Below are 56239 nucleotides of genomic sequence, written 5' to 3'. Positions count from 1 at the left end.
GAGGCGCGCGAGCAGTTCCGCATCCTGTTTCTGGACAAGAAGAACGCGCTGATATCAGACGAGGTGCAGCAGACAGGCACGGTCGACCACACGCCCGTCTATCCCCGAGAAGTGGTCAAGCGCGCGCTCGAACTGTCGGCCACCGCGATCATCCTGGTCCACAACCACCCCTCCGGCGACCCGACGCCATCGCGCGCCGATATCGAGATGACGAAAGAGATCATCGAAGCAGCCAAGCGGCTGGGTATTTCCGTCCACGACCACATCATCATCGGGCGAAAGGGCTATTCCAGCATGAAGGGGTTGTTGCTGATCTAGGCCGTGGTAACGATTTAGCTATTTGAGCCAGATAGCGATAGCGGCGAGTTTGACGAAGCCCATGAAGTTGGCGAGCAGTTTGTCGATGGTGAGCACCTCCGGTAACAATTAACGGGCTCTTCCCATTCAACGGGACATGCTTTTGATCATGCTCCGTTGATCAGCGTTTTGAAAACTCCGTCACGATATCCAGAAATAGCTGGTCACTGGCAGGCAATGCGGGTCCGCGCCAGGCCGCAGCCAATGGCAAGGAGGGTGGATCCGGGACAACCGGGCGGAACGTCACGCCGGGCCGCGCCACCTTCGCGATGCCCGCGGTCACGAAACCAAGACCCGCACCGGCGACCACCAGCCCTGTCAGCGTCGTCATGGGTGTCACCTCCTGGACGATTCTCGGACTGATGCCCTCGGCTTGGAACAGGGCAATGACGCGGTCGTAGATGCTGGGGCCGATGCTGCGCGGCGCTAGCAGGAATGGCTCCCCCTCCAGATCGGCGATCCTGATCGCCGGTTGGTCGGCAAGCCGGTGTGTCGCCGGCAGCGCCAGGAAAAGGGCTTCGTCGGGCAAATCGAGAACGACGAGGTCCGGCGCGGAAAGCGGCGGATGGAGGACGCCCAGATCGATCTCGCCGGCCGACAAGGCGGCTTCCAGCGATGGTGAATTCATTTCGATGAGGTCCACCTCGACATCCGGATAGCGCCGGTCTTGCGGTTTTTCGCGTCATCAAGGGCGACCGGCCGGCACTAAAGCAAATCGGGCGCATCCCTTTGCCCCACGGCGTCCACCATGTCGATCTGGCACGGTAGGGGCAAGCGCGAAGGAATTTTTCGGATCAATCTTCCGGTGGCGACAGCCCAAAAGGCTGCCCCTTTTCGCAATCACGGCGGATCGGTCTTGCAACTGCCTGCAATCTGGCTGACCGCCTCACCGAAGCCGGCCAGGTCGAAATCGGCCTGACCGCGCCCGGACAGCAGTCCGAAGCGCCACGATAGAAGCAGGCGGTTTGCCGGAACCAGGCGCTTGATGCCATCGGCGCCGTCGCGCATCAATAGCCTGCCGCGTGTACCGACGGACCAGCTCTCTTCGAATTTGCTGTCCCTGTCGATCGTGACCGACATGGTGATTCTTCGGCTGGCGGAGACCGCGTCGTTCAATTGCAGCCATTCGGTCCAGGCCGGCTCGCCGTCCGCGCGGCAGGCAATGGTCAGCACCGGGCTGTAGCTCAGCGCGCCGCCCCCGGTGATCAGCTTGTTGGTGGCATAGACCGACGCGGTGACGAGGCCGTCATTGCCGGTGGCGAAACGCCAATTGTCCGTGCCGGCCCCGGCAGCGCCGAAGGCCAAGGCAAGGAAAAGCACCGTGGCGGCGGCGCGCCTCATTTCCACGAACACCCGCAACGACATCACCAATTACCTCTGGTCTTCCAACCAACCAGATAATGATCAAGGCTTCGTACCGCCACCGGTGCCCATCAAGAACGAATCCGATGTTGCAGTTTCGCAACGAAAAAGGCCGCCCGGAGGCGGCCTTTCGAAATCCGTTGGAACGTCCGGTCTATTCGGCGTCCTTGGCCGCCTTTTTCTTCGGTGCGGCCTTCTTCTTCGGCTCTTCCGCGTCGTCGGCTTTCTTGTCGTCAGCCTTCTTCGCGGTGGCCTTCTTGGCCGGCTTCGCCTTGGTCGCGGTTTCGGCCTCCTCGTCGTCGGCCATCAGCTCTTCCTTGCTGACCTTGACGTCGGTGACCGAGATCTGCTCGAGCAGGTGGTCGACGACCTTCTCCTCGAACATCGGCGCCCTGAGCGCGTTGAGCGCCTCGGGGTTGCTGCGGTAGAACTCGAAGGCTTCCTGCTGCTGGTTGGCCGGGAAGCGGCGAACCTGCTCGAACAGGCCGCGCTGCAGTTCCTCGTCCGACACGGTGACGCCGGCCTTCTCGCCGATCTCGGCCAGCACGAGGCCAAGGCGCACGCGGCGCTCGGCAAGGCGCATATATTCGGCGCGCGCCTCTTCCTCGGTCGTTTCTTCGTCGGCAAAGGTGCGGCCGGCGGCTTCCAGGTCACGGTTGACCTGTGCCCAGATGTTGTTGAATTCCGCCTCGACGAGCTTCGACGGCGCTTCGAACGAATAGGCAGCATCGAGCTGGTCGAGCAACTGGCGCTTCACCTTCTGGCGCGTCATCGAGCCGAACTGGTTCTCGATCTGGCCGCGCACGATGTCACGCAGGCGCTCGAGCGATTCCAGGCCAAGGTTCTTGGCGGTCTCGTCGTTGATTTCCAGTTCGCCGGGCTTCGACACTTCCTTGACGGTGACGTCGAAGGTCGCTTCCTTGCCGGCCAGATGCGCCGCCTGGTAGTTTTCCGGGAACGTTACGGTGACCTGCTTCTCGTCGCCGGCCTTGGTGCCGATCAGCTGTTCCTCGAAGCCCGGAATGAATTCCTTGGAGCCCAGCACCAGCGGCTGGTCGTTGCCGGCGCCGCCAGCGAAAGCCTCGCCGGCGATCTTGCCGACATAGTCGATCGAGACGCGGTCGCCCTCTGCGGCCTTGCCGGTCTTCGGCTCGTAGCTGCGTGCCGATTCGGCGACGCGCTTGACCTGGTCGTCGATTTCCGAATCCGGAACGTCGAACACCTGGCGTGTCACCTTGATGTCGGAGAAATCCTTGATTTCGATCGCCGGAATGACCTCGTAGTTGAGGCGGAACTCGAAGTCGGCGCCGCCGGCCAGGATCTTCTCGGCTTCCTTCTCGTCCTCGGTCATGATGACCTCGGGCTGCATGGCGGCCTTTTCGCCGCGCCCGGTGATGATCGAACGGGTCGAGTCGTTGAGGATCTCGTTGACCACTTCGGCCATGAACGACTTGCCATAGACCTTGCGCAGGTGCTGCACCGGCACCTTGCCCGGACGGAAGCCGTTGATGCGAACCTTGTTGCGGGCGTCCGACAGCCGCGCCATCAGCTTGGCCTCCATGTCACCGGCCGGCACGGTGATCTTGATCTCGCGCTTGAGACCGGAATTGAGTGTTTCGGTGACCTGCATCGTAAAACCTTTGTTTTCACCAATGAGGCTGCCAAACGGCTCCCTGCCGTTTACAGCCTGCCGGTAATTCTTGCCGGGAATGGCTTTTGGTACGGAACCTGGCGATTTGACCGGAAATGCGGCTCAAACTCTCCCAAACTGCGTTCCAAAATGTGAATAAGTTCTTGTTTTTCCTACTTCTTATCACATCTTGTAGAAGCGGATCGTCGCGTCCCGTCACATTTGACACGCCTTTTGTCACAGGCGAGCCCAATTTTCAACAGTCTTCGCGTTTAGGCGAATAACCACATTTCGGCCCTGACCCGACATGTTGTCTCCGACATTGACAGAATGATGGCTACATGGGATTGCCGGGTCACGCGGGTATGGCGGAACTGGTAGACGCACCAGATTTAGGTTCTGGCGAGAGATCGTGGGGGTTCGAGTCCCTCTACCCGCACCACTGCCGGTGTGAAACGATGAAGCAGACCTGCCCCATACATCTTGGTGGCGCGCTCCTGGTCCTTCTCCCGCTTGGGATTGACCCGGGGCGAAATCTACCGGTAACTGTCCGGGTCCTTGGCCTTATCGGTCTGGCAATTGACCTTACGCTGAACGGCCTTGCGATAAGCGTCTTCAAACACGCGGATTGCCCTCTCGAACTTGGCCTGATTGGGCGCCAAGTGTCTATCTAGCCCGTGATACAAAAGGATGGAGACAGCCATCATGGCTTTTCCACTTTCGCTTGGCCTCAGCGCCGGGCACCTTTTCAATACACCATAGATGTTTCCTGAAATTGCCGCGGCCCGATGCAATTTTCCATCTGACATACGAGCCAAGTAACTGATGTTTTGCTCCTCCTGCCCGGCTGAAGCAGTCGAAGATGTGAAGCAGATTCCTGCGATGAGTATTATCAAAATCCGGTTCAAGCGTTTCCCCCTCTATTGCAGCCAAACCGCCCCTGGCAATCAACAGCTATCATAAGCTACCCCCAGCCTCCAAAGCCTGCCAGCGGCGAACATTCTCGCTATTCCGGCGGCTCACCTGTATATTTCCGACACTGATGGCGGCATGTGTACGGGTGGCAAAATCAAGAGCGCGGTTTTCGAGTGTCACGACAGCTTCGATTGTTAGCGGTCAACCGACTTTGGCAGGTTGCTGCTGCTTCTAGAAAAGCGGCTCCTCGAACAGCGTCTTGTCGCCATCCACCAGCGCCTTGATCTGCGCCGTGCCATCGGCGGCGAGCGCCAGCTTGATGCCGAACGGCCGCGCCCGCATGTCGTTCTGGATCGCCAGCCCCTCGCCTTCCGGCAGATAGAAGCGTTCGATGCCGTAATCCGGCGCGATCGTCATGCCTTCGCCGCGAAGGTCCCAACCGGCGGCGACATGGCCCGAAATGTCGGCCTCCTCTGCACCGGCCGGCGCCGGCGCCTTGCCGAACCAGGCTGTGGTCGGGGTCCAGTACCCATCGGCGCCCTTCTTCAGCCGGACCACGATCGGCGTGTCGTCGCTCGAGAATTTGCCCTCGGGAATGTTAGCGATCATCTTCACCGGCATGCGCGAGATGTCATAGCCGAGGATGATATAGTCGCCGCGCAAGAGATCATGAGGGTCGACCGGTTCGATCTTCAACAGCACTTCCTTGCCGTTGCGCAGGATCGCCGCCCGTCCGGCGATGATCCAGCTCAGGAATCCGATCTGGACGAGCGCCAGCACGAGTGCCGCGATGACAAGCCTCTTTCCAGTCATCATGCCGTGGCTCCCGCGGTGACTGGACCCTTCATGCGTTTTTCGACGCGGATGATGACGATCGCAAGCGCGCCGAGGAGCACCGCGGCGGCCAGGAAGAAGCCGGCCGTATCGAGCATCGACTGCAAGGTCACGACATAGATGACGGCGAGTTCGAAGGCGAAGCCGAGATAGGCGAGCCAGCGCAGCCCCCGGCTCTCACGCCCTGCGAACACGATAGCCGCGACGATGCCGGCGAGAGCTACGACCGAGGCAATGGCGAAGCCGCTGTTGTAGGTGCTTTCGTCAGCCAGTTCGAACTGGATGATGGCCAGGCCGGTGAGGAAGCCCAGCAATGCGTGCAACGGCAAGTGGCCGCCGAGTTGCACGATCCTGTCGACAGGTTCCGTTGCAAAGACGGTGGCAGCGAAAAGCACGACAGAGACAATGACCAGCGGGATCGCTACCGGCAGCGTCTCGTGGTCCATCGCCAGCAATACGAGATAGAAGAGCAGCGACAGGATGATCAGGTGCCGCGCTGGCTGGCTGCGGGTCCAGAACGAGACGGCAAACAGCACGACCGCCATGACGACGAAGGCATGCGGAAATTCGCTACGGCTGTAATAGTCGAACCCTTTCAGGAACAGCCAGGCGTCGGCGATACCGACCGCTGCCACGGTCAGCGGGTTGGAGCGCAGCGCTACCGCCGCCAGCGCCGTACCGCCGCCCCAGGTGACCAGCGCGGAAGCCTCGTCGCCGGACAAATGGTACATCTGGCCGATCAGCGCGATCGAGCCGCCGAACGCGGCCGCGGCAATGATCCACAGCGCTTCGCCGATTGCCGCGTGGTCGCGCGTCTTCAGCACCGCGCCGCCGACATAGCCGCCGAGAATGACGGCAAAGAGTGCTGTCACCCGCGCCAGGCGCGGGATCGCATCCCAGTTGGCAGCGACGAAGATCAGGACGGCCGCTCCAAAGAGAAGGGCCGCCAGCATTGCGAGGATCGAGCCGAAGCTGAGCGACTGGCGTGCGTTGACCTCGACGTCGCGCCTCAGCACATCAGCCGTCGAGGCGTCGATCAGTCCGGCCTGCCGCCATCGCTCGATGTCGGCACTGATCCGTGTCGAATACCCCGCCATGTCCTCTCTCCCCCACCCGGTCGCCATTTTAGCCGACGCAGCCAAACCGTTGACGTCACGGCACTTTCTGATTCTGGCTTCTTTGTGTCAGGTCCGTGAAGCCGCGTTAATGTTGCATTGCACAATTTGCATTGCTGCCATGCAGCCATAGCGCTTTTAAATCGATATGGGTCCCCCTATTTATGGTTCGTACACAAACGGAATGATCCGCAAGAAAGACGAAACGAGAACTACCATGAACTTGATCCGCAACTACCGCAACTGGCGCCGCTACCGGGACACCGTTTCCGAGCTGAGCCGCCTGAGCAACCGTGAACTGACCGACCTCGGCATCAGCCGCAGCGACATTCCTTACGTCGCTCGCAAGGCGGTCTAATTCTTCGGACCGCGAATGGTCCGAATCAGTTTTGAGAAGAGCATGACAATGAACCTGATCCGCAACTATCGTAACTGGCGCGTTTATCGCGAGACGGTTACCGAGCTGGGTCGCCTTTCGAACCGCCAGCTGCATGATCTCGGTATCGTCCGCGACGAAATCAAGATCGTCGCCCGCAAGGCGATCTAAACGACGGAATTTCGTCCGGGTCGACCTCCTCCCCGACCTCGACGAATACGGTTAGCCCTTACCTCCTCCCAAGGGTTGACCACCAAAACGGCGCCCGCCGCACCTCCTCCCGCGGCGGGCGTTGTTCCCCAAAAAGGGTTTTGCCCCTTTTGAAAGATAGCAAAAGAGATTTCGTCAAAGCCGACCTCCTCCCCGGCAATGACGAATAGGTCCAACCTTCACCTCCTCCCGAGGGTTGGCCACCCAAACGGCGCCCGCCGCACCTCCTCCCGCGGCGGGCGTTGTTTCCCCAGGGCAAAACGAATTTTGCCCCAGAGGCTTCGCCCTCTTTAAAGATGCGAAAAGAATTTCGTCTGAGCCGACCTCCTCCCCGGCGATGACGAATATGGTCGGCCTTCACCTCCTCCCGAGGGTCGACCCCCAAAACGACACCCGCCGGACCTCCTCCCCCGGCGGGTGTTGTTGTTTTCAGGGGCGGGCTTTCCCGACCAGGCGTTTCGCGCGCGCGACAATTGCAATCGCCGCGGCAAGCGATTATTCCGGCGCCATGAGCAAAAATCCCATCCATATCATCGGCGGCGGGCTCGCCGGTTCCGAAGCGGCATGGCAGGCCGCCGAGGCCGGCGTGCCCGTCATCCTGCATGAAATGCGCCCGGTTCGCGGCACCGACGCCCACAAGACCGATGGCCTGGCCGAACTCGTCTGTTCCAATTCCTTCCGCTCCGACGACGCCGAAAACAACGCCGTCGGCCTGCTGCATGCCGAAATGCGGCTGGCCGGCTCGCTGATCATGAGCGCCGGCGACGCCAACCAGGTGCCGGCCGGCGGCGCGCTGGCCGTCGACCGCGACGGTTTTTCCGATGCGGTGACGAAAAAGCTTGAAGCACATCCGCTGATCACCATCGAGCGCGAGGAAGTTCCCGGCCTGCCACCGGCGGAGTGGGATCAGGCGATCATCGCCACCGGGCCATTGACCGCGCCCTCCCTTGCCCAATCGATCGCCGAGGCGACCGGCGCCGACGCGCTGGCCTTCTTCGATGCCATTGCGCCGATCATCCATTTCGACACGATCGACATGGACACCTGCTGGTTCCAGTCGCGCTACGACAAGGTCGGGCCTGGCGGCACCGGCAAGGACTACATCAACTGTCCGATGGACAAGGAGCAATATTTCGCCTTCGTGCAGGCCCTGGTCGACGGCCAGAAGACGGAGTTCAAGCAGTGGGAAGGCACGCCCTATTTCGACGGTTGCCTGCCGATCGAGATCATGGCCGAACGCGGCGTCGAGACGCTGCGCTACGGACCGATGAAGCCGATGGGCCTGACCAATGCGCACAACCCGACGGTGAAGGCCTATGCCGTCGTCCAGCTGCGCCAGGACAACGCGCTGGGCACGCTCTACAACATGGTCGGCTTCCAGACCAAATTGAAGCATGCCGAGCAGGTGCGCATCTTCCGCACCATTCCGGGCCTCGAAAACGCTGACTTCGCCCGTCTCGGCGGCCTGCACCGCAACACCTACATCAACTCGCCGACCTTGCTCGACGGCTCGCTGCAGCTGAAGTCGCGGCCGGGCCTGCGCTTTGCCGGCCAGATCACCGGTTGCGAGGGCTATGTCGAGAGCGCCGCGATCGGCCTGCTCGCCGGACGCTTCGCGGCCGCCGAGCGGCTTGGCCACGCACCGTCGCTGCCGCCGCTCACCACGGCGTTCGGCGCCCTGCTCAACCACATCACCGGCGGCCACATCGTCTCCGACGATGAGCCCGGCAAGCGTTCCTTCCAGCCGATGAATGTCAATTTCGGCCTGTTCCCACCGGCCGAAGCGCAGAAAGTCGAAGGCCGGCGCCTGCGCGGCAAGGACAAGACCATAGCCAAAAGGCATGCCATCACGTCGCGCGCGCGGGCCGATTGCCGGCAATGGCTGGGTTTGCCGGCGCCAACGGCTGAGGCGGCGGAATAACGGATTGCCGCATCTGTTGGATCAGAGTGATAAGTAGTATAGTATCCTACTTATCCTAGGAGCCGCACAATGGAATCCGCCGAGAAACTATCCGTCACCGTCACGCCCGCCATGGCACGTATGATCCGAGAAAAAGTCGAGGATGGCTCTTTCGGCTCAGCGAGCGAGGTCATCCGGGCTGCCCTTCGCGCTTTCCAGCGCGAAGAAGAGGAACATGCCGAGCGTATGGCCTCGATCCGGGCGCGCGTGAAGGCATCGATCGAAGACACAAGACCAGGCGTCCCGCTGGATGAAGCGATCGAGCGAGTAAAGAAGCGAATCTCGGAGCTGGCGAGAGAGAGCGATGATCCAGCGTCTCGCCGTCATTCTTAGCCAAGAGGCACTCGCCGATCTGGATTCGATTGCCAGCTATATTCTCGACCAGAGCGGAAGCGAGCGCGTAGCCATTCAATTCGTCGACCGGATCAAGCTTCGCTGCCAGAGCATCGGCAATGCGCCTCGCGGCGGGCGGTCCCGCGACGACATCGTGCCGGGCTTGCGGACCGTTCCATTCGAACACTCGGCCGTCATCGCCTATGTGATCGACAACGACCTCGTGCACATCGTCAAAATATTCTACGGCGGCCGCGACTATGAAACGCTGATGCGTGATGGCGGGTCGAGCGGGCCATCGTAGCAGAACTATTCCGCTGGCTCGACGCTTGCCGACGGCAATCCCGGCTTGCCCGCCTCGCCCGGATTTCTCCGAACATATGCCGCCTTCAGCGTTTCCGAGGTTTCGCGCGAGCCGTCATGGCTCCAGCCTGGCGGCTTGATCAGGTAGTTCAGACGCTCGCGCAGCGTCAGATCGGGTGCGAAGGCATCTCTGAACATGCCGATCCATTCGTGGAATGCCACCTTCAGCGGGTTGAAGGTGCCCAGATTCCTGACGATGCCGTAGCGCGGCCGGTCCTCTTCCAATTCCTCGACGAAGGTGCCGAACATGCGGTCCCAGATGATCAGCGTGCCGGCGTAGTTGGCGTCGAGATAGCGCGGGTTGGTGGCGTGGTGGACGCGGTGATGTGACGGCGTGTTGAAGATAAACTCGAACCAGCCCCACATCTTGCGGATCGTCTCGGTGTGGATCCAGAACTGCCAGACCAGGTTGAAGCCGAAGGTGAAGGCAATCACCGCCGGATGGAAGCCGAGCAGCACCAGCGGCGCTTGCAGCACGAACATGAAGGTGAACAGCCCGGTCCAGCTCTGCCTGAGCGCCGTCGAGAGGTTGTAGTGCTGGCTGGAATGGTGGTTGACGTGCTCGGCCCAGACCCAGCGCACCCGATGCGCGATGCGATGGTAGACATAATAGCGCAGATCATCGAGCAGGAAGGCGGCCAAGAACACCCAGACCGACAGGCCGAGATTGAAGACACGGAACTGCCAGAGCCACAGCAGCGCCCAGTAGGAGACGACGCCGAGCAGCAGCCCGGCAACGACATTGCCGGTGCCCATCATCAGGCTGGTCAAGGTGTCGCGCGTCTCGAACGAGCCCTTGGCGCGACCTGTGCGCACCAGCCATAATTCGATCAGGATCGCGGCGACGAAAAACGGAATGGCCAGTTGGGTGACCTGCGGAAAATCGTAGCTGTCCATCACGCGGCCTCCCTCGCGGAACTCGTGTCTCGCGGCCCAAGAGCGTTCAGCAAGGCCCGTGCGTCGACGTCACTGGCAAAGCGGAAGCGGCCGCCCTTCCAGGTGAAGTCCGTCAGCCGCACCTGGATCGTGTTCGTATCGTCAGCATTGGACACAATGACGTCCCCAGGCGTCACGACGCGGGTCAGAAAGCAGCCGCCGATACTGTGGACGATGCCCGTGCGGCCATGGCCAAGATCGAGAAAAGCGGACCGGCTGTCCGCCGTTAGTCGAACCGCGATCGCAATCTCGTCGGGAAAGTCCTCTGCGAATCGGCCTATCGCTTGAGCAGCGCCGGTCAGCGTGGCCATCTTGCTACCGCCGGTGAAATGCACGGCGGCGACCGACAGCGCAACGCCTAGCACGACGATCGCGACCAGCACGGGCAGGCTCATGGATTTCCTCCGGGCCAGCCCGTCGTCTTCTGCGACAGTTCTCGGCAGGCGGACTCCTTAACACAATTGACGTTTACGTCAAAGTGCCGGCCAGCCCTTGCCTGCGCGACGCAGCAGCAACCAATGCCGGCGCAACGCCGACAGCCGCGCCACGCCGCCGAGCGGTGAGTGGCGCCAGCCTTCCATCTTGTCGAGGTAGGCGCGTGACAGCGCCAGCGGCAGGAATGCCGGACGCAACGACCCCGGCAGCGCGGCGGCACCCCGCTCGAAGGCGGAAAGATGTTCGCGCGCCAGCGCGATCATCGCGGCCACGGCGCGCTGAGCGCCAGGCCCGCCATCGCCAGCAACAAATGCGTCCGGCGACGAGCCCGCTGCCGCCAGAATATCGGCCGGCACGAAGCATTGCCCGCGCTTGCGGTGCAGCGGCAACAGAAGCAAAAGGCCCGTCATCGCCTGGGCGCAGCCCGCCCTGCCCGCCAGTTCGGCAAACCCCGGCGCCTCGACAGGATCGAGCACCATTGCCGCGAGCTGGATGAGCGCGGCTGCAGTCTCGCCGCAATAGCCCTCCAGATCGGTGCGCGATGGCATCGGGTCGTCGTAGAGATCGAAGATACGTGCTTCGAGCATGTTCTCGAAGGCGAGTTTCGGCAGCTTGAATGTCGCAATGGTGGCGTTCAAGGCTTCGGCAACGGGATGGCCCGCGCCCGCCTCGCCGCCGGCGGCAATGACATCGCGCCACCATTGCAGCCGCACCTCACCGGGCAACGGCTCATGGATGCGGTCACGGATGCCCGCGATCTCGGCATTGAAAGCGTAGAGCGAAAACAGCGCGTCGCGCTTATCGGCAGCTGCATAGAGCGCGGTGAGATAGCGATCATGATCGGCGGCGCGCACCCCGTCCATGACGATTTTGGCATTCTGCGACATATCAGTCGACGGCGATGAGCGCGGCAGCCACGGCGCGGTTTTCCGCCAGAAGGACGTTGTAGGTCCGCACTGCTGCACCGGTCGACATCGGGTCGGAGGCTATGCCTGCATCCTTCAATGCCCCCCGCAGCGCCGCCGGCAACGGCCGCAGATCCCTGCCCATGCCCACCAACAGGATCTCGACCCTGTCGGCCTCGGCCAGAAGCCGGTCGAAATCCGCCGTCGTCAGCGCCAGGGGATTTGCCGGCTCCCAGCCATGGATGCCGGACGGCAGACACAGGAGCGAGCCGCGATGCGACATGTCGGCAAAGCGGAAGCCGCCATTGCCATAAGCCTCGATCGGCGCGCGGCCGGGGAAATGCGCCTCGCGGATGACGATGCCTTTGCCGGTCACCACTCTGTCACCTTCGGGGCCGCGCGTCAGGTCGCGACCGCCTTGCCACCGTTGACCGGCTTCTCCTCATCGGCCGAAGCTTGCGGCCGCAGCTTGAACAGGATCAGCAACGGCGCCGCGATGAAGATCGAAGAATACGTGCCGAACACGACGCCGAACAGCATCGCCAAGGTGAAGGAGCGGATCACTTCGCCGCCGAACAGCACCAGCGCCAGCAGCGCCAAGCTGGTCGTCACGGACGTCAGCGTCGTTCGCGACAACGTCTCATTGATGGCGTTGTTCAACAGTTGCGGCAACGGCATTCGCTTGTATTTTCGCAGATCCTCGCGGACGCGGTCATAGACCACGATCGTGTCGTTCAGCGAATAACCGATGATGGTCAGGATCGCCGCCAGCGACGACTGGTTGAATTCCAGCCCGCTTATGACGAAGAAACCGAGCGTCATGACCACATCGTGCACCGTCGCGACGATAGCGCCGACCGCGAACTGCCATTCGAAACGGAACCAGACATAGACAAGGATGCCGACCAGCGCGACGATCATGGCTATCGTGCCTTGCTTGGCCAATTCGCCGGAAACCGTCGGGCCCACCACTTCGACGCGGCGGAAATTATACTGGTCCTGCAACTCGCCGCGCACCTTGTCGATCACGGTCTGCTCGGCATTTTCACCCGCGTCCTGTGTGCCGACGCGGATCAACACGTCGTTGGGCGCACCGAACTGCTGCACCTGCACTTCGCCGATGTTCAGTTCCGTCAGTCGGCTGCGGATATCGCCGAGATTGGCATCGCCGCTCTTGGATTGGACCTCGATCAGCGAGCCGCCCTTGAAATCGATGCCGTAATTGATGCCGACGCTCATGAACAGCACGACGGACAGTATCGACAATGTGCTCGACAGCGCGAACGTCCACCGGCGGATACCCATGAACGGAATTTTCGTGCCCGGTGGAACGAAGGTCACCGGTGCTTTCGGCAATTCCTTCGGACGGGCACGCCGGAGCCAGATCGAGACCAGCAGACGGGTGAAGGTGAAAGCGGTGAAGACCGTGGTCAGGATGCCGATGGCATAGGTGATGGCAAAGCCCTTCACCGGTCCGGTTCCGAGATAGAACAGCACCACGGTGGCAATCAGCGACGTGACGTTGGAATCGACGATGGTCGCCAGCGCCTTCGAGAAACCGGTGTCGATCGCCTGGATCACCGAGCGGCCGGCGCGTCGCTCCTCGCGGATACGCTCGTAGATCAGCACGTTGGAATCGACCGCCATGCCGATGGTCAGCACGATACCGGCAATACCCGGCAAGGTCAGCGTCGCCCCGAGCAGCGACAGCAGCCCGACGATCATCGCCACGTGCACCGCCAGCGCGATGTTGGCGAGGAAGCCAAGGAAACCGTAGGACACGAACATGAACGCCACGACGAGGATCGAACCGATGATGCCGGCGACCTTGCCCGCATGGATCGAATCCTGGCCTAGGCCCGGCCCCACGGTGCGTTCCTCAATGACGGTCAGCGTCGCGGGCAACGCACCGGCGCGCAGCAGCACGGCGAGATCATTGGCGCTCTGGGCTGTGAAATTGCCGGAGATCTGGCCCGTGCCGCCGAGGATCGGCTCGCGGATCTGCGGCGCCGAGATGACCTGGTTGTCGAGGATGATGGCAAACAGCTTGCCGACATTCTGCGCGGTGGCCTGGCCGAAGCGGGCAGCGCCCTTCGAATCGAAGCGGAACGAAACCACCGGCTCGTTGTTCTGCGAATTGTATGTCGCCTGTGCGTCGACGAGGTTTTCACCCGATACGATGACGCGGTTTTCGATCAGGTAGGGAACGGGCGGATCGTCCTGCGAATAGAGCACCGAATCGCCTGCCGGCGGGCGTCCCTTGAGGGCGTCCTGCACCGGCATCGACTGGTCGACCATCTGGAAGGTCAGCTTCGCGGTCTGGCCGAGGATTTCCTTCAGCCGCTGCGGGTCCTGCAGGCCAGGCACCTGGACGAGGATGCGGTCGTCACCTTGCCGCTGCACGATAGGCTCGGTCGTGCCGAGTTCGTTGACGCGGCGCTGGACCACTTCGATCGACTGTTCCAGTGCGGTCGATGTGCGGTATTTGATGCCGGCGTCGGTAACGGTGAACTTGAGCAGGCCGGGCTCCGAATCGTCCAGTGACATTTCCTGGATGGAGCCGCCTGTGAACAGGCCGGCGGCAACGGGATCCGTCAAGCTCTTCAACGCCTTCTTGGCGGCATCGAGTTGGGCCGGATCGGTGATGCGGACCTGCAGGGTCCGGCCCGTGCCGGCTAGGCCGGTATAACCGATCTTGGCATCGCGCAGCAGTGTGCGGATTTCATCGCGCGCCGTCTCCAGCCGATCCTTGATTAGGTCGTTCTGATTCATCTCCAGCAGGATGTGCGAACCGCCCTGCAGGTCGAGGCCGAGCGTCATCTGCCGCTTCGGCACCCAACTGGGGAGCTGGGCCAGCGTGCTGGCGGGGAACAGATTGGGCGCGGCGAGGATCACTGTGGCGGCCACGGCCAGCCAGATCAGGATCATCTTGAAGCGCGAGAAATAAAGCATATGGCGTCGTCCGTCAGAGCGTGTCCGCGGATCGCTCCGCCTTGAATCTGGTTATTTCTTGGCGTTCTGGTTGGCGACCGGTTCGCCCTTGACGCGCACGTCGGCGATCGTCGAGCGCAGCGCCGTCACCTTGGTGCCGCCGCCAAGATCGATCTCCAGCTCGTTGTCGTCGATCACCTTCGTCACCTTGCCGACGAAACCGCCGCCGGTGACGACAGTGTCGCCGCGACGAACCGCCGCCAGCATCTCGCCGCGCTTCTTCAGCTGTGTGCGCTGCGGGCGGATGATGAGAAAATACATGATCACGAAAATCAGGACAAACGGCAAAATGCTGATGAACATATCGGGAGAGGCGCCGCCGATGCCTTGGGCGTATGCCGGTGTCACGAACATCGAGGTACTCCTGAATTTTGAAAACAGCCGCCAAACCGTCTTGTGGAATTTGGCGGCCCCTAGAAATTTGGCCGGAATATAGTCGGTAAAGTTGTCAATGCAACTGCGCGGCCGGGCAAATCCGCTGCTTTTCCGGCCTGTTTAGCCGTGTTAGAGCAGGATCACGAAAAGCGCGAGCCAGTTTTCGGAAAAGATCACGTTCGAACAAATGGTTGCAACCGGTTTCGAAACCGCCGGAATCGAACCGGGGCCGCCTACCACGGCAAAAACCAAAGCAAAAGACCTGATATGACCGATACCAGCATTGACGCCCTGAACCAGAAACTCAACCGCCTGATCGAAGCGGTCAGCCGGCTCGCGCCGCCGCCGGTGCCTGAAACCGACCTCAACGTGGCCGATTGCTTCGTCTGGCAGGCCGAACCCGGCTATCTGGAGCCGGTGCGCAAGGTCAACCGCGTCGACATCGGCCTGATCCGCGGCGTCGACCGCGTCCGCGACATCCTCGTCGACAACACCGAGCGCTTCGCCGCCGGCTTCGCCGCCAACAACGTCCTGTTGTGGGGCGCGCGCGGTATGGGCAAATCGTCGCTGGTCAAGGCCGTGCATGCACAAATCAATGCCAAGGCCAAATCCGGCCTGCCGCTGAAGCTGATCGAAATCCACCGCGAGGACATCGACACGCTGCCGAAGCTGATGGGCTTGCTGAAGGCGGCCCCTTTCCGCGTCATCCTGTTTTGCGACGACCTTTCCTTCGATCATGACGACACGTCCTACAAGTCGCTGAAGGCGGCGCTTGAAGGCGGCGTCGAGGGCCGCCCGGCCAACGTCATCTTCTATGCCACCTCGAACCGCCGCCACCTGTTGCCGCGCGACATGATCGACAATGAGCGCTCGACCGCCATCAACCCGTCCGAGGCGGTCGAGGAAAAGGTCTCGTTGTCCGACCGTTTCGGCCTGTGGCTCGGCTTCCACAAATGCTCGCAGGACGAATATCTCGACATGGTCAACGGCTATGCCAGCCATCATGGTCTCGACATCGACCCCGAGCAGCTGCGGGCAGAGGCGCTGGAATGGGCGACGACGCGCGGCAGCCGCTCGGGCCGGGTCGCCTGGCAGTTTACCCAGGATCTGGCTGGTAGGCTCGGCAAGCCGCTACAGGATTGATGCGGTCATTTGGGTGGCGGCGGCCGTCGCAGGTCGCGCGGCGTTTGGCCGATCTCTCGGCGCATCCAATGCGCCAAGTGTGACTGGTGCGCAAAGCCCGTCATTTCAGCGACTTCGCTTGTGCTGAGATCGCCTCGCTGCAGCAGAACGCGTGCGCGTTCGACGCGACGTCGCAACACATAGCGGTGCAAGGTGACGCCCGTCGCCGCCTTGAACCATGTCCGCAAATGCGAGCTGCTCGCGCCGGCAACTCGGCTTAGTCGATGGATCGAAAGCGGCTCGTGGAGAGCCGCCTCGACGTACTCCAGCACGCGTGTCAGCTGGGTATCCGACAAACGGTTCGTTCGACCGATATCAGGTTCACCGAGGCCAAGCAGCCTCACCGCCAGTGCGGCGCCAATGCTGTCGGCAAACAAAGGGTCACTCGGCGAGTTTGCATTCAGTTCGCTCTCGAGCGCTCGAGCGAGATGTTCGATGCGCTGGTCACGAAGCAGGTGCCGCGTGTCGAGCCGCAATGCTTGCGCCTTGCCGCCAAGCTCCTCCGCCACCCTTTCCATCAAGGCTGGCTGCAACGCGATCTCCAGCGTGTCGAACGAGGTTTCGGCCTCGAAGCCGCCCTCCTGGCCGGCCGGCACCAGGTCGATATCGCCGGCGCGCCTGACGAAATATCGTCCGACCTGATTGCAGTAGGAGCGCGTCGCCGCACTGGCATGCACCATGATGCGATGGTGTGACGCCGGGGGCAGGCGGTGGACGCCGGCTTCGATATGCCGGGAGGCCATGGTTACGTCGGACGCGGCTTGGGCCGGAGCGTATTGCGAACGCATGCTCTCTCGATTCGTGGCAAAACCTGTTCGAGATTTGGCAATTCCCGCGCGATTTTCAATGCCGTGGACCTGTACTCACGCCTCTCCATCAAACTTGGACGAGAGGTTATGCCATGAGTTTCTATGTTGTTGTCGGAGCGGGGCCGGTCGGTCGCGAAACCGCTCGCCTTCTTGGCGAGGAAGGACATGATGTCATTCTCATCAGCCGGAGCGTCGGTTCGAACGCGTTGCGGAACGTGCGGGCCGTACAGGCCGACGCCACCGATGCCTCGGAACTCGCGCGTGTCTGCCAAGGCGCCGACGCCATTTTCATGTGCGCCATGGCCACCTATCACAGGTGGCCAACCGATTTTTTCCCCATCATCGACGGCACCGTGCGCGCGGCGGAGGCGGTCGGCGCTAAGCTCATCGTCCTTGGAAACCTGTATGGCTATGGGGAAAATGCCGACAGCCCGCTTCGCTCCGACCTTTCCCTGGACCCGACTTCGAAGAAAGGAACCGCCAGGACGATCATGTGGCAGCGGGCGGTCCGTGCCGACGTGCCGGCACTCGAAGTGCGATCCAGCGACTATCTCGGACATGGCGCCATCAGCTACTTCTCGCTGGTCGCGCTGCCCTCCATCATCGAGGGGAAGCCCACAGCTTTCATTGGAAATCTCGATGCCACGCACGCCTGGGCCTTCACCAAGGACGTCGCCAGGACGCTTGTCGCGGCCTCCCGTTACACGGGCGAGTGGGGGCGCGCGTTTCACGTTCCCTCGCAATACGCCTCACCCCGCCAACTCATCCAGAAAACCGCCGCGATGCTTCGGCAAGAGGCCTTGGAAATCCGTTCCTATTCCACTGCCGAGATGGAAGCATTGGGCATGCATGAGCTCATCGAGATGAGCTATCTTTTCGAGACCCCCTTGCTGGTGGATTCCTCCGACGCCGAGATGCTTCTCGGTATCAAGGCCAGCAGCCTCGAGGTGATGATCGCCGACACGCTGCGCGATCATCTTTGAGCCTTGAGAAACAGCCATCCGACAAAACTGAAAAAGCCCGCTCCTTGCGGGGCGGGCCTGAGCCGGCGGGCCGGACTGGAGGTCAGGCGGCCCGCGAATCGCTTTTTTTATTCTATTCGAGATAACCTGACGGATCGACCGGAGCCGAGTTCTTGCGCACTTCGAAGTGCAGCTTCGGCGAGTCCGTCGTGCCGCTCATGCCCGAGAGTGCGATTTCCTGGCCGCGCTTGACCTTCTGGCCGCGCTGCACCTCGATCGAGCTGGCATGACCATAGACGGTGACCAGACCGTTCTCGTGACGCACCAGCACCGTGTTGCCGAATTCCTTCAACCCGTCGCCGGCATAGATGACGACGCCGTTCTCGGCCGCCTTGACCGGCGTGCCAGTTGGCACGGCGATGTCGACGCCGTCCTTGCCGGATCCGAAACTGGAAATCACCCGGCCGCGAACCGGCCAGCGCATCTTGCCGATCCCAGTGGCACCCGGCGCCACCGCGTCGTCGTCCTCGGCCTGCTGGATGACCTTGGCGTCCTTCTTCGGCGGCGTGTAGGATGCCAGCGTTTCCGACGGCGTGGTCTTTGCCGGAGCTTGCGTGGTTGCGGTGGTCACCGGATCGACTTTGGCCGGCTTGGCACTGGCGACTGTCGCTGTTCCGCCGGCCGGCACCTTCAGCGTCTGGCCGATCTTGAGCAAGCCATCCTTCATGGCATTGGCCTGCTTCAGCGCCACGACGCCGACGCCGGTCTTCCTGGCAATCGAGGACATCGTGTCTCCCGACTGGACCGTATAAGTGCCCGCAGCGCCGGTTGCCTTGGCCACCTGCGCCGGCTTTGGCTCCTTGGGCTGGCTCGCGGCGGCCGACGCGTCGACCTGGGCCGCGGACTTGCCCTCCTTGAGCTTCGGCTGCTGCGGCAGCACGGCGACCTTGTCCGGCGCGGTGGCCGGCAGATCGTGCTTGCCGTCCTTCGCCGGCTTCGCGTCGGCAACCTTCGGCTCGCCCTTGCTTGAATAGGCATAGGCCGGGATGACGATCTTCTGACCGGTCCTCAGCCCCTTGGTCGGGCTCAGGCCGTTCACCTTCATGATGACATCGGCCGGCACCTTGTAATGTGCCGCAAGGCCGGAAAGGGTCTCGCCGTCCCTGACGACGATTTCTGTCGCGTGCGGCGTGCCGGCCTGGGCCATCTTCGGCTCGTCCGGCTGGGCATTCTTGAAAGGCTTCGCGGCCGGCGCAACAGTGCCGGTCGTCGCCCTGTCGAGATGCGGCGCCGGGCGAACCAGGGCCGGCGCCGATGCGACTCGCACCGGATTGGTGGCGGGCGCGAGCGCTGGAGCCGGCTGCGCCTGCGCGGAAGCCGGTGGCGGCAATGGCCGACTGGAAACCGGTTCGAGACTGGAGCGGCTCACCGACTGCGTGTGGCTGCCGTCGAGCGGAGCGGCCGAGACATCGCCCGGATAGGGCTGAACCGCATCCTGCTTGTTGATGATAGCGCGCTGATTGTTTGTCGAGGAAGTGAAGACGTCGTCGACACTGTTGAACCGCGAAGCCTGGGAACTGCACCCTGCCGCCGCGCCCGCAATCATCAGAACAGCGCAGCCCCGCGCCAGATTGCGACTATTTGCCTTCAAAACACTGAGTTGCATCGCACTAACCCGCACAAACGCTGCACCAACTGGACAGGATTAAAGCGCGTTAATGTTACTGGGCGGTTAACCCATTAGAATCCGACGAAAATTTTCTTAAAACATTTGAGGATGGTCGGCGATACCGATAGCTGGGTCCGAAAGAGATCCGGCAGCCGGCCTGAAACTAGATAACCGCTGCCAAGCTGCGCAGGATCGGTTGCAGCCGCACCATGCCGATATCCTCGCGTTCGAAACGGCTGCCGACCTTGGTGAGCTTGGCCAGCACCTGCTCGCCCTCCTCCGGGCCGATCGGTGCGATGACGATGCCGCCGCTCGACAATTGGTCGAGCAGGAAGCGCGGCAGGCTGTCGAATGCCGCCCAGGCCACGATGCGGTCGAACGGCCCTTCATTGGGCAATCCGTTGGAACCATCGGCCTGGCGCACGATGGCATTGCCCATGCCGAGCGCCTCGAAACGCTGCCGGGCTTGCTCGACCAGCGTCTTGTAGCGATCGACGGTCACGACGCGCGCCGCCAGCCGCGACATCACAGCCGCCGTGTAACCTGAGCCGGTGCCGATTTCGAGCACGCGGTTTCCCGTTTCGATGGCGAGTGCGGCGATCACCGCCGCCTGCATGTCAGCCCCTTCGATCGCCTCACCGCATTCGATCGGCAGCATGCGATCCGACCAGGCGATCGGGTGGAACTGCGCCGCCAGGAAGCCGCGTCGCGGCGTTGCTTCGAAAGCCGCGATCAGCGCCTTCGGGACCATTCCCCTGCCGCGCAGGCGCAGCAGGAAAGCTGCAAATCCTTCGCGATCATCGATTGGAAAGCCTTGATTCATGCAAGCGCCTTGCTCAATTGGTCACGGATCTCATGCGCGGTGAGGTCGAGCTGCAACGGCGTCACCGACACCAGCCGGTTGCGCAGGGCAAAGAGATCGGTTCCCTGCTTGCCTTCGACCGGCTCGCGGCCGAAGCGCAGCCAGTAATAAGGCAGGCCGCGCCCGTCGCGGCGCTCGTCGACCCACAGGCTGTGCACCAGCTTGCCCTGCGTGGTGACCACCGTGCCGGCCACTTCCTCGGGAAGGCAGTTCGGAAAATTGACGTTGAGCAGCACGCCGTCCGGCAGCGGCGCCGCGACGAGCTTCTTCAGCAGCGCCGGCGCCAAAGCCTCGGTGGTCTCATAGGGGACGACACGGTCTTCGCCGACATAGCTGTAACCCTGGCTGAGCGCGATCGAGCGGATGCCGAGCAGTGCGCCTTCCATGGCGCCGGCGACGGTGCCCGAATAGGTCACGTCGTCGGCGATGTTGGCGCCCGAGTTGATGCCGGACAGGATCAGGTCGGGTGCGCCGGGCAGTATCTTCCTGACGCCCATGATGACGCAGTCGGTCGGCGTGCCGCGCACGGCAAAATGCTTCTCGCCAATTTTTCGCAACCGCAGCGGCTCCGAGATCGACAGCGAATGCGCATAGCCCGACTGGTCCTGCTCCGGCGCCACCACCCAGACATCGTCGGACAGTGTGCGGGCGACGCGCTCGAGTGACGCCAGGCCCTCGGCATGAATGCCGTCGTCATTGGTCAGAAGAATGCGCATTATTTCGATTCGATCTTTTCCAGACCGCCCATGTAAGGCCGCAGCACTTCAGGAATGGTTACGCTGCCATCCTCATTCTGGTAGTTTTCGATGACAGCAATAAGCGCGCGGCCGACAGCGGTGCCCGAACCGTTGAGCGTATGGACGAAACGGTTGCCCTTGCCGTCCTTGTCCTTGTAGCGGGCGTCCATGCGGCGCGCCTGGAAATCGCCGCAGACAGAGCAGGACGAGATTTCGCGATAGGCGTTCTGGCCAGGCAGCCAGACTTCGATGTCGTAGGTCTTGCGCGCGCCAAAGCCCATATCGCCGGTGCACAGCACCATGGTGCGGAACGGCAGGCCGAGCCGCTTCAGCACTTGCTCGGCGCACTCAGTCATCCGCTCATGCTCGGCGAGCGAGGATTCCTGGTCGGTGATCGACACCAGTTCGACCTTGTAGAACTGATGCTGGCGCAGCATGCCGCGCGTGTCACGTCCCGCCGAGCCTGCCTCGGAACGGAAGCAGGGCGTCAGCGCGGTGTAGCGCAGCGGCAGCTTTTCATGCGCGGTGATCTCCTCGCGCACGAGATTCGTGAGCGGCACTTCGGCAGTAGGGATCAGGCCAAGCCTGCCCTCCCCGTGCGGCGTGAAGAACAGATCCTCCTCGAACTTCGGCAACTGGTTGGTGCCGAACAGAACGTCGTCCTTCACCATCAGAGGCGGGATGACCTCCTCATAGCCGTGCTCGGTCGTGTGCAGGTCGAGCATGAACTGGCCGATCGCGCGTTCCATCCGCGCCAGGCCGCTCTTGAGCACGGTGAAGCGCGAACCGGACAGCTTTGCCGCGCGCTCGAAATCCATCATGCCGAGCGCTTCGCCGATCTCGAAATGCTCCTTCACCCAGTTGGGCCGCGTCGGCGCCTTGCCGACGATATGCCTGACGACATTGTCGTGCTCGTCCTTGCCGACCGGCACGTCGTCGAACGGAACATTGGGCAGCACCGCCAGCGCGTCGTTCAGGGCCTTGTCGAGCTCGCGTTCGCGCGCCTCGCCGTTCTGGATGAAAGTCTTGATCTCGCCGACTTCGGCTTTCAGCTTTTCGGCAAGGGCGGCATCGCCCGAACGCATGGCGTTGCCGATCTCCTTCGAGGCGGCGTTGCGGCGCTCCTGCTTGGTCTGCAATTCGGTGACATGCTCGCGCCGCACCTCATCCCGGGTGATCAGATCATCGACTGTGGACTGCGCCTCCTCGGACGACCACGAGCGCTTGACCAGCGCCTCGACAAGGGCCTTCGGGTTGTCGCGAATCCATTTGATGTCAAGCATGGTCTATCCGTCCTCAAGCTAGGCTTGAGGGGCGTAAACCGCATCCTTGATCGATGCAAGATGAGGCGGGGCGGCGGTTGTCGTTTTCCGCCGCCGCTGATGCCTTACGAGGCAGCAGGCGCGGGAGGCTCGTCCGGCGCCTTATCCGCCACGGTCTCGCCCGCTTCCTGCTTCTCGCGTGCAAGCCGCTGTTTTTCCTGATCCCGCTCGATCCACCGCGCGGCCCAGATGGAGACCTCGTAGAGAAGGATGGTCGGAAGGGCCAGGCCGATCTGGCTCATCGGATCCGGAGGTGTCAGCACCGCTGCAACGATGAAGGCGATGACGATCGCCCATTTGCGTTTCTCGGCCAGCGCCTTGGACGACAGCATGCCGACGCGCGTCATCAGGCTGGTCACCACCGGCAGCTGGAACACCAGGCCGAAGGAGAAGATCAGCGTCATGATCAGGCTGAGATATTCCGACACTTTCGGCAGCAGCGAAATCTGTACCTGGTCGTCCGTGCCGGTCTGCTGCATGGCGAGGAAGAACCACATCACCATCGGCGTGAAGAAGAAATAGACCAGCGAAGCGCCCATCAGGAACAGGACGGGCGACGCGATCAGGAACGGCAGGAAGGCATTGCGCTCGTTCTTGTATAGGCCAGGCGCGATGAATTTGTAGATCTGCGTGGCGATCAGCGGAAAGGCGATGACCATGCCGCCGAACATGGCGAGCTTGACCTGCGTGAAGAAGAACTCTTGCGGCGCGGTGTAGATCAGCTCGACCTTGTGCGGGTCGAGCCCCGCCCACTTCGTCGCCCATTTGAACGGGACGACCAAAAGGTTGAACAGCCTTTTGGCGAAGAAGAAGCAGACCAGGAAGGCTACGAAGAAGCCACCGAGCGACCAGATCAGTCGCCTGCGCAGCTCGATCAGGTGCTCCATCAGCGGCGCCGACGATTTTTCGATCTCGTCCTTTTCCTTGTCCGAAACGCTCACTTGGCGGCTCCAGCCGTCTTCTTGGCTGCCGGCTTCTTCGCCGGAGCAGGCTTCGGTTCGGCTTTCATCCCAGCCTTGGCGGCAGTCGACTTGACGGCAGCCGGCTTCGTCGCAGCCGCGGTGGCAGACGCTGCCGCTGTCGTGGCCTTTGTCGATGCCTTGGGGGCGGCTTTTGCCGCCAGCGCGGGTGCGGCCTTTGCCGTCACCGCCTTTGTGGACGCCGAGGCCTTGGACGGCGCTTTTGCAGCCGGTGCCGTCCTGGAGGTTTTCTTAGCTGCCTTCGGCGCAACTGCGGATTCCGTGGATGCCGTCACCACCGATTCATCGGTCATCGCCGGGAAAATCGGGGCTGGTGTCGTGGCTTCAGGGCCGTTGACGCCAGGCATGGTCGTTGCACCGTTCTTCAACGGCTCGGCCACCTGTGGCGTCGAATTGACGGGCGCCGACGGATCGGCGGCTGGTTTCGGCTTCATCGCGGCGTCGACGCCGGCGCGTACATCGGCCGCGGCCTGCTCGAACGGATTGAGCTGCTTCTTGATCTCGGCGACCGGGCTCAGGCCCCTGAGCTCGTCGACTGACTTTTTGACGTCGTCGAGTTCGGCTTCCTTCAATGCCTCGTTGAACTGCTTCTGGAAATCGCCCGCCATGGCGCGCAGCTTCGCCGTCGTGCGGCCGAAGGTGCGCAGCATGTTGGGCAAATCCTTTGGCCCGACGACCACGATCATGACGATCGCGATCACCAGCATTTCGGTCCAGCCGACTTCAAACATGGCAATCTGTTCCGACTAGAACTCTTTGGCTCAGCTCTTGCTGGCCTTTTCCTTCGCGGCCGAAACGGTCTCATCGGCACGGTGTTCGACGGTGCGCTTGTCGTCGGCGACGTCGTCGTCGGCCATGCCCTTCTTAAAGCTCTTGATGCCCTTGGCCATGTCGCCCATCAGCTCCGGGATCTTGCCGCGGCCGAACACCAGAAGCACGATGACCAGTACGATCATCCAGTGCCAAATCGAAAATGAACCCATAGCAAATCTCTCTCGAATGGTTTCCCTGGCGATGATCTATGCGTTTTCGCGTTGGGATTCAAACACAACCGCGACAGAGTTTATGAAAGGGTGTCGGATGTCACGCATTTTCGGCGATGCCGCCCGCTACCAAACGGCGCATGTAAAGCCGCAAGACGGCTTTTGATAGGCGCTTGTGGTCAATCTTCCGTGACGCGCGGCGTCAGCAGACCGAGCTCCTCGAGATCGATGTCGGTCAACGGATCCTCGTCCTCGGTCAGCACGTCGGGATCGGCCGGCGGCTGCGGGATGGAGAAGTTCGACGGCATGCGGCCTGAAAGCAGACCGGCGCCCTTCAGTTCCTCCATACCCGGAAGATCGCGGATCTCCTCGAGCGCGAAATGATCGAGGAAGGTTTCGGTGGTGCCATAGGTGACGGGACGGCCGGGCGTTTTGCGGCGGCCACGCATGCGCACCCATTCCGTCTCGAGCAGCGTATCCAGCGTCCCCTTCGAAGTCTCGACGCCTCTGATGTCCTCGATCTCGGCGCGAGTCACCGGCTGGTGATAGGCAATGATCGCCAGCACCTCGAGCGCCGCCCGCGACAGCTTGCGCTGCTGCACCGTATCGCGGCTCATCAGGAAGGCCAGGTCGCCGGCGGTACGGAACGCCCAAGCGTCGCCCACTCGCACCAGATTGACACCGCGCCGGGCGTAGATCTGCCGCAGCTCTGTCATGGCGAGGGCAACGTTGATGCCATCGGGAAGCCGTGCGGCGAGCTGCTTTTCGCTGACGGGCTCGGCGCTGGCGAACACGATCGCCTCGGCCATGCGCACGGCTTCCGCCATATGCAGCCGCTCGGCAGGATTCTGTACCGAAATCTGGTCGATCTCACCCTCTTCCGGCTCATCGTCCATCTTGAAAGGAATAACCGAAGCGTTGGCGCGTTCGCTCATGATGCCACCTCGACTGCCTTGATCGTCTGAGCGCGGTGGTCGCGCAGATAGATCGGCGCGAACACCTCGTCCTGCCGCATATCCACCCTGCGCTCGCGCACCAGTTCCAGTGTGGCCGCGAACGAACTGGCGATCGCGGTGCGCCGCTCTTGCGGGCTGGTCAGATATTGAATGAGAAAGCTGTCGAGCGTCGTCCAGTCGCGCAGCGAGCCGATCAGCCGGGTCAGGATGTCGCGAGCGTCCTTGAGTGACCAGACGCCGCGCCGGGCAATCGTCACATTTGTGATCGCCTGCTTCTGCCGCTGCTGGGCATAGGCGGTCAAGAGATCGTAAAGCGAAGCCGAATAGGTGTTGCGCTTCTCGATGATGACCATTTCCGGCATGCCGCGTGCTAACACGTCGCGGCCGAGCCGGTTGCGGTTGACAAGGCGCGCCGACGCATCGCGCATGGCTTCGAGCCGCTTCAGCCGGAATTGCAGCACCGCCGCCAGTTCCTCGCCGCTTTCGCCCTCTTCGCCCGGCTGCTTGGGGATCAGGAGCTTCGATTTGAGGAAGGCCAGCCACGCCGCCATCACCAGATAGTCGGCGGCAAGTTCGAGCCGCAGCGCCCGCGCCGTCTCGACAAAGGTCAAATATTGCTCGACCAGCGCCAGGATGGAAATGCGCGCCAGATCGACCTTCTGGGTGCGGGCAAGATGCAAGAGAAGATCGAGCGGGCCTTCGAAGCCGGCCACATCGACGACCAGCGACGGGTCGCCCGTCAGCCGTGACTCATCGTTCTCGGCCCACAGACGGTCCATCGGTGCAGCCTTCGCGGCCTTGCTTTCCAATGCTTCCGCCACTGCCTGTCACTTCCTCTTGCTAGGCCACCGCATCGAAATAGGTGGCGAATTCGGCACGGATTTCGGTTTCTTCGGCCGCGTCGCGTTTGCTTATATAGGTCATCGCCCGCTTGGCGCGCTCCAGCGACTTGCCCTCAAGCCCCGTGGTGCGCGATGCGATGCCCGCCATCTCCTCGAAAACACCATTGCAGTGAAGGACCAGATCGCAGCCCGCCGCAAGGATCGAGGCCGCCTTTGTCGGGAAATCCCCAGAAAGTGCCTTCATCGAGGTGTCGTCGCTCATCAGCAGTCCATCGAAGCCGATCTCGCGGCGGATGATCTCGTCGATGACCTTGCCGGAAGTCGTCGCCGGGTTCTTGGGATCGATCGCGCTGTAGACGACATGCGCGGTCATTGCCATCGGCAGATGGTTGAGCTCACGGAACGGAGCAAAGTCGTGCCGCTGCAGATCGCCGAACGAGGCGTCGACGACGGGCAGTTCGAAATGCGTGTCGGCAAAGGCGCGGCCATGCCCCGGAATATGCTTCATCACGGGCAGCACGCCACCCGACATCAGGCCCTCGGCGGCGGCGCGGCCGAGTTCGATGACCGGACGCGGATCCTTGCCATAGGCGCGCGCGCCGATGACATCGCTGGCCCCTTCGATCGGCACGTCGAGCACCGGCAGGCAATCCGCCGACATGCCATAGCGCAGCAGATCGAAGGCATGCAGCCGCGCCATCAGCCAGGCGGCGCGGACACCGGCGTCGTGGTCATCGCGCCACAGCGCCCCAAGCGCGCCGCCGGCCGGATAGTTCGGCGCCAGCGGCGGCCGAAGGCGCTGTACCCTGCCGCCCTCCTGGTCGACGAACACCAGCGCGTCCGGGCGCCCGATACAATCGCGCATCTCGGCGACCAGATCGCGGATCTGCTCGGCCTCGCCGATATTGCGGGCAAACAGGATGAAGGCCCACGGGCATTCGTTGCGATAGAAATTGACTTCTTCGCGGGTGAGCGATTTCCCGGCACAGCCGAGGATCATGGCTTTTGATTCGGTCATTTCAGGAGTCTAGGGCTTCGCGCGATCAAAGGGAATCGTCCCTGACCGCATGCGGCGGGCTACAAGACACGCTTCCACATGAAAAAGTCAGACATATGAATATCGCCACATGAAAAAGCCGGCGCGGCCTTGGGCCGCGCCGGCTTTGAAGGATTGGATCGAGGTCTAACGCGATACGAAGCAGTTGCCGCCCGCAGCCTTGTAGCTGGTGCACAAATTGATGGCATCGTTGCGCGACTGGGCCGGAACGCGGACGCGGTAGAACGTGCCCTTGCCGGCAATCTCGGCCTTGACGATGTTGGCCGTACGGCCGGAAAGCACGCTGCCATAGCGGCGCTGCAGATCCTGGTAGGTCGACTGGGCGCTGTCCACCGTCGGCTGCGAAGCGATCTGTATCGACCACGAACCGCTGCCGGTCGCGGTCGCGGCCGGATCGATGGAAGCAACCTGATCGGGCTTGACCTCGCCGACCACATCGACGGGCTGGTCGGACGGGCGCTGCGGCGCGATCGCAACCTTGGCTGGCGTGTTGGCCGACTGCGCCTTGGCTTCAGCCTTGGCAGGTTTGGCGGCGGGCTTCAGAGCCGGCTCATCGTCGGCCTGCGCGGCGGCGGACGCCACGGTGCCAGTCTGGTCGGTGCCAGTCTGGTTGGCGCCAGCCTGGTTGGCGTCAGCCTGGTTGGCGTCAGCCTGGCCGGCAGGCGCCACATGCTGTGGCGCCGGATCGGTCGGCTCCGCCGCGGCCACTTGCGGTGCCGCCGGTGCCGGGTCCTCGCGCGCCACCAGTGAGCCGTCGGACTTGACCACCATGGTCCTGACCTTGCGCGGCGCAACGGCAACGACATCGTTGTTGGTGCCCTTGTCGGCCTCCTGCAGGACCTGCGCGATGCGATCCTCCGACTTCGGCGCGGGCGCCGCATTGTCGGCCGGGGCCGCGCCAGCGGTCGAAACCTCGCCACCGCCATCCATGCCGGCTGCAGCGTTCTGATCGGGAGAAAGATCGACGGCGCGGGCCGGGTCCTTCGCCTGCACGTCCACCGGTTCCTCGACGTTGGTGACAAGCTTCTGCTGGACCGGCTCGGCGGGCTTCGCGCCCTTGACCACCGCGTCATAGACCTTGTTGTCCTGGTTCGGCACCACGGTGCCGCCCGGATTTTCCGGTTTGACCTTGATCGGCGAATTGTCGGCCTTGACGATCACCGGAGCTTCGCTGCCGCCCTTGCCGCCCAAAGACAGCGCGAAGGCGCCAAGACCGCCAGCGACCGCCACGGCGCCGACAATCGCGGCAATGAACAGGCCGCGCCGGCCCGACGGCCGTGCGGCTTCCCGCTCGCCGAAGCCCGGAACCGACATCGCTTCGTCCAGTTCGGGATCGTAGTCGAGTTCATCGACGGTAAAATCGTCCGCCTGCGAGACCGGCTGGCTACCAGGCAGTTTGTCGAGGTCGAAGCCTTCGGCAGCATCGGCATAGGCCGAAGCCGAAGCCCGAGCAGGCATTTCCGCCGGCCGTGCCGCATAAGTCCGCGCTTCCGGTTGATAGGCCTGCCTGGGCTCTTCATTGGCCCCGCCATATCCCGGATTGATCCTATCATATCCCGGATTGGCAGCGTCATATCCTGGATTGGCGGCGCCATATCCCTGGTTGAACCCGGCATTGTAGGATTCGTCGGCATAAGCGGCAGCGCTGGCGGCAGCAGGCGCGACCTCCACGGAATTCATTTCAGTCAGAAGGCTGGCGAATTCGGCGTCGAGATCGTCATAACCGGATGCTGCCGGCTCATCTTCCTCGAAATGCAACTCTGGAATGTCGAGATCGTCGGCCAGCGCCACGACGCGCTCCGGCACATCGACCGTCTCGACATCGGGCATCTCTTCATAAGGCGAGGACTGCGGTGCCGAGACCGGAGCCAAATAGGGAGCAGCTGCAACCGGCACTGTGGGCACTGTGGCCACTTCGGGTGCTGCCGTCCTGCCCCCCATAGAGGCGGCAGGCTGCGCGGCAAATGCCGGCTGTTGGGGAACCGGTGTCACGCGGCTCCAAGAACGGGCCGGCTCCGACTGTGCGGAGCGATCCGCCAGCCAATCGAGTGAATCGGCCTGATCCCGCCGGGACACTGTTTCGTCACGCGGATCGATGCTTTTGGCCAGGGCGGCGTCGAGGGCATCGTTGTCGATATCGACATCGCCCTGTTCATCCGAGCCGAAATCCTGATCCTGAAGTTCATCGAGCAGTTGGTCGTCGAGGTTGGCGTCGGCGGCCTGGGCAGAGCCGGAGTGATGCACATCCTGGGATCCTGGTTCATCGAGGTCCCAGTCGAGGTCACCAACAAGATCGGCGGGTTCCTCCGCGGCCTTCGCGGTCGCGGCTAGAGGCGGCTGAACGGGCGTCGCGGTTCGCTGAGTGACGACTGGCTGAGCCATGGCCAACTCCTTGGCCGGCGGCACCGCGCGCGCGGTCATGGCGCCAAGAAGCGCGTTCAACTCATCTTCGAGGCTTCGTTCGTCCTCGATGGGTGCTTGCACCGGCGGCGCAATGGTTGCCACGGGCGCTGCCGGCTGCGCCGGAGCCGTGGCGATTTCAGCGACGGGCTCTTCGGCAGGCTGGGCAAACGCCTCCTCCAAATTCAGGTCGGAAGCGTCATCCGAAACGGCGTCTGGATTCTGGTCCTTCGTGTCGACGGCATCGGCAAGCAACTCGTGCGCTTGCGTCTCGTCAAAAGCCCCTGGCTCATCCGCCTGAACGTCAAAATCCACGTCGACATCGGCCATGGCATCGTCGAAGTGGCCCACGAAATCCTCGTCGGAGATCGCCTGGGTTTCATTCGCTGCGGCCAGTACAGGGTCCGGATATTCGACAGCAGCCTCTTGGCGCTGATCCGCCGGATGGTCGTCGAGCATCAGCTCGTCTTCGAGCGAGATCGCGACCGCATCGTCGAATTCATCATCGGAGGCCGGCTCGACGGCCACCGGCACTTCGGAAACCGGCGCTCCGGCAACCGGCGATTCAACGGCAGACCGGGTCTCGGCGGCCTCGTCCTCGATATGGAAATCCTGGTCGAGGGAGGCGGCAAGCTCGTCCTCCATCGGCAGATCGTCGTCGAAGGGCGAAACGTCTTCTAGAGAACTGGCGACGGCATTGTCGAAATCAGCGTCGAAGGCAGGCTCGACGGACGGCACAGCTTCCGAGGCGCCAGGTTCCGCATGGCTGGCGACGACCGCCTGGTCATCGGCATCCGACATGTCCAGGCGGAAATCGTCATCGAGCGACAGCGCAAGATCGTCGTCCGCCACATCGACGGCCATCGGCTCGAATGCCGGCTCATGAGCCTCGACAACTGGAGCAGCAACGCTTTCGGCGGCGTCGAACTCGCCCATCAGTTCCTTCTCGAGGTCGATGTCGAAATCGCCCTCTCCCGCAGTCTCGTCGGTGACAGCGGCTTTCGGCTCTGCCGGCGCCTGCGGCTTGACCGGCTGGCGCGGGTCGAATCCCATGATCCTGGTCAGTTCCGCGAACGGATCATCGTTGGCGATGTCGTTGTTGTCGGCTGCTCTCAGCTGGGTTCTGTCTGCCATTATTGTTCCCGAACTCGCACTCATTCGGACGCCTTGGACGTCGCGCAGGGTTGGCCCTTACCAGCGCAATGTGGGCAAAAGGTGACAGGTTTTTTAGTCAAACCTAACGCATTTCGGTGGGCGCGGCGGCCCCGATCAACGTCAGGCCGGACGTCAGAACATCCGAAACAGCCTGCACCAGCCCTAGTCTGGCATGCGTCAATTGTCGGTCGTTAACCTTAACAAAACGTAAGTCCGGATTATCCGTGCCACGGTTCCAGTGTCCATGGAAGCTGGAAGCCAGATCATAGAGATAAAATGCCAGCCGATGTGGCTCGAGCGCAAGAGCAGCGGATTCGATCAGGCGCGGATATTCGGCGAGCTTCCGGATCAGGCCGATTTCGCCTTCGTCGGTCAGTAACGTTGCCGCGGCCGCCAGGCTGTTGCGATCGAAATTCGCCTCCCCCAACTGTTCGCTCGCCTGGCGGAACACCGAATGGCAGCGCGCCGAGGCGTACTGCACGTAGAACACCGGATTGTCCTTGGACTGCTCGGTCACCTTGGCGAAGTCGAAATCGAGCGGTGCATCGTTCTTGCGATAGAGCATCATGAAGCGGATCGGATCGCGTCCGACTTCTTCCACCACCTCGCGCAGCGTCACGAAGTCGCCGGACCGCTTCGACATGCGCACCGGCTCGCCATCGCGAAACAGCTTGACCAGATTGCACAAGAGGACGGTGAGCTTGACGTCGTCGCCGGCAATCGCGCGCGCCAAGGCTTCCAGGCGCTTGACGTAGCCGCCATGGTCGGCGCCGAGAACATAGATCAGGTCGACGAAGCCGCGATCGACCTTGTCCTTCAGATACGCCACATCGGCGGCGAAATAGGTGAACGAGCCATCGGACTTGACCAGCGCCCTGTCCATGTCGTCGCCGACGGCCGTCGAGCGGAACAGCGTCTGTTCGCGGTCCTCCCAGTCGTCCGGCTTCTCGCCCTTGGGCGGCGGCAGCTTGCCCTTGTAGATATGGCCCTTCAGCGTCAGGTCGTTGATCGCCGAGCGGATCTTCCTGGCATTGTCGGCATGCAGCGTGCGTTCGGAAAAGAACACGTCGTGATGCACGTTGAGCAGCGCAAGATCCTCGCGGATCATCGCCATCATCGCATCGATGGTCCGGTCCTTGACGATGGCCAGCGCCTCGTCATCCGGCATCTGCAGCAACGAACGGCCGAACTCCCTGACCAGAGCCTGGCCGACGGAGACAAGATAGTCACCGGGATAAAGCCCTGCCGGAATCTCGCCGATATCTTCTCCAAGCGCTTCGCGGTAGCGCAGCATCGCCGAGCGCCCAAGCACGTCGATCTGGGAGCCGGCGTCGTTGATGACATATTCCTTGGTCACGTCGTAACCGGCGAACGCCATCAGATTGGCGAGCGCGTCACCGACGACGGCACCCCGGCAATGGCCGACATGCATCGGCCCGGTCGGGTTGGCCGAGACATATTCGACATTGGTTTTGTGGCCGGCGCCGATCGTCGAGCGGCCGTAGTTGCGCCCCTCGCCCAGAAGCGCCGACAGATGCGCCTGCCAGAAACCGTCCTTGAGCCGCAGATTGACGAAGCCGGGACCGGCGACGTCAGCGGCGGCGATATCGCTGTCGGCCCGCAGCGCTTCCGCCAGTTTCTCGGCCAGCGCACGCGGGTTCTGACCGGCTGGCTTGGCCAGCACCATTGCCGCATTGGTCGCGAGATCGCCATGACTGGCGTCGCGCGGCGGCTCGACGGCGATGCGCGACAGATCAGGCGAAACGCCGTCCTTGTCTTTCAGGTCAAGCGCTTCGACAGCCTTTACGACTCGCGCTGTGAAATCGGCGAAGATGTTCATGGTGTATGCTCTGGTGGCTTTATGACGAATCCGGCCCTTTGGCCGGCAAATCGAGCCCGCCCTAGCTCAAATCCGGGGTGCGGTCAAACAAACGCCTGTGTTCCTTGAGGGCGTAGGTGTCGGTCATGCCGGCCAGGAAATCGGCGACGCTGCGCGCCTTGATGCGATCCTCGGCGCGGTCCAACCCTTCACGCCAGCCGTCCGGCATGGCGCGTGGGTCGGCGAAATAGATATCGAACAGGTCCCTGACGATCTGCTCGGCGTCCGCGCGCACCCGCATGACCTCCTCGTGCCGGTAGAGATGCTTGTAGAGAAAGGCCTTCAGTTCCTTCTCGGCTTCCGCCATTTCGGCCGAAAATGTCACCATCGTCTCGCCCGCCGCCCTCACCGCATCGGCGCTCAGCGGCCCGATCCGTTCCAGATTGGCGGTCGTTGACTTGATCACATCCTCGACCATGGCCGTGATCTGCCGCCGCATCAATTCGTGGCCGGTGCGCACGCCATCGAGCCTGGGATAGCGCTCGCGCACGCTCTTCAGGATCGTTCCAGGCAGCGAAACGGCCTTCAGCATGTCCAGCGTCAGCAGCCCTGACCGCAGCCCATCGTCGATATCATGCGTGTTGTAGGCGATATCGTCGGCAATCGCCGCGCATTGCGCTTCGATGCCGGCGAACCGGTCGAGTTCGAGATCCTGCAATTGCGAGTAATCTCGGATCGCCTGCGGTACCGGCCCTTTCAGGCCCTTGCCGCCGCTGTCGGTGAGCGGACCATTATGCTTGACCAGGCCTTCCAGCGTTTCCCAGCTCAGATTGAGCCCATCGAATTCAGCGTAGCGCGCCTCCAGCCTCGTGACGATGCGCAGGGATTGTGCGTTGTGGTCGAAGCCGCCCCACGCCGCCATCTTTTCGTTCAGCGCGTCCTCGCCTGTGTGGCCAAAGGGCGTGTGGCCGAAATCATGCACCAGCGCCACCGCCTCGGCGAGATCCTCGTCACCGCGCAGCGCCCGCGCCAGCGCACGCGCGATCTGCGCCACTTCGATCGAATGGGTCAGCCGCGTGCGGTAATGGTCGCCTTCATGGGCGATGAAGACTTGCGTCTTGTGTTTGAGCCGGCGGAAGGCCGTCGAATGGATGATCCGGTCGCGGTCGCGCTGGAACGGCGTGCGGGTCGGGCTCTCGGCTTCGTCGAAAAGCCGGCCGCGCGAGCGCGCGGGTTCCGTCGCATAGGCCGCGCGCGGCCGATAGCCGAATCCGATGTCGCCAAGCTCATTTGTCATGGCTGATGCCGCCGCAGTTGACTTGCCCCGTCGCGCTTCATACCTATCATGTGAAACCGAAAGCAAGGTGACGCCCATGGGCGCGGATGCCAAGACCGCCATGAAAGTCGAGATGACCGAGGCTGCCGCCAAGCGGATCGCCAGGATTGTTTCGGCCGAAGCCGGCAAGACAGCGCTGCGCGTCTCTGTCGAAGGCGGCGGCTGCTCGGGCTTTTCCTACAAATTCGATCTGGTCGATGCTCGCAACGACGACGACGTCGCCATCGAGAAGGATGGCGCAACGGTGCTGATCGACGATCTGTCCCTGGTCTATATGGGCGGCTCGGTCATCGACTTCGTCGACGATTTGATGGGCCAGTCGTTCCAGATCAGAAACCCGAATGCGGTCGCCTCCTGCGGCTGCGGCACCAGCTTCTCCATCTAGGACCGAGATGCCCGCAACTGGGGCGGTTCGTCAGGTTGCGCTCTCCGCCGGTCGCGACCTCGACGCGACGGTGGCCTTTTGGCGTGATGTTCTCGGCATGAAGGTGCATGCGCGGTTCGATCCGCCCGGCATCGCCTTCATCATGGCCGGCGATGTCAGGCTGTTGTTCACCGACGGCATCCCGGCCGGCACCATCTATCTCGACATCGCTGGCCTCGAAGCCTTCCACGCCGAGGCAAAGGCAGCCGGCATTCCCTTCACCGCGCCGCCAACATTGGTCCATCGCGACACCGAAGGCCAGTTCGGTCCGCCGGGGGAAAGCGAATGGATGGCCTTTATAAAGGACCCCGCAGGCAATACGGTCGGACTCGTCGAACGCCTTTCGCCGCAGGAACAATGAGACCGTCATGAAAATCGTCACCTGGAACATCAACGGCGTGCGCGCCCGCATCGGCAACCTTACCCATTGGCTGACCGAAAGCGCACCCGACATCGTCTGCCTGCAAGAGATCAAGACGGTCGACGACCAGTTCCCGCGCGCCGAGATCGAGGCGCTTGGCTACAATGTCGAAACCCATGGCCAGAAGGGCTTCAACGGTGTCGCGCTGCTGTCGAAATTGCGTTTCGACGAGGTTATCAAAGGCCTGCCGGGCGACGATGCCGACGAACAGGCGCGCTTCATCGAAGGCGTGTTCTCGACTGACAAGGGGGCGCTTCGCGTCGCCTCGCTCTATCTGCCGAACGGCAACCCGATCGATGACGAGAAGAAGTTCCCCTTCAAGCTGTCGTGGATGGCCCGGCTGGAGCGGTGGGCGCAGGAGCGCCTGAGGCTGGAAGAGGCGCTGGTGCTGGCCGGCGACTACAACGTCATTCCCGAGCCGATCGACGCGCGGTTTCCGGAGAACTGGCTGGGCGATGCGCTGTTCCAGCCGCAGACGCGGCAGGCCTTCCGGCGGCTGCTGAACCTCGGCTTCACCGAAGCCGTGCGCGCGGTCACCGATGCCCCGGACACCTACACCTTCTGGGACTATCAGGCCGGCGCCTGGCAGAAGAACAACGGCATCCGCATCGACCATCTGCTGTTGTCGCCGGAAGCCGCGAACCGGTTCTCGTCGGCGTCGATCGAAAAGCATGTGCGCGCCTGGGAAAAACCGTCCGATCATGTCCCGGTGGCGATCGACCTCGCGCTGCAGCCCGCCTGACGCACCCGTCTGCAGCCGAATCGTCCGGACCTCATATCGCCACATTCCGACGCATGATGGGAGATCATCATGGCGGCCGGGGTTCCCATGACCATTCGATTTGCTCTTTGTCCGATCGGCTTGGCATTCGCTACGGCCGCGATCGTGCCTGCCTTCGCCGCGCAGGAATGTCTTGCCAATGGAAAATCCTATGCCGTCGGCCAGGTCGCCTGCCTGACGGTTGCCGATCAGAGTCATTTGGCGCGCTGCGATATGGTGCTGAACAACACATCCTGGACCAAGGTTGGCGATAGCTGCCCCGCAAACACAACGGCGCCGCACCTGCACGTGAGGCCGATCTCGACACCCGCGGCAAGCATGGCACCGACGGAGCCGACCGAGAAATGAGTGCCTCGAGTGGCGGGCGGTGTTGCTTTGCAAGCGACCGCTCGGCCATGTTTCCAGATTGAAGAATTTCCGCGAGGGCCGTGAAGAAATAGGGTTGTCGACCCTACTCCTGATCGGCGTTGTTGCCCTTGGTCAGGATGTCGTCCGCCAGCGAGATCGCGGTGCGGCGGTCGGCTTCGCCGGCCGCGGCGAAGGCCTCTTCCTGCATGCCGCGGATCCAGGGCTGATCGGCCGGCGATGCACGCTCGAGGGCCGCGGTCATCATCGCCAGGCCGCGCACGATCTTGCCGCTCTGGAACAACAGGTGGCCAAGCGTCGCTTGCGCACCGGCATGGCCCTTCTCGGCGGCGAGCTGGAACCAGCGCCCGGCCTGCCTGACGCTGGCCTTCACGCCGCCCTCGCCCTTCAGGAACATCTGGCCCATCTCGAACTGGGCGTTCGGATTGCGGTAGTTGGCGGCGGCGCGCATGTAGTATTCCTGCGCCGCCACTTCGTTCTCGGTGACCGGGCTGCCGGGAATGCCCTTGCGCAGATAGTCGCCCAGCGCCACCAGCGCGTCGGAGACGTAGCTTTCTTCCGGAGAGCCGGGCTCGACGTCCTGGTCGACGATCTCCGAGAAGAACTTGAACGCCTCATAATCGTCGCGGGCCACGCCGTCGCCTTCGGCATACATGCGGGCAAGCTTCCAGGTGGCGCCGATCTGGCCGTTTTCGGCGGCGTATTTATAGGCCTCGGCTGCCTGCTCCTTGTGGCCGCTCTTGTAGGCGGAGAAACCGAACTGGAACACCGCCCAGGGGCTCGACTGCGGCTTGACGCCGGTCTTGTCGTCGAACACCTTGTCGTCGAAGGCCATGGCCTGGCCCACGGCGCCAAAGATCGCAACCGCGACCAGTGCCGAAAGGACGGATGACCTCAACAACTCTGGTGTTGACTTCAACAACTCAGATATCCGCATAGCAGTGTGTTTCTTTCGCACCGCCCGGATGGGTGACCGCGCCATCCCTGGCGGACCCTACCGTCTGTGCGTATTTCCATATCGCGCCCGACTGATAGTCGGTCGTGCGCGCCTTCCATGTCTTCGCCCGCGCCGCCAACTCGCTATCGGACAGCGCCACGTCGATCGTGCCGTTCACCGCGTCGATCGAGATCACGTCGCCATCCCTGATGAGACCGATCGGACCGCCAACCGCCGCTTCCGGGCCGACATGGCCGATGCAGAAGCCGCGTGTCGCGCCGGAGAAGCGGCCGTCGGTGATCAGCGCCACCTTGCCGCCCATGCCCTGGCCGTAGAGCGCCGCGGTCGTCGACAGCATCTCACGCATGCCCGGGCCGCCGCGCGGTCCCTCATAGCGGATGACCAGAACCTCGCCTTCCCGATAGGCGCGGTTCGTCACCGCCTCAAAACATTCCTCTTCCGAATCGAAGCAGCGCGCCGGGCCGGAGAATTTCAACTCCGCCATGCCCGCGACCTTCACGATCGCGCCTTCGGGGGCAAGATTTCCTCTCAAGCCCACGACACCGCCGGTTTGGGTAATAGGTCTGTTGGCCGGGCGGACCACATCCTGGTGTTCATTCCAGGCAACGTGTTCCATATTTTCGGCCAAAGTACGGCCAGTGACCGTCAGGCAATCGCCATGCAGATAGCCGTGATCGAGCAGCGTCTTCATCAGCAGCGGAATGCCGCCTGCCTCGAACATGTCCTTGGCAACATATTTGCCGCCTGGCTTGAGATCGGCGATGTAAGGCGTCTTCTCGAAGATTTTCGCCACGTCGAACAGGTCGAATTTGATCCCCGCCTCATGCGCGATCGCCGGCAGGTGCAGCGCCGCATTGGTCGAGCCTCCGGTGGCTGAAACCACCGTCGCCGCGTTTTCCAGCGCCTTCAGCGTGACGATGTCGCGCGGCCGGATGTTTTTGGCGATCAACTCCATGACCTTTTCGCCCGAGGCGAAATTGAAGCGGTCGCGCATTTCGTAGGGCGCCGGTGCGCCGCAGGAATAGGGCAGCGCGAGACCGATTGCCTCCGCGACGGTGGCCATGGTGTTGGCGGTGAACTGGGCGCCGCAGGAACCGGCCGAGGGACAGGCGGCCTGCTCGATTTCGAGCAGTTCGACATCGTCTATCGTGCCGACCGAATGCTGGCCGACCGCCTCGAACACATCCTGTACGGTTATCTGGCGGCCGCGATAGCTGCCCGGCAGGATCGAACCGCCATAGATGAAGATCGACGGCACATTGAGCCGCACCATGGCCATCATCATCCCGGGCAGCGACTTGTCGCATCCGGCGAGACCGACCAGCGCGTCGTAGCAATGGCCGCGCATGGTGAGTTCGACCGAATCGGCGATGACCTCGCGCGACACCAGCGACGACTTCATCCCCTGGTGACCCATGGCGATGCCGTCGGTGACGGTGATGGTGCAGAATTCGCGCGGCGTGCCGTTGGCGGCGGCCACGCCCTTCTTGACCACCTGTGCCTGGCGCATCAGCGAGATGTTGCAAGGCGCTGCCTCATTCCAGCAGGACGCGACGCCGACCAGCGGCTGCGCGATCTCAGCCGCCGACAGGCCCATGGCATAGAGATAGGAGCGGTGCGGCGCACGCGCCGGACCGACAGTCACATAGCGGCTAGGGAGCTTAGCCTTTGAAATGACCTTGGCGTCCATTCTCATCCTTGCCGCGGGCGGTGCGGCCTGCCCCATCGCCGAGCCTTTTGGCGCGTGTCCCGGAACGAGTTCGAGGTGCGCCGGGTTTATGGCGGGAAATGGGCAATTTTCTCGGCCTGACCTTTAGCGGAGGGGTTGTTCAAAAAGTGTTGCCAAAACGTCACATTTGTACGATGCGGCCGAGGTGCGGCTTATATGCAGCTTAGCTTGGATAACAGACTTGTCGGCAAGGCCGGCTCAAACAAAAAAGGCCGAGCGATGCCCGGCCTTTTCTTATAATATTCATAATGTTAGAACTTGATCTTGAGACCGCCGGAAACCGCCGTCACCAGATCATTGCCGAAGTCGTAGCTGACCTCGGTCCCGGCTGGATAGCCGATGGCATCGACCACCACTCCAGAATGGCCGCTGGTCAGCACCCCGATTGCGCCCGCCAGACGGAGTTCGATGTTGGGTCGCGGCGTATAGGCGACGCCCCCGCCCAACGTCCAGGTATCGGTCTGGTCGCCATATCCGTGCGATGTGCCACGATCCCAAGAGATTTGCGCGGCACCGCTCCATTGTTCGTTGAACTGATGGCCAATGCCGCCGGTGACCGTCCAGCCATCGCGATACATCAGGTCGAGCGAGGTTAGCCTGACAGGACTAGGGGAAACCGACGTGCAGGGTGCGAGACCCTTGCTTGCCTCCGAGCAAATCGGAACACTTTGCAGCACGCTCCAATTGACCCACTTGATCGAACCGAAAGCAAGCCAACCTGGGGCGATGCCGGATTGAAGCTTCAATTCCACGGAATCCGGCATCTTCGCCGTACCGTAAATATCGGTCAGCGCGGAAGAGCCGGCAGGTAGGAAAGCCGCAATCGGAGCCAGGGATGTCGTATCGAGCGTGCCCGAAATGTCGAGCTTGACTTGTGAATTGTAGACGAGACTGGCGCGCAAAGCGATCTCGGGAATTTCGTAGGCGACACCGGCTCGCCAACCCCAGCCGTCGCCCTTCAGATCGACACGGCCGACGAAATTGGCAGGAACGGGGAAGATGCCCGAAAGGTCTGGAACGCCGTCGATATAGCTCGTCTTGTAGCCGTAGACTTCTTGATAGAAAGCGCCGCCGATGAAGCGAAGTTGACCCTTGCCGACATCCATCTTGTAGGAGCAGGTACCGGCGTAATTGTTGCTCTTGATGTTGGTTTCGATGTTGGAATATGAGCCGTTCCAGATGCCCGGGCTCGAACTCGCCCCCCATGGCTGGGAGTAATCCAGCAAGCAATCCACACCATGACCGAGCGACGCCTTGACGCCGAAGTAAGGTACCCAATAGTCGTCGGTGTTGCGCGTCGAGTTCTTGCCGCTCAACGGGGCGGGATTTCCGGACGTATCCACCGCGTTCTTCAGTTTGCGCTGTGGTGACACGTAGGTCGCATCGGCGTTCACTGTGAACGGGGCCGGATCAAACAAAAGGTCGATGTCATAACCGCCACGTTCGATGCCGCCGGCATGCGCCGCATTCACCGACGAGCCGATCAATACGAGTGAAAAGCACCCTGCCCCCAGCAGCGCCTTCAGCCTGTCCATGAGTCTCCTCCCCCGAATTCGAACACAACCCAAGCAAGAACCAATTCGCGTGGGAGACGCAACAACGATTTCAAGAGGCGTACGTGTGCATATTTTCTGGACGCGCTCGTCCGACTGGTGCCGGAGGACATCGCCAATGGAAAAAGCCCCGATTTCGGTGCAAAACTGAAAAAAACTTCTTAAAATCAAATCCGTGCCGATGCGAAAACGCATGCTGGCGATCGATTTGCACGCTGTTACATTACGGCAACATCGCGGCGAAACTTCCGTTTACGTCAACGACAACATCCGCATCGAAGCTAATATGCGCCGGCAGAAAGGCTTTCGGAACGCCCTAAGACGGGCCAAACAACAAGGCCGGGCATTGCCCGGCCTTGTCGGTCGACATCGTTAAAAACTTACCACTTGATGCTGTAGCCACCCGACAGTGCGTAGCCCCAATCGCCCTGAACAGTACGATTGAGGAAAGAAGGCGTGTACTGGGTCTCCGACACCGATGCCAAATAGACCGCGGCGACGCCCAGTCGAAGTTCGCCGCCCAATTTATCCTTCATCGAAAGGCCGGTGCCAATGGTGTAGCTGTCGCCAGTCAGGTCCCAACCTGTGCTTACGCCACGGTCATAGGACGCGAAGACAGTTCCGGAGAACTGATCATTGAACTTGTGGCCAATACCACCTGTGACGGTCCAGCCATCACGCCAGTAATACTGATTGCCGCTCACCAATGCGAGATCAGGCACGTTTAGAACGAGCTGTTTTGTAACCGACCAGTTCGTCCACTTTACACTGCCGTAAGCCAGCCAGCCCGGAGCTATACCCGACTGCGCTTTGAACTCCACCGACTGAGGAAAATTAGCTTGCCCCGTCGCTCCGCTAGGGAGATTCACCCCCAAACGACTTCCCGTACCGCTGGCATCGATGTCGACACCAGACCGGTACATCAACTGCGTGCGAAACGCGATTTCCGGAATGTCATAGGCTATACCGGCGCGCCAACCAAAATTGCTGTCGTGGAGTTTTATACCCAAGACGGAGATGTTGGTGCCAAGCGGAGCGCCCGCAACGAGCGCATAGTTGGTGACTTCGTTGTAGACACCACCGAGCAGCCAGATGCGCCCCTTGCTAAGATCGAACTTCACAGCGCAGGTAGCACCATATTCATACATGGTGAAATCTTCGTTCAGCTTCCCAAGGGTGCCGCTGGAAAGAGGCCATGTCGCGCTGCCGCCATACGATTCTGTCAGAGTGCCTGCGCAAGAAAGGTTGTCTGTCAGTTTGAATTTCACAGCGGCCGAAGGGATGGCATAGGCGTCCGCGTAATTCTCCCCGACCAGATAGGGATTGAGCTGATTCACAGAATATTTTCTGGTGGGCGCGACATACGTCACGCTCGTGCGCATGTTGAAGTTGCCATCTTCAAAAAGAATGTCGGTGTCGGCGGTGCCGCGCGAGAAGCCGCCAGCGTGCGCCGAGCCCATCAAAGCCAGCGAAAAGCACCCTGCCCCCAGCAGTGCTTTCAGACGCAAATTGGTCATGGATGTCCTCCCCGAATAACTAGTGGGTCAAGCTAGAACCAATTCAGGTTAACGGCGCAACAACGAAGTGCCGAGGCGTACATGTACATGCTCGCCAAACCCATTTTCGAGAAAATGCAGAACCGTGCCACAGGAGCAAAAATGGCCCGCGGCACGTCCAGCCAGCCGACAAAATGAACAAAAATAGCCCTAAAAGGCTCAAAAACTGCTAGTTTTGAAGGGAGTTAGCCCCATTGTTACATTATGGCAACAATGGGGCTAAAAGTTTCCGTTTACGTCAATATTAACGCAACGGAATGCCTATTTTCGAGGCAGGTGACGCATGGGAATTCGCCCCGGCGTCATAGGCGAATCTGCCCTTCAGCCGGCGTCGCGAACCCTGGTCAACGCCACTGAAAGCTTGTCCTGGGCGTCGCGATATTCGGCGAGCTTTTCCCGCTCGGCTTCCACGATCTCGGCCGGCGCGCTGGCGACGAATTTCTCATTCGACAGCTTCTTGTGCAGGCGCGCGATTTCCTCGGTCACCTTGACCAGTTCCTTCTGCAACCGCGCGGCCTCCGCGGTGAGGTCGATCAGGCTGCCAAGCGGCAGGCAGATCGTCGCCTCGTTGAGCACCATCTGCGCCGAGCCCTTGGGTGCCGTATCGGCGAGCGAGATGTCACCGACACGCGCCAGCCGCTTGATCGCCGACTCCTCGCGAACCAGCCGTTCGCGCGTCACGTCATTGGCGCCGACCACCACGAGCGGCGCAATGGCCGCCGGCGGCACGTTCATCTCCGAGCGCACCGAGCGGATGCCGGAGACGAGATCGACCAGCCAGTTGATGTCGGCAGCCGCTTCAGCGTCCTCGAAATCCGGCGACGGCCACGCGGCATGGCACAGCAGCGAGGCGCGTTCCTTGCCCTCGCCCGCGGTCTGCGCCCACAGTTCTTCGGTCATGAACGGCATCATCGGATGCAGGAGCTTGTAGATCTCGTCGAGCACGAACGCTACGCAGGCGCGGCTTTCGGCCTTGGCGGCCTCGTCCGTGCCCATGAACACCGGCTTCAGCAGTTCCAGATACCAGTCGCAGAACAGGTTCCAGACGAAGCGGTAGGCGGCTCCAGCCGCCTCGTTGAAGCGATACGCGGTGATGCCGTCGGTGACCTCGCGCGCGGCGCGCGTCAGCTCGGTCAGGATCCAGCGGTTGACCGCCAGCTTGGCGTCGTTCAGCCAGAAATCGTCGTTGCGCGCGACCTCGTTCATCTCGGCAAAGCGTGTCGCGTTCCACAGCTTGGTGCCGAAATTGCGATAGCCGGCGATGCGCGCCGGGTCGAGCTTCACGTCGCGCCCCTGCGCCGCCATCACGGCAAGCGTGAAACGCAGCGCGTCGGCGCCATATTCGTCGATCAGGTCGAGCGGATCGATGACGTTGCCTTTCGACTTCGACATCTTCTGCCCGTTCTTGTCGCGCACCAGTGCGTGCACATAGACGGTGTGGAACGGCTCCTCGTCCATGAAGTGCAGGCCCATCATCATCATGCGGGCAACCCAGAAGAAGATGATGTCGAAGCCGGTCACCAGCACGTCGGTTTGGTAATAGGTCTTCAGCTCCGGCGTCTGGTCCGGCCAGCCCAGCGTCGAGAACGGCCACAGCGCCGACGAGAACCAGGTATCGAGCACATCCTCGTCGCGGGTCAGGATCTCGCCGGGCTTGAAGGTCTCGAGCTTGTCCTCGACCCAGGCCTTCCACGGCCCTTCGAGCGCCAGATAATATTCGATGGCGGCACTCAGCGCCTCTTCCTCGGATTTCTCGACGAAGACGTGCCCGTCCGGCCCATACCAGGCCGGGATCTGATGCCCCCACCAGAGCTGGCGCGAAATGCACCAGGGCTGGATGTTCTCCATCCAGTCGAAATAGGTTTTTTCCCAATTCTTCGGGACGAAATTGGTGCGCCCCTCGCGCACCGAGGCAATCGCCGGCTTGGCGAGTTCGGCCGCGTTGGCATACCACTGTTCGGTGAGGAACGGTTCGATCGGCACCCCGCCGCGGTCGCCATGCGGCACGGTATGGCGATGCGGCTCGACCTTGTCGAGGAAGCCGCCGGCCTCCATCAGTTCGACGATCTTCTTGCGCGCGACGAAGCGGTCGAGGCCGTCGAGCCCGTCCCACACGGCTTGACGCTCCGGCGTCACATCGATGCCGGCGAGGAAGTCCTCATTATCCCTGAGCGTAACGGCGGCCTCGACGGTCAGGACGTTGATCGCCGGCAGCTTGTGGCGCTTGCCGACCTCGAAGTCGTTGAAATCATGCGCCGGCGTGATCTTGACCGCTCCCGACCCCTTTTCCGGATCGGAATACTCGTCGGCCACGACAGGTATCTTGCGCCCGACGATAGGCAGGACGACGTTCTTGCCGACGAGATGCCGGAACCGCTCATCGTCGGGATGCACCGCGACAGCCGTGTCGCCCAGCATCGTCTCGGGGCGCGTCGTCGCCACGGTGATGAAGGTCTTCGGGTTTTCCGTATCGAAAGTCGCGCCTTCGATCGGATAGCGGAAGTGCCAGAGATTGCCGTTGACCTCCTGCTGCTCGACCTCGAGATCGGAGATCGCGGTCAACAGTTTCGGGTCCCAGTTCACAAGGCGCTTGTCCTTGTAGATGAGCCCTTCCTTGTAGAGCGTGACGAACACTTCGAGCACGGCCTTGGACAGGCCCTCGTCCATGGTGAAGCGTTCGCGCGACCAGTCGGCGGAGGCGCCGAGACGTTTCAACTGGTTGAAGATCAACCCACCCGATTCGGCCTTCCACTCCCACACCTTCTCGATGAATTCTTCGCGGGTGAGATCGCGGCGATGGATCTGCTTTTCCATCAGCCGGCGCTCGACCACCATCTGCGTGGCGATGCCGGCATGGTCCATGCCGGGCTGCCACAGGACGTTCTTGCCACGCATGCGCTCGAAGCGAACCAGGATGTCCTGCAGCGTGTTGTTGAGCGCATGGCCCATATGCAGCGAGCCGGTGACATTGGGCGGCGGAATGACGATAGTGAAGGCCTCGGCCCCCTCCTCCGCCCCCGCGCCGGCGCGAAACGCGTCGGCTTCCTCCCACACCTTGGCGATCTTGGGCTCGACGGTCTTGGCGTCGTAAGTCTTTTCAAGCATGGGGAAACGGTCCGCGCTGTCGGGAATTTTGCTGGTTCGGTGTAAATCGGAAGGTCTTGGCCAAGTCAACCGCGAGGGCCGCCTGGGCCTTTACAAGCAGATAGGCGCGGCCTTGGTCATTTCAACGAAAGGCGCGCGGCGACCGCATCTTGAGCCCGAGGCATCGCTGCGAACCGAGCCCTGGGGTTCCCGCACGTTCATTGTCAGCGACCCCGACGGCAATTTGATCGCCTTCGCCAGTTCGGCGACCAGCGGCTGACCTCGCCACGACGAGAAACGCCGCCTCGACGGCGGCGTTTCTTCGGGAATGCAGGCCTGGACGCTATTGCGCCCCGCGTGCCACGCGCTCGATCTCTTCGCGCACCAGTCTTTCGACCAGCGTCGGCAGATTGTTGTCCAGCCAGTCCTGCAGCATCGGCCGCAGCATTTCTTCGGCCATCTCGTCGAATGTCTTCTTGCTGCGGCTTGCAAAGGCGTCGGACAGTTCGCCGAAGGCGGCCGCAACCTGCCGGCCGGCATGTTCGGAAAGAATCGCGGGACGCACCGCATGCGCTTCGTTTGCCGCCGCGCGCGCCTGAGCCGTGCCCGTTGGAGCATCGATCGACGAAGACTGCTCTGTCGCAGATTCCGCCGCCGTTTCGCTCGCCGACACCTCCGGCTGTGCCGCTGGCTTGCGGATGCTCCGGTCCGGCATCGCCTTGGCTTGCTCGCCAACCGCCGCGATCTCGCGACGCCAATCGGCGACGATAGCCTCACTTGTCGCAACCTCCGCGGGAGCCGCCGGCGCGTCGCGGCTGGGCATCGGCTCGGCGGCAATCCGGGCGCTGACCTCGGCCAGTGTCGTCGGCGTCCTGTCCGCGGCCGGGTCGGCACGCGGCGGCGCTTCCGTGCGTGCGATCACCGGCTGTGCGGCTGGCGTCCGGACTTCCGCCGTCGCGGCCGGTTTCCTGACCTCGGGGACAGCATGCAGTTCGGCGCGGAACGCGTCGATGTCCGCAGCCGCAACAGCACTCGGCGCGGGCTCCAGGTCCTGCTGCAACTCGTCGGTCTCGCCGGGCTGCTTGCGGCCGTTGTCGCTGTCTTCGATGATCCTCCTGATGGAAGCCAGTATCTCTTCCATGGAGGGTTCGCGCTGTGCGCTGCTTGCCGTTGCCATCGTCACATCCGCCGCCCTTGTGACCCGTTGCAGGTTTCCGCTCCGGCAAAAGCCGGATTCGAATCATGGTGACAGCGTAACCGACGGATCGCCGCACGAGAATCCCCAATCTGGGGACATGTGGGATTTCAACAGATTAGAGCGATTCCGCCAAAGCCGTATGACGGCTCCCCGTCAGCAATCAACCGAGGGACAACGACAGTCCCGCGTTTCCGGTCGAATCGCCCAGCCCGGAAACGCCGTTCGAACGAAGGACCTAGCGGCCATCCGGCGTGCGCAGGCCGATCCACTTGTCCTTGACGGCGTTGTAGTGCTCTTCAGGCCTGTACTTCGTCACCTGCAGCGCAAGCCGGTCGACCGACAGACGGCCGACCGCCGAGAGGATGGCATAGCTCGCCACGACCACGTCGTGTTCGGAATTGGCTTGGTTGATCTTGGCGGTGATGAGGGTAGCCTGCGCATTGAGCACGTCGAGCGTCGTGCGCTGGCCGACATTGCGTTCCTCGATGACGCCGTTCAGCGCCAGCTGTGCGGCTTCGATCACTTGCCTGTTGGCGGATACGCTTTGCTGCGCGGCGGTGTATTGCGACCATGCCGTGGCGACGGCCTGGCGCACCTGGTCGCGGCTGACGTCGACCTGGATGCGCGCTTGCCCGAGCGACTCCTTGTCCTGCCGGACGACCGCCGAGGTCCGTCCGCCGGAATAGATCGGGATGGTCAGCGTCGCGCCGATATTGGCCGAGGTCGAATTGCCGTTGGAACCCGTCACGTCGGGGATGGCTTTGCGGTAGTTTTCCGAAATACCGGCCGACGCCGACAACTGCGGCAACAGCGCGCCCTCGGCCGATTTCACCGAGAACGCCGCGGCGTCGACCAGATGCTGGGTGGCAAGGATGGCCGGATGTTCGGCCGAGCCGATGGCGATCGCGGCGTCGAGGCTCGACGGCAGCAACCGTCCCAACGGCGCGGCTGGCTTGAGCTTGCCCGGCTCGTCGCCGACAACCTGGTGATAGGTCGCGGCACTGGCCAATGCCTGCGCACGGGCAGCACTGAGCGAGGCCACAGCCGAGGCGCGCTGGGCATCGGCCTGCGCGACATCGGTGCGCGTACCTTCGCCGACGTCGAAGCGCGACCGCGCGGCGCGCGCCTGTTCTGTCAGGAACTGCAGGTTCTGCTGGGTCAGCACCGCGATCTGCCGGTCGCGAATCACGTCCATATAGGCGGTGGCCGCGCTGAACAGCGTGTTCTCTTCGGTGTTGCGCAGGCTTTCGACCGACGCCTTGACCTGGGATTCGGCCGCCGCGACATTGTTCCTCGTCTGGAAACCGTCGAACAGCAACTGGTTGATCTGGATGCCGTAGCTGCCGCTTGTCAGCTTCGAATTGCCGCCGCCATTTGCCTGGCGCGTGTTCGTATAGTCAATGTTGGCCGACCCGGTAACCGTCGGGCGCCAGCCCGACTTGGCGATGGCCACGCTCTCGTCGGTGACGCGCACACCGGCACGCGATGCATTCAGTGTGGAATTGTACTGGTAGGCTTTTGCAAGGGCACCGGTGATGGTTTCAGCCGATGCAGCCAGTGGGGATAGCGCGGTCGCCGACACGAGGACGGCGGTGAAAAGTGATTTGCGTACTGACGGCACGTTATATCCCTCATTCGTTTTCCATGGGAACCGCGCCGCGCCGACTTCTCCTTCTGGAGCAGCCGGCGTGGCGTGTTTCATGTTCCCTGTCGCTCGGCCCAAAGTGCCCCCAGTCTGGGATCAGCAACGATCGTTCAAATGCAAGCGAACATGACAAAGCCTTTGCTGCAAGGCCAAATCATTCAGAATTCGAAAGCATGCTCACGTTCGAACCCGGGTAGTGGCTTAATTGCCGCATTAAATGCCCTTCTACCGGTTACAACCCCCCCAGCCTTGAAAAAAAGCCGCGCCACGCCCGCATTGCCCTGGCCCTCGACCGCAACCAGGCGGCCGCCTTCGGCGAGCTGGTCGAGCAGCGACGCCGGCACTTTGCCGACACTGCCGCCGATGAAGATGACATCGTAAGGGGCTTTTGCCGCATGGCCTTGCGCCAGTGCGCCCTGAGCCACGGTCACATTGCCGCAGCCCAGGCTGGACAGGGTCGACTCGGCGGTTTGCGCCAATGCCGAATCGCTTTCGAGCGCCACGACGGATCTCGCCAGGCGCGACAGGATCGCCGAGGCGTAGCCGGCGCCGCAGCCGACATCGAGCGCCGAATCGGCCACGCTGATCTCGGCCAATTGCATCAGCTTGGCCAGCGGCGAAGCTTCCATCAGGTATCGCGGGCCATCGGCACCGTCGGCGATGCGGATGTCCCCGTCGATATAGGCGAGATCGCGCTGGCGATCGCCGACGAAAACCTCGCGCGGCACGGAAAGCATCGCGTCGAGCAGCGGCGCGCTGGTCACGTCGGTGGTGCGGACCTGACCATCGACCATCTTGACGCGAAGTTCGGAAAAATCAGCGCTCATGTTCCAACCAATCTGCTTGCCGCGTCAGAATCGCGGTTCATGTCGACCGGAACTTCAGGCTCCGGCGCTGACGCGCGGGAGCCCGGGCATTGGAGGCCTCGCCCGGAATCGAACCGGGGTGCAAGGATTTGCAGTCCTCTGCGTAACCACTCCGCCACGAGGCCTCATTGCTCCCGGCGTTCCACCCGGTTCCAATAGGTTGCGGCGAAAATGCCGTCAAGCGGCCACGACGCATTCCGAACGGTTTCCTCGGCGCCGGCTCCGCCCCTGTCAGATCGCCGTCACAGTCGCTCACTCACATTAGCAATCCGTTAAGCATGGCGGATGATCGAGCGAAACGCCGCGCACCGGCTTGCGTTGAAAAACAGGGAGGACCGCGCCATGGCCCTGGCAAAACCAAAGGACGAAACGCAAGAAACCGAAAGCGTGCCGCTGCTCGGGTGTGAGGAATTGGTGCGTTACGCCATCGACTGCCTGAGAATCGAAGGCACCGGCAGGCTTTCACCGCGTGACCGCGCGCGTCTGGCATCGGCTTCCGCGGTCCTGAAGGAGATCAGCGAGGATTTGAAGGCATGCGCGCAACCGGATTCGGAGGAATCCGGCACTGGCACGGAGAGACAGCGCCAGGATTGATTCTCTTCGAAGCACAGCAATGCGAGACGGATCGGCCGACGGCTGCTCAATCCGGCCGGCGCCGCCGCTCCCACCAGACGACCAGGCGGCGCCGGTGGCGGCGCACCATGGCGAATTCATAGGAGAGCACCAGCAGCCCGAGCGGCACCATCCAGAAGCCAAGGATCGGCAAGAACCCGAGGATGCCGCCAATCGTCAAAAGCGCGCCGATCGTGATTCTGAGACCGCGCGACTGCGGCATGGTGAATTCGCGCCCGAAAACCAAGATCTTTCGTACGGGTATCCGGTTTTGGTCCGCAGCCGTCATCGCGAAGAACTGCCTGTCTGAGGGGTCGATAATGTCATTTTACGGAAGCCGCGACCGCCCTTTCGGTTCCACACCTGTCGCCAAGACGGCTAATATGAGGGTGGGCAAGGCCGATTGCGAGAAACCGCCGCGCGAAAAAGTCTCGGAAAAATGCGAAATGCTGCTTTGCAAAGCCGAAACGGGTTTGCTATAGGCTGCGCCACTTGCTCAAAGAGCCTCCGTTCCCCGGTAGCTCAGTGGTAGAGCAACCGGCTGTTAACCGGTTGGTCGCTGGTTCGAATCCGGCCCGGGGAGCCAACATTTCCAAGGCATACAGAGTTTTCAGGAACAGCCGAAAATTGGCTGATCTACAGCATATCTACACATCTCGACTTCGCTAGGTGTCGATCTACAAGCGGAATCGCCAGAAGGAGAGGGTGTCCTGTGAACCAAACTTTTGATGGGCTGATTGCTTGCCGGAGATCTCAGCCGAGATCGATCTGGCGCGCCTTTGGCGGCGATGTAACGTTTCGCCGGGAACCTAGCGACCGCGTTACGATCGGCGTAGCAATCGCCTTTGGCTGGGGCTTCGCGGGTTGATCCCCCCGTTGATTTTCACTGCATTCCACGCGACATGGTTGCGACAAAGCACATCGCACAATTTCACCAGAATGCAGATTGGAGATAGATCGGATGATCGAATACGCGCTTAAATCACATCCATATCGCGTCCGATTCAGCGTCCACATGGATGACCCGAAGATCCTAGACCATCTCCAGTTCACGCATCTCATCAACATGAAGTTTGGTGGGGACGTGGACCAGGATTCGTGGGGTCGCTTGGGCAACGATGTATGGTGGGACGTCAGGTTTCGCGACGATGATTACAGCGCGGCCACCGACGCTATCGATTGGTGCAAATTAAACATTGTCGAAGGGCAGATTAAGAAGTCGTACCATGGCGCTTTGGGGAGAGCTGACCCACACGCCTTTATTGCTAAGAGCCTGCTGGGCAAGCTTTCGGCTTTGACGGAATAGCACGACACCCTCGAGGAGTAGGGCCGGTGCCAATCGCGGTGCCAATTTTTTCTGTGGCAATTGATTGCAGCGAGTGAACAGGGATAGCGGGGCAAAATGCAGGATGACGTCGACTATCTTTATTTTTACAGCGACGAAGGAATGGCCGTAGCACGAGCCACTTTGCTTTCGCGTGGAGGATGGTTTCGGCACCAGGCTCCGCTGGCGGCCTTCGCCCTCTTCAAGCCTACTGAGGGGCAACCCGCTAGGGCACACCGCGCCGCAACAAATCGGAGAACGGGCCGGGGCCCAAATACTCTGCCTTTGGCCAGTTGGAGCCACACAGAGGATCGATCGGGGTGACGTTCAAAAATTTGAGCTGGCTGTCGCGACAGCAGATCTACCATCAAGACTGAGCATCGACTGGTCGTTTGGGCATGCACTGCACGAGGCGACCCGGCTTCTTAGCGAAGGAAAGAGACCTTCTGATTTTTCTATGAGATTTTTATGGAAACTGGATCAGTTGGATGCTTTGAGGATTCCTGCAGCCTCGCTTCGAGTGCGTCTTAAAGACTCAACAGCTCTTCCCTCGGAAGACTGGGTTCCGATCGCACACGTGGATATGACCGAGATTTGGATATCCGATCCGCCCTTCGACGCGGAAGCTGAATATGAAAAAATGCAAAAAAGTTTGGGAATTTAGAAGTGGGCTCGGCCGGCAGCCGGCCAAAGACACCGCCGGTCAGAGAAGCTAGTCGCATGAACGCATACCCGATAGCATCCGATGGCAACCAGGAGACGCATATTGGCTGGTGACCCAGTTGCGCCGCTCGACACCCTAAAGGCGGTCATAGGCCTGCTGCTTCCCGCTCGGCTTCGCAATCCGGTGCGTCGCAGGATCATGGTCATCCACGAACGTGAACTGCGCGAAGCGGACTTGGAGACGGCGGTTGCTGCCCTCTCTGACCCCCGCGCAGATCGATTGGTCGACTGCGAGGTCGTCGTCGCTCTGCTGGGCGCCATCGATCGTCTTAATCGTGGCGACGCCCACGTTGACACATTATTGGCAAGAGTGGTCGTTCACGTCGAACGCCGCTGGGACGATCTAGCAGGCTGTTGAAGAAGTATCTCGTTTGGCTTTGAGGATCGCCTCGTCGCCATTGTGATAGGCGAATGTGATCTCGATCGAGCCGTCGTCAAGCAATTCAGCAGAGCCATCGCCAGTGACCTCGTCCATCTCGTCGAAGCCGGCCCATGTGAAGAATACCATATTGGGGCCATAACTGAGATCGAGGCCAGCTTGCAGGGCGCCAAAGGCGATCTCACCGTGGTTGTCCGCTTCGATGGTGATAGTGGCGGAATCGACAAGGTCGAGATGATCGCGATCCCAAAGATCGGCCTCGACGATCCGCCAGCGGCCGATCAATTTACAACCCGCCGGGGCGGTCATGTCGACACCGCCAACAGCTTGGGCAGCCGCACCAGATTGTAGGCGGCGGCGCTGAAGGTGAAGGCCCATCCGACGCGGTCGCGGCCACGCAACTTTGTCTTTGCCTGCCCGCCGACCATCTTGATCCATCCGAACGCCTCCTCAATGCGTTTGCGGATGCGCTGGCTGACGGCATAGCCGCCGTGCCGCGTCGTGCGCCCGTCGATCGCCGAACGACGGCCGTTGGTGTTCTGCGCCACGTGTGGCGTCACCCTCATCGCGCGCAACTCGTTGATGAAGTCCTCAGTGTCATAGGCCTTGTCGGCGCCGAGCGTGATTGCCTGCGGCCTGTCGGCATAGGGTTCGATCATATGCAGCGCCGCCACCCGTTCGGCATGCCCGTCGGCTTGCGTCAGGCAAGCATCGACCAGCAGGCCGTGGCGGTTCTCCATCAGCCCATGCCCCATGAAGCAGAGCTTCGCCTCCTTGCCCCGCCCTTTGCGATAGAGCCTTGCATCCGGATCGGTGGTCGATGCATGCGTCTGGTTAGATCGCTTCTGGCCGTGGAAGTCTGCCTCGGCATTGCGCCCGCCGCCCTCTGACGGCGGCTCGCCAGAACCATCCTTCGGGTCTTCGCCCGACCCGTCCTTCTGCTTCATGCTCTTCATCGATGCCCACGCCTCGATCAGCGTGCCGTCGACCGAGAAGTGATCCGTGGACAGAAGCTTCTTCACCTTGGGTTGGGCCAGCACGGCGCTCAGGAACTTCGCCGCGATGTCGCCCTCAAGCAGCCGGTCGCGGTTCTTCGAGAACACCGAATGGTTCCAGGCTGCATCATCGACGCCGATGCCCACGAACCAGCGGAACAGGAGGTCGTATTCCAGCCGTTCCATGAGCAGTCGCTCAGAACGGATTGAATAGAACGCCTGCAACAGCATCGCTCTGAGTAGCTTCTCCGGCGGGATCGATGGTCGCCCGATCGGCGAATACAGCGCGGCAAAATCCCGCTGCAGCGCCACCAACGCCTCGTTCACGATCCCCCGAACATGGCGTAATGGGTGATCCCGCCGCACCCGCGCCTCCAGGTCCACATAGCTGAACAGTTCGCCCGTCTGTCCGTCCCCGCCCCGCACGATTCACCCCCACTCTTCGTGGTCAGAGTGAATCACGAACCTGGGGCCGTCGCGAGCCCTTTTTCAACAACCTGCTAGTCCTCTCGCTCGCCAACGAGGCAGTTAACTCGTATGACCGCGCGCGCATCTTCGCTGCTTTCCCGCAACTGCGAAATGAGCCTGTCCTTGTATCGCAGACGATCGCAGCGCTCTCCGATCCTCACAACTACTCTCTGTCCGATGAGTTGCTGGCTTACCTTGCACCAGCCACCATTGGTGAGGCACGCCTCTTGGTCCAAGCCTGGAATGAGCGACGTCGCAGCAACGACCGAAGTGCAGACGCGTTAGCTACGCCGCTGTTAGCGGCGATCGGTCGTGGCCTGAGTTGGGCTCCTTGGGTTGCCTTGCAGACCCTGCTTCGAGCACGGCCCGACTATGCAGATCCGCGGGCTACATTCGAGCGATCCGGCGACCGATCTAAAGAGTCTGAAACGGCAATTGGTGCACGACTCGAGGTGGCGCGCGCTATAGAACCGCTGACCAAGGTTCGCGAAGTTGCGGCGATCCTCCTTGAACTACTCGGCACATCGGGTAGCTGGGGAGACAACCTTGTGTCACGTCCCGCCGAGGTTCGCGCCGCTTATGTGGACACGCTGCGCATCGCGATCGCTGGTGATTTTGCGCTTCGTCGAGCCGTGATCGAAGCCTTGCTATGGTTCGCCGACAGCAGAACGGCTGATCTCGCCCAGTTCGCTGCCGTCGCGGTTGCGGAGGCCGACGATCGCCTTTGGCTAATCGAGCTCGAGACGCACCCCATTCGGATGGTCCGCTATGCAGCGCGCGCCGTCCGGGCGGCCAAATTTGCTGCGCCCTTGACCGTTCCGGCACTCACGACCGGCGGCGGCCTCATCCAGAGCCTTGCCGTAATTGAGGGCAGCGGCACAACAACTGAGGAGCCCGCTCGCACGTGGCTCGGCGACCGCGCGGTCGAGCAACTAATCGAGCGAACAATAACATCGGTCGAGATGCAATTCGCTCGGGACTATGAAGCCCATGGCGACGAGGGCGAGGATCGCATACTATCCTCTCTATTCACGACGCTGGCGATGCGCTTCAGCTTTCTGGATAATGCCCTGGAGGCACTTGCGCGTGCGGCCTCCGCGCCCAGGCGTGCTGCTGTCAGCATGCGCTATCGCAACGTTGATCGCTCGGAGGAGGGCAAGGCCGGCATCAAGGGCGCCAAAAGCTTTTCCGCCGATCTTTGCCTGATCGTTGATCCTATCCTTGACGGAATTTCTTTGGGTCGACGTGTTACGCTCGTGCAGGCGAAACGGCTCTATCGCGATCATGCGGCCGCCATCCAACCCGCCTGGGACAGCTCTTTCGCGATAAAACTAAATCAACGTCGTGCGCTACAGAAGCAGACAGCTTCGAGTGTATACTTCTTCCATGGTCCCCCGCTTGGCGGGCGCGGCGTGCCAGTTATTCCAACCCAACTCGTGGCGGACTTGTCCGAGCATCAAGGTTCTGGAGCACAGTTTGCTCGAGCAGCTGTGGCGCTGGCATCTCGGTCGCTGGCAGACTGGTTGACCTATGACGCGCTCGCGCTTCGCGTTGGCGATCCTTACGCAAAACTCGTAGAGAAGGCCGAGGGCCGACCGGGATCGCTCGCGCGTCACCTGCTAGGCATCCCAACCGTTGAGGTAGACATCGTGATCGCCAAGCGTCGCGAATAGGGCTGAGGCGCCACAGGAACGGGACCGGCCGCTCAAAGTCAGCGACTAGATCTTGATCTTAACGCAACGCTTGTTTCCGGCGGGCCCTATTTGGAGACTTATGGGATTCCGTACTTCATGGGCTGAGCTTCTGACAGCAATTTCTACCGGTGGATATATGGCCTGCTGCCGGTTTCGGACACCGAGACAGGTGTTTAACGGAACTGGAGAGTTGGAATGCAGCGAAGGAAGTTCAGCCGCGAGTTCAAGCTTGAGGCGGTGCGATTGATCAAGGGTCGGGGCGTTGCGGTGGCCCAGGCTGCCCGCGACCTCGATCTTCATGAGAATGTGCCGCGCAAATGGGTGCGAGAGCTGTCGACCGATCCGCATCATGCGTTTCCCGGTCAAGGGCAGATGAACCGGCAAGCTGTTCGTCGGTGATGGCGCGCAGTTCGGCCTTGGTCCCGCTCGGCTTAATGAAGCGCCTGAAGGTGGCAAGCGTGACGCCCTTCATCGTGGCGCCGCCGGGATCGGCCGGATTGTCCGACCATCCGCCTTCGGATTTGAGGACGAGCGAAAGGGCTCGGGCGAAATTGCGGTCCATTGGCGGCGGCCCCGTTTATGATGGAGGCACCGTGCCCGCGATGGCAGCGAAACTCTACGACGCTTGAATTGACAAAAAGCGACTTGGACCAGAAACTAGATGTTTGATTTCTATAGGGGGTGAAAACACAGTTGTGATGTCACTTTTGAGACCCTTCAGCTTCGCGGTTGTCGCTGGCATTTTCTTTGTTGCGGGCAGTGCCAAATCCCAAGATTTTTTTTCGGTGAAATTTCCAAATGACGCGTTTTCCAGTTTGAAGGAAAGAAATCTGCCTTTGGCTGCGGATGAGCTTCAGAAAATCTCGACTGATTGGTCGTTCGTCACTAGCAGCTTCGAGAAAGCAGGCACCCCCTCTCAAGATTTCCAGCTTAGTATGCAGCACAACAAGATGCTGCTAGAGACCGCCGCGAGTAGCCTCAACGAACTGTCCGTACTTCTGGTGGGTGACGTTGCAGATGATCTATCGATCAAGGCCAAACATATCGAGGCGGTAAATCAGACTCTTGTGGGTGTTTCGGCTGCAGCTTATAGCGCTGTCGAGCTATCGGTGACGACGCTTAGAAAAGACAAAGAAATCAATGGGTACTATATAGGTTTCAATCCGCGGCACTTAGCCGGCGATGTGCCAGAAATTCGGTTCAACAATCCTACAAGCCCTAGCAGGCTGTTGAAAAAGGGCTCGCGACAGCTCCTGGTTCGTGATTCACTCTGACCACGAAGATGTGGGAGTGAA

The 56239-nt window shown here is 61.7% G+C and carries 54 protein-coding genes, 3 tRNA genes and 1 pseudogene (1 of these 58 cut by a window edge); 20 read left to right on the top strand and 38 right to left on the bottom strand.

The window, feature by feature from the left end:
• Positions 1 to 318 carry the end of a RadC family protein gene (gene radC / locus LB536_RS03335; RefSeq protein ID WP_224590116.1) on the top strand. Its footprint begins 444 nt before the window's first position, so only the last 318 of its 762 coding nucleotides appear in the window; its start codon lies beyond the left edge, outside the window; the stop codon is at positions 316 to 318.
• A gap of 160 nt (positions 319 to 478) precedes the next feature.
• Here the strand turns inward: radC and LB536_RS03330 are convergent, their stop codons facing one another.
• From LB536_RS03330 to tig, 3 genes are all read right to left on the bottom strand, one after another.
• A complete protein-coding gene (locus LB536_RS03330; protein ID WP_224590115.1) occupies positions 479 to 1000 on the bottom strand; it encodes a LysR family substrate-binding domain-containing protein in 522 nt (173 codons plus the stop codon).
• A gap of 197 nt (positions 1001 to 1197) precedes the next feature.
• Entirely contained in the window at positions 1198 to 1722 is a 525-nt protein-coding gene (locus LB536_RS03325; protein ID WP_411966528.1) for a hypothetical protein, read from the bottom strand.
• 151 nt (positions 1723 to 1873) lie between these two features.
• On the bottom strand, positions 1874 to 3349 hold the full coding sequence (gene tig, locus LB536_RS03320; protein ID WP_140761349.1) for a trigger factor: 1476 nt from the start codon (positions 3347 to 3349) through the stop codon (positions 1874 to 1876).
• Positions 3350 to 3708: 359 nt separating this feature from the next.
• On the opposite strand from tig, the gene LB536_RS03315 reads away from it, so the two are divergent.
• A tRNA-Leu gene (locus LB536_RS03315) sits at positions 3709 to 3791 on the top strand.
• A 94-nt stretch (positions 3792 to 3885) separates the two neighbouring features.
• Here the strand turns inward: LB536_RS03315 and LB536_RS03310 are convergent.
• The 3 genes from LB536_RS03310 to LB536_RS03300 form a co-directional block, all read right to left on the bottom strand.
• Positions 3886 to 4257 (bottom strand): hypothetical protein, encoded by a 372-nt coding sequence (locus LB536_RS03310; protein WP_224590114.1) that lies wholly within the window; start codon positions 4255 to 4257, stop codon positions 3886 to 3888.
• 238 nt (positions 4258 to 4495) lie between these two features.
• On the bottom strand, positions 4496 to 5080 hold the full coding sequence (locus LB536_RS03305; protein ID WP_224590113.1) for a GDYXXLXY domain-containing protein: 585 nt from the start codon (positions 5078 to 5080) through the stop codon (positions 4496 to 4498).
• On the bottom strand, positions 5077 to 6195 hold the full coding sequence (locus LB536_RS03300) for a DUF2157 domain-containing protein (RefSeq protein ID WP_224590112.1): 1119 nt from the start codon (positions 6193 to 6195) through the stop codon (positions 5077 to 5079). Before LB536_RS03300 ends, LB536_RS03305 begins: the two co-directional genes overlap by 4 nt.
• A gap of 235 nt (positions 6196 to 6430) precedes the next feature.
• On the opposite strand from LB536_RS03300, the gene LB536_RS03295 reads away from it, so the two are divergent.
• The 5 genes from LB536_RS03295 (at position 6431) to LB536_RS03275 (ending at position 9396) form a co-directional block, all read left to right on the top strand.
• The gene (locus tag LB536_RS03295) at positions 6431 to 6571 is read left to right on the top strand and encodes a DUF1127 domain-containing protein (RefSeq protein ID WP_013531315.1); all 141 of its coding nucleotides are present in this window, start codon (positions 6431 to 6433) and stop codon (positions 6569 to 6571) included.
• Between the two features lie 48 nt (positions 6572 to 6619).
• Positions 6620 to 6760 carry a DUF1127 domain-containing protein gene (locus LB536_RS03290; protein WP_135904405.1) on the top strand — a complete coding sequence of 47 codons (141 nt, stop codon included), beginning with the start codon at positions 6620 to 6622 and terminating at the stop codon, positions 6758 to 6760.
• A gap of 547 nt (positions 6761 to 7307) precedes the next feature.
• The gene (trmFO, locus tag LB536_RS03285) at positions 7308 to 8720 is read left to right on the top strand and encodes a methylenetetrahydrofolate--tRNA-(uracil(54)-C(5))-methyltransferase (FADH(2)-oxidizing) TrmFO (RefSeq protein ID WP_224590111.1); all 1413 of its coding nucleotides are present in this window, start codon (positions 7308 to 7310) and stop codon (positions 8718 to 8720) included.
• A 69-nt stretch (positions 8721 to 8789) separates the two neighbouring features.
• The gene (locus LB536_RS03280; protein WP_084637101.1) at positions 8790 to 9092 is read left to right on the top strand and encodes a type II toxin-antitoxin system ParD family antitoxin; all 303 of its coding nucleotides are present in this window, start codon (positions 8790 to 8792) and stop codon (positions 9090 to 9092) included.
• Positions 9064 to 9396, top strand: coding sequence for a type II toxin-antitoxin system RelE/ParE family toxin (locus LB536_RS03275; RefSeq protein ID WP_140808775.1), 333 nt, complete (start codon positions 9064 to 9066; stop codon positions 9394 to 9396). Before LB536_RS03280 ends, LB536_RS03275 begins: the two co-directional genes overlap by 29 nt.
• A 5-nt stretch (positions 9397 to 9401) precedes the next feature.
• Here the strand turns inward: LB536_RS03275 and LB536_RS03270 are convergent, their stop codons facing one another.
• The 6 genes from LB536_RS03270 to yajC form a co-directional block, all read right to left on the bottom strand.
• Positions 9402 to 10352, bottom strand: a complete 951-nt coding sequence (locus LB536_RS03270) for a sterol desaturase family protein (RefSeq protein WP_224590110.1) — start codon at positions 10350 to 10352, stop codon at positions 9402 to 9404.
• Positions 10352 to 10786 (bottom strand): hypothetical protein, encoded by a 435-nt coding sequence (locus tag LB536_RS03265; protein WP_224590109.1) that lies wholly within the window; start codon positions 10784 to 10786, stop codon positions 10352 to 10354. The genes LB536_RS03270 and LB536_RS03265 overlap by 1 nt, the downstream gene beginning before the upstream one ends.
• Before the next feature lie 78 nt (positions 10787 to 10864).
• Positions 10865 to 11713 (bottom strand): phytoene/squalene synthase family protein, encoded by an 849-nt coding sequence (locus LB536_RS03260; RefSeq protein WP_224590108.1) that lies wholly within the window; start codon positions 11711 to 11713, stop codon positions 10865 to 10867.
• A 1-nt stretch (position 11714) separates the two neighbouring features.
• Positions 11715 to 12107, bottom strand: a complete 393-nt coding sequence (locus LB536_RS03255) for an Mth938-like domain-containing protein (RefSeq protein ID WP_224590107.1) — start codon at positions 12105 to 12107, stop codon at positions 11715 to 11717.
• A 26-nt stretch (positions 12108 to 12133) separates the two neighbouring features.
• On the bottom strand, positions 12134 to 14683 hold the full coding sequence (secDF, locus tag LB536_RS03250) for a protein translocase subunit SecDF (protein ID WP_224590106.1): 2550 nt from the start codon (positions 14681 to 14683) through the stop codon (positions 12134 to 12136).
• A 51-nt stretch (positions 14684 to 14734) separates the two neighbouring features.
• Positions 14735 to 15076 carry a preprotein translocase subunit YajC gene (yajC, locus tag LB536_RS03245; protein ID WP_010909882.1) on the bottom strand — a complete coding sequence of 114 codons (342 nt, stop codon included), beginning with the start codon at positions 15074 to 15076 and terminating at the stop codon, positions 14735 to 14737.
• Positions 15077 to 15364: 288 nt separating this feature from the next.
• On the opposite strand from yajC, the gene LB536_RS03240 reads away from it, so the two are divergent.
• Positions 15365 to 16240, top strand: a complete 876-nt coding sequence (locus tag LB536_RS03240) for an ATP-binding protein (RefSeq protein ID WP_224590105.1) — start codon at positions 15365 to 15367, stop codon at positions 16238 to 16240.
• 5 nt (positions 16241 to 16245) lie between these two features.
• Here the strand turns inward: LB536_RS03240 and LB536_RS03235 are convergent, their stop codons facing one another.
• Positions 16246 to 17067 (bottom strand): AraC family transcriptional regulator, encoded by an 822-nt coding sequence (locus LB536_RS03235; protein WP_224590104.1) that lies wholly within the window; start codon positions 17065 to 17067, stop codon positions 16246 to 16248.
• A gap of 113 nt (positions 17068 to 17180) precedes the next feature.
• On the opposite strand from LB536_RS03235, the gene LB536_RS03230 reads away from it, so the two are divergent.
• On the top strand, positions 17181 to 18071 hold the full coding sequence (locus LB536_RS03230; protein ID WP_224590103.1) for an NAD-dependent epimerase/dehydratase family protein: 891 nt from the start codon (positions 17181 to 17183) through the stop codon (positions 18069 to 18071).
• 112 nt (positions 18072 to 18183) lie between these two features.
• Here the strand turns inward: LB536_RS03230 and LB536_RS03225 are convergent, their stop codons facing one another.
• From LB536_RS03225 to LB536_RS03165, 13 genes are all read right to left on the bottom strand, one after another.
• Positions 18184 to 19716: a peptidoglycan DD-metalloendopeptidase family protein gene (locus LB536_RS03225; RefSeq protein WP_224590102.1), complete on the bottom strand. Its 1533-nt coding sequence runs from the start codon at positions 19714 to 19716 to the stop codon at positions 18184 to 18186.
• A gap of 166 nt (positions 19717 to 19882) precedes the next feature.
• The gene (locus tag LB536_RS03220) at positions 19883 to 20542 is read right to left on the bottom strand and encodes a protein-L-isoaspartate(D-aspartate) O-methyltransferase (protein ID WP_140761388.1); all 660 of its coding nucleotides are present in this window, start codon (positions 20540 to 20542) and stop codon (positions 19883 to 19885) included.
• Positions 20539 to 21297: a 5'/3'-nucleotidase SurE gene (gene surE / locus LB536_RS03215; protein ID WP_140761390.1), complete on the bottom strand. Its 759-nt coding sequence runs from the start codon at positions 21295 to 21297 to the stop codon at positions 20539 to 20541. Before surE ends, LB536_RS03220 begins: the two co-directional genes overlap by 4 nt.
• Positions 21297 to 22601 (bottom strand): serine--tRNA ligase, encoded by a 1305-nt coding sequence (gene serS, locus LB536_RS03210; protein WP_224590101.1) that lies wholly within the window; start codon positions 22599 to 22601, stop codon positions 21297 to 21299. The genes surE and serS overlap by 1 nt, the downstream gene beginning before the upstream one ends.
• Positions 22602 to 22705: 104 nt before the next feature.
• On the bottom strand, positions 22706 to 23581 hold the full coding sequence (gene tatC, locus LB536_RS03205; protein ID WP_140808794.1) for a twin-arginine translocase subunit TatC: 876 nt from the start codon (positions 23579 to 23581) through the stop codon (positions 22706 to 22708).
• Positions 23578 to 24351 carry a Sec-independent protein translocase protein TatB gene (tatB, locus tag LB536_RS03200; RefSeq protein WP_224590100.1) on the bottom strand — a complete coding sequence of 258 codons (774 nt, stop codon included), beginning with the start codon at positions 24349 to 24351 and terminating at the stop codon, positions 23578 to 23580. Before tatB ends, tatC begins: the two co-directional genes overlap by 4 nt.
• A gap of 30 nt (positions 24352 to 24381) precedes the next feature.
• Positions 24382 to 24603 (bottom strand): twin-arginine translocase TatA/TatE family subunit, encoded by a 222-nt coding sequence (locus tag LB536_RS03195; RefSeq protein WP_015317533.1) that lies wholly within the window; start codon positions 24601 to 24603, stop codon positions 24382 to 24384.
• Between the two features lie 179 nt (positions 24604 to 24782).
• A complete protein-coding gene (gene scpB / locus LB536_RS03190) occupies positions 24783 to 25538 on the bottom strand; it encodes an SMC-Scp complex subunit ScpB (RefSeq protein WP_140808798.1) in 756 nt (251 codons plus the stop codon).
• Positions 25535 to 26338: a segregation and condensation protein A gene (locus tag LB536_RS03185; RefSeq protein ID WP_224590099.1), complete on the bottom strand. Its 804-nt coding sequence runs from the start codon at positions 26336 to 26338 to the stop codon at positions 25535 to 25537. Before LB536_RS03185 ends, scpB begins: the two co-directional genes overlap by 4 nt.
• Before the next feature lie 61 nt (positions 26339 to 26399).
• Positions 26400 to 27419 (bottom strand): beta-N-acetylhexosaminidase, encoded by a 1020-nt coding sequence (nagZ, locus tag LB536_RS03180; RefSeq protein WP_224590098.1) that lies wholly within the window; start codon positions 27417 to 27419, stop codon positions 26400 to 26402.
• Between the two features lie 165 nt (positions 27420 to 27584).
• A complete protein-coding gene (locus LB536_RS03175; protein ID WP_224590097.1) occupies positions 27585 to 30992 on the bottom strand; it encodes an SPOR domain-containing protein in 3408 nt (1135 codons plus the stop codon).
• Between the two features lie 103 nt (positions 30993 to 31095).
• On the bottom strand, positions 31096 to 32853 hold the full coding sequence (argS, locus tag LB536_RS03170; protein WP_140808804.1) for an arginine--tRNA ligase: 1758 nt from the start codon (positions 32851 to 32853) through the stop codon (positions 31096 to 31098).
• Positions 32854 to 32914: 61 nt separating this feature from the next.
• Entirely contained in the window at positions 32915 to 34129 is a 1215-nt protein-coding gene (locus LB536_RS03165; protein WP_224590096.1) for a deoxyguanosinetriphosphate triphosphohydrolase, read from the bottom strand.
• A 76-nt stretch (positions 34130 to 34205) separates the two neighbouring features.
• Here LB536_RS03165 and erpA point away from each other — a divergent pair, with 76 nt between their 5' ends.
• The 4 genes from erpA (at position 34206) to LB536_RS03145 (ending at position 36142) form a co-directional block, all read left to right on the top strand.
• Positions 34206 to 34553: an iron-sulfur cluster insertion protein ErpA gene (gene erpA, locus LB536_RS03160; RefSeq protein WP_140701617.1), complete on the top strand. Its 348-nt coding sequence runs from the start codon at positions 34206 to 34208 to the stop codon at positions 34551 to 34553.
• A 7-nt stretch (positions 34554 to 34560) separates the two neighbouring features.
• Entirely contained in the window at positions 34561 to 34953 is a 393-nt protein-coding gene (locus LB536_RS03155; protein WP_224590095.1) for a VOC family protein, read from the top strand.
• A gap of 7 nt (positions 34954 to 34960) precedes the next feature.
• Positions 34961 to 35755, top strand: coding sequence for an exodeoxyribonuclease III (gene xth / locus LB536_RS03150; RefSeq protein ID WP_140761417.1), 795 nt, complete (start codon positions 34961 to 34963; stop codon positions 35753 to 35755).
• 69 nt (positions 35756 to 35824) lie between these two features.
• Positions 35825 to 36142, top strand: a complete 318-nt coding sequence (locus LB536_RS03145; RefSeq protein ID WP_224590094.1) for a hypothetical protein — start codon at positions 35825 to 35827, stop codon at positions 36140 to 36142.
• Positions 36143 to 36245: 103 nt separating this feature from the next.
• Here LB536_RS03145 and LB536_RS03140 read toward each other — a convergent pair whose 3' ends face one another.
• The 9 genes from LB536_RS03140 to LB536_RS03100 form a co-directional block, all read right to left on the bottom strand.
• A complete protein-coding gene (locus tag LB536_RS03140; RefSeq protein WP_140761419.1) occupies positions 36246 to 37097 on the bottom strand; it encodes a tetratricopeptide repeat protein in 852 nt (283 codons plus the stop codon).
• On the bottom strand, positions 37084 to 38808 hold the full coding sequence (gene ilvD / locus LB536_RS03135; RefSeq protein ID WP_224590093.1) for a dihydroxy-acid dehydratase: 1725 nt from the start codon (positions 38806 to 38808) through the stop codon (positions 37084 to 37086). The genes LB536_RS03140 and ilvD overlap by 14 nt, the downstream gene beginning before the upstream one ends.
• Positions 38809 to 39098: 290 nt before the next feature.
• Positions 39099 to 40382, bottom strand: coding sequence for an OmpP1/FadL family transporter (locus LB536_RS03130; RefSeq protein ID WP_224590347.1), 1284 nt, complete (start codon positions 40380 to 40382; stop codon positions 39099 to 39101).
• A gap of 398 nt (positions 40383 to 40780) precedes the next feature.
• The gene (locus tag LB536_RS03125; RefSeq protein WP_224590092.1) at positions 40781 to 41917 is read right to left on the bottom strand and encodes an outer membrane protein transport protein; all 1137 of its coding nucleotides are present in this window, start codon (positions 41915 to 41917) and stop codon (positions 40781 to 40783) included.
• A gap of 360 nt (positions 41918 to 42277) precedes the next feature.
• Positions 42278 to 45061, bottom strand: coding sequence for a valine--tRNA ligase (locus LB536_RS03120; protein ID WP_224590091.1), 2784 nt, complete (start codon positions 45059 to 45061; stop codon positions 42278 to 42280).
• Between the two features lie 322 nt (positions 45062 to 45383).
• The gene (locus LB536_RS03115) at positions 45384 to 46217 is read right to left on the bottom strand and encodes a PopZ family protein (RefSeq protein WP_224590090.1); all 834 of its coding nucleotides are present in this window, start codon (positions 46215 to 46217) and stop codon (positions 45384 to 45386) included.
• A gap of 256 nt (positions 46218 to 46473) precedes the next feature.
• A complete protein-coding gene (locus LB536_RS03110; RefSeq protein WP_140761433.1) occupies positions 46474 to 47859 on the bottom strand; it encodes a TolC family outer membrane protein in 1386 nt (461 codons plus the stop codon).
• 182 nt (positions 47860 to 48041) lie between these two features.
• The gene (locus tag LB536_RS03105; RefSeq protein WP_224590089.1) at positions 48042 to 48710 is read right to left on the bottom strand and encodes a protein-L-isoaspartate O-methyltransferase family protein; all 669 of its coding nucleotides are present in this window, start codon (positions 48708 to 48710) and stop codon (positions 48042 to 48044) included.
• 90 nt (positions 48711 to 48800) lie between these two features.
• A tRNA-Cys gene (locus LB536_RS03100) sits at positions 48801 to 48874 on the bottom strand.
• A 217-nt stretch (positions 48875 to 49091) separates the two neighbouring features.
• Between LB536_RS03100 and LB536_RS03095 the strand changes: the two genes are divergently transcribed.
• On the top strand, positions 49092 to 49343 hold the full coding sequence (locus LB536_RS03095; protein ID WP_140761439.1) for a hypothetical protein: 252 nt from the start codon (positions 49092 to 49094) through the stop codon (positions 49341 to 49343).
• Between the two features lie 46 nt (positions 49344 to 49389).
• Here the strand turns inward: LB536_RS03095 and LB536_RS03090 are convergent, their stop codons facing one another.
• Entirely contained in the window at positions 49390 to 49650 is a 261-nt protein-coding gene (locus LB536_RS03090; RefSeq protein WP_140808826.1) for a hypothetical protein, read from the bottom strand.
• A gap of 222 nt (positions 49651 to 49872) precedes the next feature.
• On the opposite strand from LB536_RS03090, the gene LB536_RS03085 reads away from it, so the two are divergent.
• The 3 genes from LB536_RS03085 (at position 49873) to LB536_RS03075 (ending at position 51766) form a co-directional block, all read left to right on the top strand.
• Positions 49873 to 49947, top strand: a tRNA-Asn gene (locus LB536_RS03085).
• A 375-nt stretch (positions 49948 to 50322) separates the two neighbouring features.
• On the top strand, positions 50323 to 50667 hold the full coding sequence (locus LB536_RS03080) for a hypothetical protein (RefSeq protein WP_224590088.1): 345 nt from the start codon (positions 50323 to 50325) through the stop codon (positions 50665 to 50667).
• A 784-nt stretch (positions 50668 to 51451) separates the two neighbouring features.
• Entirely contained in the window at positions 51452 to 51766 is a 315-nt protein-coding gene (locus tag LB536_RS03075) for a hypothetical protein (protein WP_224590087.1), read from the top strand.
• Here the strand turns inward: LB536_RS03075 and LB536_RS03070 are convergent.
• Both LB536_RS03070 and LB536_RS03065 read right to left on the bottom strand, forming a co-directional pair.
• Positions 51752 to 52096 carry a hypothetical protein gene (locus LB536_RS03070; RefSeq protein WP_224590086.1) on the bottom strand — a complete coding sequence of 115 codons (345 nt, stop codon included), beginning with the start codon at positions 52094 to 52096 and terminating at the stop codon, positions 51752 to 51754. The genes LB536_RS03075 and LB536_RS03070 overlap by 15 nt on opposite strands.
• Positions 52093 to 53208 (bottom strand): IS5 family transposase, encoded by a 1116-nt coding sequence (locus LB536_RS03065; protein WP_224590085.1) that lies wholly within the window; start codon positions 53206 to 53208, stop codon positions 52093 to 52095. The genes LB536_RS03070 and LB536_RS03065 overlap by 4 nt, the downstream gene beginning before the upstream one ends.
• Positions 53209 to 53591: 383 nt before the next feature.
• Here LB536_RS03065 and LB536_RS03060 point away from each other — a divergent pair, with 383 nt between their 5' ends.
• From LB536_RS03060 to LB536_RS03045, 3 genes and pseudogenes are all read left to right on the top strand, one after another.
• Entirely contained in the window at positions 53592 to 54923 is a 1332-nt protein-coding gene (locus LB536_RS03060; protein ID WP_224590084.1) for a hypothetical protein, read from the top strand.
• A 216-nt stretch (positions 54924 to 55139) separates the two neighbouring features.
• Positions 55140 to 55319, top strand: a pseudogene (locus LB536_RS03055) (transposase); the annotation flags it as partial.
• A gap of 323 nt (positions 55320 to 55642) precedes the next feature.
• Entirely contained in the window at positions 55643 to 56218 is a 576-nt protein-coding gene (locus LB536_RS03045) for a hypothetical protein (protein ID WP_224590083.1), read from the top strand.
• The last annotated feature ends 21 nt before the right edge of the window (positions 56219 to 56239 follow it).

Origin of the sequence: Mesorhizobium sp. ES1-3, from assembly GCF_020164795.1 — a bacterium.
In the GTDB taxonomy this organism is placed as follows: domain Bacteria; phylum Pseudomonadota; class Alphaproteobacteria; order Rhizobiales; family Rhizobiaceae; genus Mesorhizobium.
This window is presented reverse-complemented; position numbering and strand designations above follow the sequence as displayed.

Excerpts from the sequence above, each read along its gene's own strand:
- LB536_RS03280 (WP_084637101.1), top strand. The coding sequence starts at position 8,790 with ATGGAATCCGCCGAGAAACTATCCGTCACCGTCACGCCCGCCATGGCA.
- LB536_RS03290 (WP_135904405.1), top strand. The coding sequence starts at position 6,620 with ATGAACCTGATCCGCAACTATCGTAACTGGCGCGTTTATCGCGAGACG.
- LB536_RS03270 (WP_224590110.1), bottom strand. The coding sequence starts at position 10,352 with ATGGACAGCTACGATTTTCCGCAGGTCACCCAACTGGCCATTCCGTTT.
- LB536_RS03045 (WP_224590083.1), top strand. The coding sequence starts at position 55,643 with ATGTCACTTTTGAGACCCTTCAGCTTCGCGGTTGTCGCTGGCATTTTC.
- LB536_RS03260 (WP_224590108.1), bottom strand. The coding sequence starts at position 11,713 with ATGTCGCAGAATGCCAAAATCGTCATGGACGGGGTGCGCGCCGCCGAT.
- LB536_RS03070 (WP_224590086.1), bottom strand. The coding sequence starts at position 52,096 with ATGACCGCCCCGGCGGGTTGTAAATTGATCGGCCGCTGGCGGATCGTC.
- LB536_RS03125 (WP_224590092.1), bottom strand. The coding sequence starts at position 41,917 with ATGACCAATTTGCGTCTGAAAGCACTGCTGGGGGCAGGGTGCTTTTCG.
- LB536_RS03240 (WP_224590105.1), top strand. The coding sequence starts at position 15,365 with ATGACCGATACCAGCATTGACGCCCTGAACCAGAAACTCAACCGCCTG.
- LB536_RS03145 (WP_224590094.1), top strand. The coding sequence starts at position 35,825 with ATGGCGGCCGGGGTTCCCATGACCATTCGATTTGCTCTTTGTCCGATC.
- LB536_RS03230 (WP_224590103.1), top strand. The coding sequence starts at position 17,181 with ATGAGTTTCTATGTTGTTGTCGGAGCGGGGCCGGTCGGTCGCGAAACC.
- serS (WP_224590101.1), bottom strand. The coding sequence starts at position 22,601 with ATGCTTGACATCAAATGGATTCGCGACAACCCGAAGGCCCTTGTCGAG.
- tig (WP_140761349.1), bottom strand. The coding sequence starts at position 3,349 with ATGCAGGTCACCGAAACACTCAATTCCGGTCTCAAGCGCGAGATCAAG.
- xth (WP_140761417.1), top strand. The coding sequence starts at position 34,961 with ATGAAAATCGTCACCTGGAACATCAACGGCGTGCGCGCCCGCATCGGC.
- nagZ (WP_224590098.1), bottom strand. The coding sequence starts at position 27,419 with ATGACCGAATCAAAAGCCATGATCCTCGGCTGTGCCGGGAAATCGCTC.
- LB536_RS03195 (WP_015317533.1), bottom strand. The coding sequence starts at position 24,603 with ATGGGTTCATTTTCGATTTGGCACTGGATGATCGTACTGGTCATCGTG.
- LB536_RS03305 (WP_224590113.1), bottom strand. The coding sequence starts at position 5,080 with ATGATGACTGGAAAGAGGCTTGTCATCGCGGCACTCGTGCTGGCGCTC.
- LB536_RS03275 (WP_140808775.1), top strand. The coding sequence starts at position 9,064 with ATGATCCAGCGTCTCGCCGTCATTCTTAGCCAAGAGGCACTCGCCGAT.
- LB536_RS03090 (WP_140808826.1), bottom strand. The coding sequence starts at position 49,650 with ATGACGGCTGCGGACCAAAACCGGATACCCGTACGAAAGATCTTGGTT.
- tatB (WP_224590100.1), bottom strand. The coding sequence starts at position 24,351 with ATGTTTGAAGTCGGCTGGACCGAAATGCTGGTGATCGCGATCGTCATG.
- argS (WP_140808804.1), bottom strand. The coding sequence starts at position 32,853 with ATGAACATCTTCGCCGATTTCACAGCGCGAGTCGTAAAGGCTGTCGAA.
- LB536_RS03235 (WP_224590104.1), bottom strand. The coding sequence starts at position 17,067 with ATGCGTTCGCAATACGCTCCGGCCCAAGCCGCGTCCGACGTAACCATG.
- LB536_RS03265 (WP_224590109.1), bottom strand. The coding sequence starts at position 10,786 with ATGAGCCTGCCCGTGCTGGTCGCGATCGTCGTGCTAGGCGTTGCGCTG.
- LB536_RS03080 (WP_224590088.1), top strand. The coding sequence starts at position 50,323 with ATGATCGAATACGCGCTTAAATCACATCCATATCGCGTCCGATTCAGC.
- secDF (WP_224590106.1), bottom strand. The coding sequence starts at position 14,683 with ATGCTTTATTTCTCGCGCTTCAAGATGATCCTGATCTGGCTGGCCGTG.
- LB536_RS03325 (WP_411966528.1), bottom strand. The coding sequence starts at position 1,722 with ATGTCGTTGCGGGTGTTCGTGGAAATGAGGCGCGCCGCCGCCACGGTG.
- LB536_RS03165 (WP_224590096.1), bottom strand. The coding sequence starts at position 34,129 with ATGACAAATGAGCTTGGCGACATCGGATTCGGCTATCGGCCGCGCGCG.
- LB536_RS03155 (WP_224590095.1), top strand. The coding sequence starts at position 34,561 with ATGCCCGCAACTGGGGCGGTTCGTCAGGTTGCGCTCTCCGCCGGTCGC.
- surE (WP_140761390.1), bottom strand. The coding sequence starts at position 21,297 with ATGCGCATTCTTCTGACCAATGACGACGGCATTCATGCCGAGGGCCTG.
- yajC (WP_010909882.1), bottom strand. The coding sequence starts at position 15,076 with ATGTTCGTGACACCGGCATACGCCCAAGGCATCGGCGGCGCCTCTCCC.
- LB536_RS03225 (WP_224590102.1), bottom strand. The coding sequence starts at position 19,716 with ATGCAACTCAGTGTTTTGAAGGCAAATAGTCGCAATCTGGCGCGGGGC.
- LB536_RS03120 (WP_224590091.1), bottom strand. The coding sequence starts at position 45,061 with ATGCTTGAAAAGACTTACGACGCCAAGACCGTCGAGCCCAAGATCGCC.
- trmFO (WP_224590111.1), top strand. The coding sequence starts at position 7,308 with ATGAGCAAAAATCCCATCCATATCATCGGCGGCGGGCTCGCCGGTTCC.
- LB536_RS03185 (WP_224590099.1), bottom strand. The coding sequence starts at position 26,338 with ATGGACCGTCTGTGGGCCGAGAACGATGAGTCACGGCTGACGGGCGAC.
- LB536_RS03130 (WP_224590347.1), bottom strand. The coding sequence starts at position 40,382 with ATGGACAGGCTGAAGGCGCTGCTGGGGGCAGGGTGCTTTTCACTCGTA.
- LB536_RS03175 (WP_224590097.1), bottom strand. The coding sequence starts at position 30,992 with ATGGCAGACAGAACCCAGCTGAGAGCAGCCGACAACAACGACATCGCC.
- LB536_RS03095 (WP_140761439.1), top strand. The coding sequence starts at position 49,092 with ATGGCCCTGGCAAAACCAAAGGACGAAACGCAAGAAACCGAAAGCGTG.
- ilvD (WP_224590093.1), bottom strand. The coding sequence starts at position 38,808 with ATGGACGCCAAGGTCATTTCAAAGGCTAAGCTCCCTAGCCGCTATGTG.
- LB536_RS03105 (WP_224590089.1), bottom strand. The coding sequence starts at position 48,710 with ATGAGCGCTGATTTTTCCGAACTTCGCGTCAAGATGGTCGATGGTCAG.
- scpB (WP_140808798.1), bottom strand. The coding sequence starts at position 25,538 with ATGAGCGAACGCGCCAACGCTTCGGTTATTCCTTTCAAGATGGACGAT.
- LB536_RS03140 (WP_140761419.1), bottom strand. The coding sequence starts at position 37,097 with ATGCGGATATCTGAGTTGTTGAAGTCAACACCAGAGTTGTTGAGGTCA.
- LB536_RS03300 (WP_224590112.1), bottom strand. The coding sequence starts at position 6,195 with ATGGCGGGGTATTCGACACGGATCAGTGCCGACATCGAGCGATGGCGG.
- LB536_RS03220 (WP_140761388.1), bottom strand. The coding sequence starts at position 20,542 with ATGAATCAAGGCTTTCCAATCGATGATCGCGAAGGATTTGCAGCTTTC.
- erpA (WP_140701617.1), top strand. The coding sequence starts at position 34,206 with ATGGGCGCGGATGCCAAGACCGCCATGAAAGTCGAGATGACCGAGGCT.
- LB536_RS03115 (WP_224590090.1), bottom strand. The coding sequence starts at position 46,217 with ATGGCAACGGCAAGCAGCGCACAGCGCGAACCCTCCATGGAAGAGATA.
- LB536_RS03295 (WP_013531315.1), top strand. The coding sequence starts at position 6,431 with ATGAACTTGATCCGCAACTACCGCAACTGGCGCCGCTACCGGGACACC.